Annotated in this window: 41 protein-coding genes, 4 other RNA genes and 1 pseudogene (1 of these 46 running past the window's edge); 41 read left to right on the forward strand and 5 right to left on the reverse strand. The window is 65.6% G+C overall.

Annotation, left to right across the window (positions count from 1 at the left end; all coding sequences use genetic code 11):
• Positions 1-200: 200 nt before the first annotated feature.
• Positions 201-859: pseudogene (gene tagK / locus ABQU90_RS17785) on the reverse strand (transcriptional regulator TagK).
• Positions 860-1,148: 289 nt separating this feature from the next.
• On the opposite strand from tagK, the gene tssB reads away from it, so the two are divergent.
• The 14 genes from tssB (at position 1,149) to ABQU90_RS17855 (ending at position 15,596) form a co-directional block, all read left to right on the forward strand.
• Entirely contained in the window at positions 1,149-1,658 is a 510-nt protein-coding gene (tssB, locus tag ABQU90_RS17790; RefSeq protein WP_323523110.1) for a type VI secretion system contractile sheath small subunit, read from the forward strand.
• Positions 1,659-1,662: 4 nt separating this feature from the next.
• On the forward strand, positions 1,663-3,156 hold the full coding sequence (gene tssC / locus ABQU90_RS17795) for a type VI secretion system contractile sheath large subunit (RefSeq protein ID WP_323523111.1): 1,494 nt from the start codon (positions 1,663-1,665) through the stop codon (positions 3,154-3,156).
• A gap of 83 nt (positions 3,157-3,239) precedes the next feature.
• On the forward strand, positions 3,240-3,743 hold the full coding sequence (locus ABQU90_RS17800; protein WP_055846859.1) for an Hcp family type VI secretion system effector: 504 nt from the start codon (positions 3,240-3,242) through the stop codon (positions 3,741-3,743).
• Positions 3,744-3,808: 65 nt separating this feature from the next.
• Positions 3,809-4,603, forward strand: coding sequence for a type VI secretion system accessory protein TagJ (locus ABQU90_RS17805; protein ID WP_055846862.1), 795 nt, complete (start codon positions 3,809-3,811; stop codon positions 4,601-4,603).
• A gap of 5 nt (positions 4,604-4,608) precedes the next feature.
• Positions 4,609-5,112 carry a type VI secretion system baseplate subunit TssE gene (gene tssE, locus ABQU90_RS17810; protein ID WP_115514269.1) on the forward strand — a complete coding sequence of 168 codons (504 nt, stop codon included), beginning with the start codon at positions 4,609-4,611 and terminating at the stop codon, positions 5,110-5,112.
• 4 nt (positions 5,113-5,116) lie between these two features.
• Positions 5,117-7,000: a type VI secretion system baseplate subunit TssF gene (gene tssF, locus ABQU90_RS17815; RefSeq protein ID WP_323523112.1), complete on the forward strand. Its 1,884-nt coding sequence runs from the start codon at positions 5,117-5,119 to the stop codon at positions 6,998-7,000.
• On the forward strand, positions 6,964-8,004 hold the full coding sequence (gene tssG / locus ABQU90_RS17820) for a type VI secretion system baseplate subunit TssG (protein ID WP_323523113.1): 1,041 nt from the start codon (positions 6,964-6,966) through the stop codon (positions 8,002-8,004). The genes tssF and tssG overlap by 37 nt, the downstream gene beginning before the upstream one ends.
• 67 nt (positions 8,005-8,071) lie before the next feature.
• Entirely contained in the window at positions 8,072-10,810 is a 2,739-nt protein-coding gene (tssH, locus tag ABQU90_RS17825) for a type VI secretion system ATPase TssH (protein WP_323523114.1), read from the forward strand.
• A 31-nt stretch (positions 10,811-10,841) separates the two neighbouring features.
• Positions 10,842-11,492 carry a hypothetical protein gene (locus ABQU90_RS17830; RefSeq protein ID WP_153066604.1) on the forward strand — a complete coding sequence of 217 codons (651 nt, stop codon included), beginning with the start codon at positions 10,842-10,844 and terminating at the stop codon, positions 11,490-11,492.
• Positions 11,493-11,687: 195 nt separating this feature from the next.
• Positions 11,688-12,044, forward strand: coding sequence for a hypothetical protein (locus ABQU90_RS17835; protein WP_153066603.1), 357 nt, complete (start codon positions 11,688-11,690; stop codon positions 12,042-12,044).
• Between the two features lie 313 nt (positions 12,045-12,357).
• Positions 12,358-13,251, forward strand: a complete 894-nt coding sequence (locus tag ABQU90_RS17840; RefSeq protein WP_323523115.1) for a hypothetical protein — start codon at positions 12,358-12,360, stop codon at positions 13,249-13,251.
• 455 nt (positions 13,252-13,706) lie between these two features.
• Positions 13,707-14,090 carry a DUF4124 domain-containing protein gene (locus tag ABQU90_RS17845; protein ID WP_323523116.1) on the forward strand — a complete coding sequence of 128 codons (384 nt, stop codon included), beginning with the start codon at positions 13,707-13,709 and terminating at the stop codon, positions 14,088-14,090.
• 51 nt (positions 14,091-14,141) lie between these two features.
• Positions 14,142-14,801 (forward strand): CPBP family intramembrane glutamic endopeptidase, encoded by a 660-nt coding sequence (locus tag ABQU90_RS17850; protein WP_323523117.1) that lies wholly within the window; start codon positions 14,142-14,144, stop codon positions 14,799-14,801.
• A 60-nt stretch (positions 14,802-14,861) separates the two neighbouring features.
• Positions 14,862-15,596 (forward strand): hypothetical protein, encoded by a 735-nt coding sequence (locus tag ABQU90_RS17855; protein WP_323523118.1) that lies wholly within the window; start codon positions 14,862-14,864, stop codon positions 15,594-15,596.
• A 73-nt stretch (positions 15,597-15,669) separates the two neighbouring features.
• Here ABQU90_RS17855 and ABQU90_RS17860 read toward each other — a convergent pair whose 3' ends face one another.
• On the reverse strand, positions 15,670-16,233 hold the full coding sequence (locus ABQU90_RS17860) for a TetR/AcrR family transcriptional regulator (protein WP_323523119.1): 564 nt from the start codon (positions 16,231-16,233) through the stop codon (positions 15,670-15,672).
• A 95-nt stretch (positions 16,234-16,328) separates the two neighbouring features.
• Between ABQU90_RS17860 and ABQU90_RS17865 the strand changes: the two genes are divergently transcribed.
• The 3 genes from ABQU90_RS17865 (at position 16,329) to ABQU90_RS17875 (ending at position 17,881) form a co-directional block, all read left to right on the forward strand.
• A complete protein-coding gene (locus ABQU90_RS17865) occupies positions 16,329-17,333 on the forward strand; it encodes an NADP-dependent oxidoreductase (RefSeq protein WP_349780888.1) in 1,005 nt (334 codons plus the stop codon).
• A complete protein-coding gene (locus ABQU90_RS17870; protein ID WP_323523121.1) occupies positions 17,333-17,716 on the forward strand; it encodes a nuclear transport factor 2 family protein in 384 nt (127 codons plus the stop codon). The genes ABQU90_RS17865 and ABQU90_RS17870 overlap by 1 nt, the downstream gene beginning before the upstream one ends.
• Positions 17,717-17,801: 85 nt before the next feature.
• Positions 17,802-17,881: non-coding RNA, sX9 sRNA (locus tag ABQU90_RS17875), on the forward strand.
• A 60-nt stretch (positions 17,882-17,941) separates the two neighbouring features.
• On the opposite strand, the gene ABQU90_RS17880 is transcribed toward ABQU90_RS17875, so the two are convergent.
• Entirely contained in the window at positions 17,942-19,348 is a 1,407-nt protein-coding gene (locus ABQU90_RS17880; RefSeq protein WP_323523122.1) for an amidase, read from the reverse strand.
• A 122-nt stretch (positions 19,349-19,470) separates the two neighbouring features.
• On the opposite strand from ABQU90_RS17880, the gene ABQU90_RS17885 reads away from it, so the two are divergent.
• From ABQU90_RS17885 to tagH, 11 genes are all read left to right on the forward strand, one after another.
• Entirely contained in the window at positions 19,471-20,046 is a 576-nt protein-coding gene (locus tag ABQU90_RS17885; RefSeq protein ID WP_115563346.1) for a TetR/AcrR family transcriptional regulator, read from the forward strand.
• Positions 20,047-20,879: 833 nt separating this feature from the next.
• Positions 20,880-21,407, forward strand: a complete 528-nt coding sequence (locus ABQU90_RS17890; RefSeq protein ID WP_055846903.1) for a hypothetical protein — start codon at positions 20,880-20,882, stop codon at positions 21,405-21,407.
• Positions 21,408-21,747: 340 nt separating this feature from the next.
• A complete protein-coding gene (locus ABQU90_RS17895; RefSeq protein ID WP_323523124.1) occupies positions 21,748-22,122 on the forward strand; it encodes a DUF2147 domain-containing protein in 375 nt (124 codons plus the stop codon).
• Between the two features lie 139 nt (positions 22,123-22,261).
• A non-coding RNA gene (locus ABQU90_RS17900) (sX9 sRNA) lies at positions 22,262-22,337 on the forward strand.
• 81 nt (positions 22,338-22,418) lie between these two features.
• Positions 22,419-22,958 carry an ECF-type sigma factor EcfK gene (ecfK, locus tag ABQU90_RS17905; protein WP_311239915.1) on the forward strand — a complete coding sequence of 180 codons (540 nt, stop codon included), beginning with the start codon at positions 22,419-22,421 and terminating at the stop codon, positions 22,956-22,958.
• Positions 22,937-25,450 (forward strand): serine/threonine-protein kinase, encoded by a 2,514-nt coding sequence (locus tag ABQU90_RS17910; RefSeq protein ID WP_323523125.1) that lies wholly within the window; start codon positions 22,937-22,939, stop codon positions 25,448-25,450. The genes ecfK and ABQU90_RS17910 overlap by 22 nt, the downstream gene beginning before the upstream one ends.
• Before the next feature lie 111 nt (positions 25,451-25,561).
• Positions 25,562-25,807 carry a PAAR domain-containing protein gene (locus ABQU90_RS17915; protein WP_236699248.1) on the forward strand — a complete coding sequence of 82 codons (246 nt, stop codon included), beginning with the start codon at positions 25,562-25,564 and terminating at the stop codon, positions 25,805-25,807.
• Positions 25,808-26,124: 317 nt separating this feature from the next.
• Positions 26,125-27,477: a tetratricopeptide repeat protein gene (locus tag ABQU90_RS17920; protein WP_323523126.1), complete on the forward strand. Its 1,353-nt coding sequence runs from the start codon at positions 26,125-26,127 to the stop codon at positions 27,475-27,477.
• 150 nt (positions 27,478-27,627) lie between these two features.
• Complete coding sequence (locus ABQU90_RS17925; protein WP_323523127.1) at positions 27,628-29,592, forward strand: type VI secretion system Vgr family protein; 1,965 nt, start codon at positions 27,628-27,630, stop codon at positions 29,590-29,592.
• On the forward strand, positions 29,589-30,137 hold the full coding sequence (locus tag ABQU90_RS17930; RefSeq protein ID WP_115563340.1) for a DUF6931 family protein: 549 nt from the start codon (positions 29,589-29,591) through the stop codon (positions 30,135-30,137). Before ABQU90_RS17925 ends, ABQU90_RS17930 begins: the two co-directional genes overlap by 4 nt.
• A gap of 588 nt (positions 30,138-30,725) precedes the next feature.
• Positions 30,726-32,051, forward strand: coding sequence for a type VI secretion system-associated FHA domain protein TagH (gene tagH / locus ABQU90_RS17935; RefSeq protein WP_323523128.1), 1,326 nt, complete (start codon positions 30,726-30,728; stop codon positions 32,049-32,051).
• Positions 32,052-32,181: 130 nt separating this feature from the next.
• On the opposite strand, the gene ABQU90_RS17940 is transcribed toward tagH, so the two are convergent.
• Entirely contained in the window at positions 32,182-33,063 is an 882-nt protein-coding gene (locus ABQU90_RS17940; protein WP_323523169.1) for a LysR family transcriptional regulator, read from the reverse strand.
• Between the two features lie 226 nt (positions 33,064-33,289).
• Between ABQU90_RS17940 and ABQU90_RS17945 the strand changes: the two genes are divergently transcribed.
• A complete protein-coding gene (locus ABQU90_RS17945; protein WP_323523129.1) occupies positions 33,290-34,186 on the forward strand; it encodes an aldo/keto reductase family oxidoreductase in 897 nt (298 codons plus the stop codon).
• Between the two features lie 210 nt (positions 34,187-34,396).
• Positions 34,397-34,472, forward strand: a non-coding RNA gene (locus tag ABQU90_RS17950) — sX9 sRNA.
• 121 nt (positions 34,473-34,593) lie between these two features.
• Here ABQU90_RS17950 and ABQU90_RS17955 read toward each other — a convergent pair.
• Positions 34,594-35,691: a hypothetical protein gene (locus ABQU90_RS17955; RefSeq protein ID WP_323523130.1), complete on the reverse strand. Its 1,098-nt coding sequence runs from the start codon at positions 35,689-35,691 to the stop codon at positions 34,594-34,596.
• Between the two features lie 45 nt (positions 35,692-35,736).
• Here ABQU90_RS17955 and tssK point away from each other — a divergent pair, with 45 nt between their 5' ends.
• From tssK to tssA, 11 genes are all read left to right on the forward strand, one after another.
• A complete protein-coding gene (tssK, locus tag ABQU90_RS17960; protein WP_055850177.1) occupies positions 35,737-37,071 on the forward strand; it encodes a type VI secretion system baseplate subunit TssK in 1,335 nt (444 codons plus the stop codon).
• A 4-nt stretch (positions 37,072-37,075) separates the two neighbouring features.
• Positions 37,076-38,326, forward strand: a complete 1,251-nt coding sequence (gene icmH / locus ABQU90_RS17965) for a type IVB secretion system protein IcmH/DotU (RefSeq protein WP_323523131.1) — start codon at positions 37,076-37,078, stop codon at positions 38,324-38,326.
• Positions 38,323-41,853, forward strand: a complete 3,531-nt coding sequence (gene tssM, locus ABQU90_RS17970) for a type VI secretion system membrane subunit TssM (RefSeq protein ID WP_323523132.1) — start codon at positions 38,323-38,325, stop codon at positions 41,851-41,853. Before icmH ends, tssM begins: the two co-directional genes overlap by 4 nt.
• The gene (tagF, locus tag ABQU90_RS17975) at positions 41,850-42,425 is read left to right on the forward strand and encodes a type VI secretion system-associated protein TagF (RefSeq protein WP_323523133.1); all 576 of its coding nucleotides are present in this window, start codon (positions 41,850-41,852) and stop codon (positions 42,423-42,425) included. The genes tssM and tagF overlap by 4 nt, the downstream gene beginning before the upstream one ends.
• Entirely contained in the window at positions 42,422-43,138 is a 717-nt protein-coding gene (locus ABQU90_RS17980; RefSeq protein WP_055846949.1) for a PP2C family protein-serine/threonine phosphatase, read from the forward strand. Before tagF ends, ABQU90_RS17980 begins: the two co-directional genes overlap by 4 nt.
• 4 nt (positions 43,139-43,142) lie before the next feature.
• Positions 43,143-46,829, forward strand: a complete 3,687-nt coding sequence (locus ABQU90_RS17985; protein WP_323523134.1) for a protein kinase domain-containing protein — start codon at positions 43,143-43,145, stop codon at positions 46,827-46,829.
• Positions 46,826-47,263 (forward strand): hypothetical protein, encoded by a 438-nt coding sequence (locus ABQU90_RS17990; protein WP_323519888.1) that lies wholly within the window; start codon positions 46,826-46,828, stop codon positions 47,261-47,263. The genes ABQU90_RS17985 and ABQU90_RS17990 overlap by 4 nt, the downstream gene beginning before the upstream one ends.
• Complete coding sequence (locus ABQU90_RS17995; protein ID WP_323519886.1) at positions 47,260-48,939, forward strand: ShlB/FhaC/HecB family hemolysin secretion/activation protein; 1,680 nt, start codon at positions 47,260-47,262, stop codon at positions 48,937-48,939. The genes ABQU90_RS17990 and ABQU90_RS17995 overlap by 4 nt, the downstream gene beginning before the upstream one ends.
• Positions 48,940-48,950: 11 nt before the next feature.
• A complete protein-coding gene (locus ABQU90_RS18000; protein WP_323523135.1) occupies positions 48,951-56,540 on the forward strand; it encodes a two-partner secretion domain-containing protein in 7,590 nt (2,529 codons plus the stop codon).
• Positions 56,541-56,602: 62 nt separating this feature from the next.
• Positions 56,603-56,679, forward strand: a non-coding RNA gene (locus ABQU90_RS18005) — sX9 sRNA.
• 52 nt (positions 56,680-56,731) lie between these two features.
• Positions 56,732-57,671, forward strand: the 5' portion of a protein-coding gene (gene tssA / locus ABQU90_RS18010) for a type VI secretion system protein TssA (RefSeq protein WP_323523136.1). 104 nt of this gene lie beyond the right edge of the window; only the first 940 of its 1,044 coding nucleotides appear in the window; it begins with the start codon at positions 56,732-56,734; its stop codon lies off the right edge, out of view.

Below are 57,671 nucleotides of genomic sequence, written 5' to 3' on the forward strand. Positions count from 1 at the left end.
GCGCGACTGGCATTCCCGGTGAAGCCAGTCGCGCCCAGGTGCGCTCCTACGCAGTGTTTATAGTTTGCGGTGTGTACGAGGCAGACAAGAACACGATGAATGGACGTGCAGTCTGATGCATGCACGCTCTTGCAGGAGCGCCCCCGGGCGCGATGGGGCGTCCAGGTGAAGCCCGTCGCGCCCAGGTGCGCTCCTACGTATTAGCCTTTCATCGGCTCCAGCTGCGCCACAAAGCGTGGCGACGGTCGGGCGAGCCGGCGCAGTGCTTCGGCGTGCATCAGCGGTGCGTTATGGGTGAGCGGCGCAGCACTGCGTGGCGCAGCGTGCGTGTGCTGCTGGGCGTCCTGGCCTAGCTCGCGCATGAAGCGCCACATCGGCATGTAGTGACCACGGCGCGGTGCCGGTGCGTGTGGCGTGGCGCGGCATTGGCGGCGCCACTGCATCGGTGGCATGCCGAAGCGCTGCTGGAAGGCGCGCTGGAACTGCCGCTCCGAGGCAAACCCCATTTCGTAGAGCAACCAGGTGAGGCTGCACTCCGGATACGCCTGCAGATAGCGGTGCGCGGTGCATAGACGCTGCTCGCGGATATAACTGGCGACGCCGCCACGCGACTGGAACAGCCGATACAACGACGCCCGCGACAGCGCGAACGCCTGTTGCAACGACTCGGTGCCGAGCTCGGCCTCACTGATGTGCTGCTCGATATAGGCCAGCAGATCGATCATCAGCGGCGCATGCGCCTCGATGGTCGAGGACGCTTGCGGCGCGATGGCGCTGTAGTAGCTGATGCTCATGCGGTACTGCCTGCGGCCCACTCCCCGGGGCCTGTCCTTTGATCAACCGAAAAAAGCATCGCCAACCCATCACGCCTCTTTCACGAAGTCGGCCGCGCATCACGCATCGGCACGATTGAGACGATTTGTCGGGTGAGCGCGCAGGGCCATTCCTAGACTCGCCGCAACGCTGAAGAGCGTCATCGCACGGCCTGTCGCTTTGGTCCGCGTGGTGCGGCAGTTGCGGGGAAGCTCGCAGCACCGGCGTCGCACGCAGGCTCCAGGCGATCGGCCGGGCCGGCGATATCCAGGCCACAAGGCAGCGCACGTGCCCCGCACGTTGGCGCAACGGGCAAGCTCAATCGGAGATCAGGCATGGCCAGCAGTCAGAAGTTCATCGCCCGCAATCGGGCGCCACGCGTGCAGATCGAATACGACGTAGAGGTCTACGGCGCGCAGAAGAAAGTGCAGATTCCGTTCGTGATGGGGGTGATGTCGGACCTGTCCGGTGCCAACGCCGGCGAACTGCCTTCGCTGGACGAGCGCAAGGCATTGGAGATCGACGTCGACAACTTCGACAGCCGCCTGCAGTCGATGCGCCCGCGTGCGCAGTTCAAGGTACCCAACACGCTCACCGGCGAAGGCGAACTGTCGGTGGATATCACCTTCGAAAGCATGGACGACTTTTCCCCGGCCGCCATCGCGCGCAAGGTCGCGCCGCTGGCCAAGTTGCTCGAAGCACGCACGCAGTTGGCCAACCTGGACACCTATATGGATGGCAAGGCCGGCGCCGAGCAGCTGATTGCAAATGCCATCCGCGACCCGGCGTTGCTGCAGTCGCTGGTGTCGGCGGCCAAGCCTGCCTCCGAGCCGGAAGGAGCCTGACGCCATGTCCGCCACCGAAGCCGCACTGGCCAGCAGCAGTACCGAAACCAGTGAGCAGGGCGATTTTGCCGCGCTGCTCAATCGCGAGTTCCGCCCCAAGAGCGAACGCGCCAAGGAAGAAGTGGAAGCGGCGGTACGCACGCTCGCCGAGCAGGTGCTCAACCGCAGCGATGTGGTCAGTGAAGACGTCTCGCAAACCATCAAGGCCTATATCGCCGAGATCGACCGCACGCTCACCGAACAGCTCAACCAGATCTTGCATCACGCCGATCTGCAGCAGCTCGAAGGTGCCTGGCGCGGCCTGCATTACCTGGTCAACAACACCGAGACCGATCAGCAGCTCAAGATCCGCGTGCTGAACATCAGCAAGAAAGAACTGGGCAAGGTGCTCAAGCGCTACAAGGGCACCGCATGGGATCAGAGCCCCATTTTCAAGAAGGTCTACGAGCAGGAATACGGCCAGCTCGGCGGCGAGCCGTATGGCTGCCTGGTCGGCGATTACTACTTCGACCAGAGTCCGCCGGATGTGGAACTGCTCAACGGTATTGCACAGGTTGCTGCGGCTGCGCACGCGCCATTCATTGCCGCGGCCGCGCCCAAGTTGATGGGCATGGACAACTGGAACGAGCTGTCCAATCCGCGCGATCTGGCCAAGATCTTTTCCACGCCCGATTACGCCGCATGGCGCTCGCTGCGCGAGTCGGAAGATTCCAAGTACATCGGTCTGGCGATGCCGCGCACGCTGTCGCGTCTACCGTATGGCGCGGCCACCAGCCCGGTGGACGAATTCGATTTCGAAGAAGAGACTGCCGGCGCCGATTCCAATAAATACACCTGGCAAAACGCGGCGTATGCGATGGCGGTCAACATCAACCGCTCGTTCAAACAGTACGGCTGGTGCTCGCGGATTCGTGGCATCGAATCCGGCGGCGCGGTGGAAGGGCTGCCGACGCACACCTTCCCCACCGACGACGGCGGCGTGGACATGAAGTGCCCCACCGAAGTGGCGATCACCGACCGCCGTTCGGCCGAGCTGGACAAGATGGGCCTGATGCCGCTGGTGCATCGCAAGAACTCGGATATGGCCGCCTTCATCAGCGCGCAGTCCTTGAACAAGCCCGACGAATACGACGACCCGGATGCCACCGCCAACGCCGCATTGGGCGCGCGCCTGCCGTACATGTTTGCCTGCTGCCGCTTTGCGCATTACCTCAAGTGCATCGTGCGCGACAAGATCGGGTCGTTCTCCGATCGCGAGCAGATGCAGAGCTGGCTGACGCGCTGGGTGACCCAGTACATCGATGGCGACCCGTCCAATTCCAGCGAAGAAACCAAGGCGCGCAAGCCCTTGGCCGCCGCCGAAGTGGTGGTGGAAGAAGTGGAGGGCGCACCGGGCTATTACAGCTCCAAGTTCTTCCTCAAGCCGCATTACCAGCTGGAAGGCCTGACCGTCTCGTTGCGTCTGGTCTCGCGCTTGCCCTCGGCCGCCAAGGCCTGATCCAGCGTCTTTGCGTCACGGCGACGACGTGCGCTCTGCACGTCGCGCCACCTGTGTTTCCCACTTAGCGAAGGAGCAGTTCCATGGCGTTCGACATGCATATCAAGTTCGGCAGCGGCAAGGTCAAGATCGAAGGCGCGTCCAATCACAAGAAGCACAAGGGCGAGATTCCGATCCTGGCGTGGTCGTGGGGCGCGAGCAATTCCGGCGACCTGCATACCGGTGGCGGTTCGGCCAGCGGCGGCAAGGCGCATATCCAGGACATTTCCATCACCAAGTACGTCGACGGTTGTTCCAACGCATTGCTCGATGCGGTGTGCACCGGCGCCCGCGTGGAAAACGCCTGGTTGTACGTCACCAACGCCACCGGCGAGCAGAGCGACTTTCTCACGATCGAGTTGAGCGAAGGCGTGCTGATCACCTCGCTGTCCACCGGCGGTTCCGGCGGCGAAGACCGTCTGACTGAAAACGTGACGCTGCACTTCGGCAAGTTCAAGTACGGCTTCCAGCCGCAGGACGACAAGGGCACGGCGCAGGGCGGCGCGAAGGAATTCACCTACGACATCCAGGCTGTCGCCAAGGCGTAATGCCGGCAACACCAACGGCGGTGCCATAACCGGCACCGCCACCTTCTTCGATAAGGACACGCGCGATGGATGCCACCGCACAGACCCTGCTCGCCCGTGGCGAGCCGGCGCAGGCGTTGCAGCAATTGGTGCAGCAGGTGCGTCGGCAACCGGCCGATGCCGCGCAGCGCGTGTTTTTGTTTCAGCTGCTGGCCGTCCTGGGCCAGTGGTCGCGCGCGGCCGACCAGCTGCGCGCCTGCCTGGAGCTGGATGGCGGCAGTGCGCCGATGGTGCACACCTACCAGCGCGTGTTGCAGGCAGAACAGACGCGCGCTGCGGTATTTGCCGGCGACTGCCTGCCTACCGTGATCGGCGCACCCGATGCATGGATGGCGCTGCACCTGCAGGCCTTGCAGTTATCGCTACGCGGCAATGCAGCGCAGGCGGCCGCATTGCGCGAGCAGGCGTTTGCGCAGGCACCGGCCATCGGCGGCACGCTGGATGGCGTGCGGTTCGAGTGGCTGGCCGATGCGGATGCACGCTTCGGCCCATGCATCGAACTGATCCTGGACACCGGCTATGCGTGGGCACCGCTGCATCAAGTGCAGCAGCTACGCTTCGAAGCGCCCAGCGATTTACGCGACACCGTATGGGCGCCGGTGAGCGTGCTGTGGCGCAATGGTGGACAGGCGTTTGCATACATGCCGGTGCGCTATCCCGGCAGCGAACACCTGGATGCGGGCGAGCTGCAACTGGCGCGTCGCACCGAATGGACCGAAGGTGCGCAGGGCGAAATCGGCCTGGGCCAACGCATGCTCAGCACCGAGTCGCGCGAGGTTGCGCTGCTCGAGGTGCGCGAGCTGCAGTTCGACGCGTCCTGATCGTCATGGCCGAGCTCACCACCACCGAACGCTTGCAGCCCTCGCTGCTGGACCGGCTCACCGATGCCGCCCCCAGCCAACGCGAAGAGAGCCGCGACCAACGCGTGATTTCGGCAACGCGCCTGCGCGAATGCGTGATCCGCGATCTGTCGTGGCTGTTGAATGCAGTGAATCTGGAAACCAGCCGGCCGCTGGACGCGCATCCGCAGATCCGTCGCTCGGTGCTCAACTTCGGCATCCCCGATCTGGCCGGCGCAGCCGTGGCCGGCATCGATGCGGCTGCGCTGCAGCAGCGCATTCGCGACGCCATCCTGGCCTTCGAACCACGCCTGATCGCCGATACCTTGCGCGTGAGTGTGCACGCCGACGCTGCACGCATGGACAAGCGCTCGCTGCTGTTCACCATCCAATCGGAAATGTGGGCCCAGCCGCTGCCGTTGAACCTGTATCTGAAGACCGCGCTGGATCTGGAAACCGGCCGGCTCGAAGTGATGGAGGGCCACGGCTAATCCCATGGATCCGCGCCTGCTCCCGTACTACACCCGCGAATTGCAGCACGTGCGCGACATGGGCGCCGAGTTTGCGCGCGAGTACCCCAAGATCGCCGGGCGGCTGGGGCTGGATGCGTTCGAATGTGCTGACCCGTATGTGGAGCGCCTGCTCGAAGGGTTCGCGTTTCTGGCCGCGCGTGTGCAGCTCAAGCTGGATGCGCAGTACCCGGTCTTTACCCAGCACTTGCTGGAAATGGTCTACCCGCATTATCTGGCGCCACTGCCCTCGATGGCGGTGGTGCAGTTGCAGCCGGATCTGAAAGACAGCGGCTTGAGCGCCGGTGTCGACGTGCCGCGGCATAGCGCGCTGCGCAGCCTGATCGGTGCCGGTGAGCGCACCGCCTGCGAATTTCGCACCGCGCATGCGGTGACGCTGTGGCCGCTGCAGTTGGCCGAGGCCAAGTATCTGGAATCGCCGGCTGCGCTGGCGGCGGCCGGGATCGCATTGCCCGCCGGGCGCAGCGTGCGCGCCGGCATCCGCGTGCGCTTCGAGCTGGTGGGCGGTGCGCAGACCCAAGGCCTGGCATTGGATCGGTTGCCGCTGTTCCTGGCCGGCGCCGATGGCCTGCCCAAGCGGCTGTACGAACAACTGCATGCCGACACCAGCGCCGTTCTGGTACGTGGCAGCGATGCGCAGGGCGCCACCGTGCAGACGCTGCAAGGCGCCGATGCGTTGCAGATGCGCGGGTACGCCGACGAAGACAGCTTGATCCCGTATGACGGTCGCTCGTTCAGTGGCTACCGGTTGCTGCAGGAATACTTCGCCTGCCCGGAGCGCTTCCTGTTCGCAGAACTCACCGGTTTGCGCACTGCATTGCGTCGCCTGCACGGCACCAGTTTCGAGGTGGTGATCTTGCTGGAACGCAGCGTGCCCAGCCTGGCGGCCGCAGTGAGTGCCGAACACTTCAAGCTGTTCTGTACGCCGGCGATCAATCTGTTCGAACGCCGCGCCGACCGCATCCATCTGCAGCCCGGCCAGCACGAATATCACGTGCTGGCCGATCGCACCCGGCCGATGGATTTCGAGATCCATCATCTGGGCGAGGTGGAAGGCTTCGGCGACCGCCAGGAACCGGAACAACGCTTCACCGCGTTCTATGGTGGCGACGCACACACCTGGCATGCGCGGCATGGCGCGTTCTACACCATGCGCCGCGAGCCACGCCTGCTGTCGGCGCGGCAACGCCGCGATGGCGCGCGCTCCAGTTATGTGGGTAGCGAGGTGTTCGTCAGCCTGGTCGACGCCAACGATCAGGCGCACGCCAGCAACTTGCGTCAGCTCGGGCTGCAGCTATGGTGCAGCAACCGCGACCTGCCGTTGCACATGCCGGTGGGCAAGGGCACCACCGACTTCAGTATGGACAGTGGTGTGCCGGTACAGAGCGTGCGCTGCGTGGCCGGGCCGACCAAGCCGCGCCCGGCGGTGTCCGACGGGCAAACCGCGTGGCGACTGCTCAGTCAATTGCAGCTCAATTATCTGTCGCTGTTCGAAGATGGCCCTAACGGTGCGGCGGCGCTGCGCGAGATCCTCACCCTGTATTGCGACCCGTTCGATGCCTCGGCACAGCGGCAGATCGAAGGGGTCAAGCAGGTCACCGGCACGCCGATCGTGCGACGCATTCCGGTGCCGGGCCCGATCACGTTCGGCCGTGGTTTGGAGATCACGCTCACTTGCGAAGACGCCGCCTTCGAAGGCACCGGCGCGTTTCTGCTGACCTCGGTGCTGCGGCACTTCTTTGCGCGCTATGTCTCGGTGAATTCCTTTACCGAAACCGTACTGCGCACCACCGAACGCAACGAGGTGGCCCGATGGCCCGCCCAGCCCGGCTCCCGACCGCGCCTGTAAGCGCCGGTGCTGCCGCGCTGGAACAGGCGCTGCAGACCCGGCCCCAGGACTTCACCCCGTTTGCGGCGCTGCGCGCGATCGAGCGCTGCCATCCGCTGCAGCCGCGCCTGGGCGAATCCGCCCGTGCGGTGGACGACGTGGTGCGCCTGCGGCACACACCATCGCTGGCATTCGCGCCGCACGCCCTGGACCGCTACACACCGGCGCACGACGCGCAACCCGCGGCGCTGTACGGGCTGTTTCTCGGCCTGTTCGGCCCTAACGCACCGCTGCCGCTCCACCTGACCGAATACGCCATCGAGCGTGCGCTGCAAGCCAAGGATGGCACCTTCGCCGCGTTTGCCGATGTGTTCCATCACCGCATGCTCAGCCTGTTCTATCGCGCCTGGGCGCAGGCGCAGCCCACCGTGCAGGCCGAGCGGCCGGCCAGCGATCAGTTCCGTGCGTGGCTGGATGCGCTGGTCGGTATCGCCAGCCCGCACCTGCGCGAGCGCGATGCATTGCCCGACGATGCACGCCGCTATCACGCCGGCCGGTTTGGTGCGGCCACGCGCACACCAGAAGGATTGCGCGCCGTGCTGCAGCAGCTGTTCGACTGGCCGGTGCAGGTGCAGGAATTCATTGCCGAATGGATGCGGCTCCCCGCCGATGCGCAGTTGCAACTGGGCCTTGGCCCACGCAATGCGCGGCTCGGTGTGGACAGCGTGGTCGGTGCGCAGGTGCGTGGTGCGCAACAGCGTGTGCGAATTCGGCTGGGGCCGCTGCCGCGCATCGCGTTTCAACGCTTCCTGCCCGGTGGCCACGCGCTACGCCAGCTCACCGCGGCGGTACGCAGCTATCTGGGCGACGAATTCGGCTGGGAGCTGCAGTTGCTGCTCAAGGCCGACGACGTCCCCACCCCGCACCTGGCACGCAATAGCCGCTTGGGCCTGGACACCTGGCTCGGCCGGCGCGCCTGGAGTGTTGCCGACGCCGACGAGGTGCTGCTGCGCCCCTCCGGCTGACCGCACCGCTACCACTGCCGCTCACACACACGCTCACACGCAACGTACCGACTTCGAAGGACGCATCATGGCCGAGATCTCCCGCAGTGCCCTGTTCGGCAAGCTCAATCCACTCGCCTATCGCGGCATCGAAAGTGCCACCGTTTTTTGCAAGCTGCGCGGTAACCCGTATGTGGAACTGGTGCACTGGCTGCATCAGCTGCTGCAGCTGCAGGACTCGGACCTGCACCGCATCATCAAGCACTTTCAACTCAATCCTTCCACGCTGGCGCGCGATGTCACCGCCGCGCTGGACGGCCTTCCGCGCGGCTCCACCGCCGTCACCGATCTATCGGCCAATGTCGAAGAAGCGGTGGAGCGCGGTTGGGTGTATGCCTCGCTCAGCTTCGGCGAGGCGCAGGTGCGCACCGGTTACCTGGTCGTCGGCATCTTGAGCGTGCGCGGTCTACGCAACGCGCTGCTGGCGATCTCCAAGGAATTCGACAAGCTCAAGCCCGCTGTGCTCAACGAGCACTTTGCACAAATCGTGGCCGGCTCGCCGGAAGAGGGCTTGCTGCCCAGCGATGGCTTTTCGCTCGGCCAGACTGCCGCACCGGGCGAAGCCAGTGGCGCCATCGCGCCTGCCGCACTCGGCAAGCAGGAAGCGCTGAAGAAATTCACCACCGATCTCACCGCGCAAGCACGCGAGGGCAAGCTCGACCCGATCATCGGCCGCGACGACGAGATTCGCCAGGTGGTGGACATCCTGATGCGTCGTCGCCAGAACAACCCGATCCTGGTCGGCGAGGCTGGCGTGGGCAAGACCGCTGTGGTGGAAGGCTTCGCGCAGCGCATCGCACGCGGCGACGTGCCGCCCGCATTGAAAGATGTGCAGCTCCGCACGCTGGACGTGGGCCTGCTGCAGGCCGGCGCCAGCATGAAGGGCGAGTTCGAGCAGCGCCTGCGCGCCGTCATCGACGAAGTGCAGGCCAGCCCCAAGCCGATCATCCTGTTCGTGGATGAAACCCACACCCTGGTCGGCGCCGGTGGCGCGGCTGGCACCGGCGATGCCGCCAACCTGCTCAAGCCGGCACTGGCGCGCGGCACGTTGCGCACTGTGGGCGCAACCACATTCGCCGAGTACAAGAAGTACATCGAAAAAGACCCCGCGCTGAGCCGCCGTTTCCAGGCCGTGCAGGTGGACGAGCCGGACGAAGCCAAGGCGGTGCGCATGATGCGCGGCGTCGCCTCGATGATGGAGCAGCACCACATCGTGCAGATCCTCGACGAAGCGCTGGAAGCCGCCGTCAAACTCAGCCACCGCTACATCCCCGCGCGCCAGTTGCCGGATAAATCGGTGAGCCTGCTCGATACCGCGTGCGCGCGCGTTGCAGTGAGCCTGCATGCCACCCCGGCGGAAGTGGACGACAGCCGCCGCCGCATCGAATCGCTGGATACCGAACACGCCATCATCGAACGCGAGCGTGCGATTGGCATCGTGGTCGACGAGCGCGCGGCCGCTTGTGCGGGTTTGCTCGATGGCGAGCGTAGCCGTTTGCATGACCTGGAACAGCGCTGGGTGTCCGAGAAAACATTGGTCGATGAACTGTTGTCGCTACGCGCACAACTACGCAGCGGCAACGCCCCGGTCGAAGGCACCGGCAGTGCGTTGGAAGCCGAGGCAGAACAGGACGCCTCCGGCGATACCGCCGTGCTCGACGCACCGGTGCAAGTGGATCGCGACACGCTGCTAGCACGCCTGCAACTGGTGCAGGCCGAACTGGCCGCACTGCAAGGCGAATCGCCACTGATCCTGCCCACCGTCGATTATCAAGCCGTCGCTGCCGTCGTCGCCGACTGGACCGGCATCCCGGTCGGGCGCATGGCGCGCAACGAGATCGACACCGTACTGCGCTTGCCCGAACTGCTGGCCAAGCGCGTGATCGGCCAGGACCACGCCATGGAGATGATCGCCAAGCGCATCCAGACCAGCCGCGCCGGCCTGGACAACCCGGACAAACCGATCGGCGTGTTCCTGCTCGCCGGCACCTCCGGCGTCGGCAAGACCGAAACCGCACTCGCCCTTGCCGAAACCTTGTACGGCGGCGAACAAAATCTGATCACCATCAATATGAGCGAATACCAGGAGGCGCACACCGTCTCCTCGCTCAAGGGCGCACCGCCCGGCTACGTCGGTTATGGCGAAGGCGGCGTGCTCACCGAAGCGGTGCGCCGCAAACCGTATTCGGTGGTGCTACTCGACGAAGTGGAGAAGGCCCACCCCGACGTGCACGAACTGTTCTTCCAGGTCTTCGACAAAGGCTGGATGGAAGACGGCGAAGGCCGCCGCATCGACTTCCGCAACACCTTGATCATCCTCACCAGCAACGCCGGCACCGACCTCATCGCCAGCCTGTGCAAAGACCCGGAGTTGATGCCGGATCCGGAGGGCATGGCCAAGGCCATCCGCGAGCCATTATTGAAAGTGTTTCCGCCGGCATTGCTCGGGCGGCTGGTGGCAATTCCATACTACCCGCTGAGCAACGACATGCTCGGGCAGATCGTGCGGCTGCAGTTGAATCGCATCAAGAGGCGCATTGAAGAGCGCTACAAGATTCCGTTTGAGTACGACGACTCGGTGGTGGAGCTGGTGGTGAGTCGGTGCACCGAGAGTGAGTCGGGTGGGCGGATGATCGATGCAATTTTGACTAATTCTATGTTGCCCGAGATTAGCCGAGAATTTTTGAATCGGATGATTTCTGGATCATTCGTTCAGCTTATCGATTTGCATTCTAGCAGTGACGGATTCAAATATAAATTTGAATAAAAGAAGTTTGGAAAGCGACAAGGAGAACCACATGGCGTTTGTCTCTGTCTGGCTCGGCACAGGCCACCTCGACCTTATGACGGCTTACCTTACTAGTCCATGGTCTTTAGCTTGCCGCGCATTGCGAGGCAATAACGCAGACTTCAGTGGCGTGAACTATGCGACTTTCTGGTGGCAGGTTGCGCATGGACCTATCATGGCTACAACCGCGCCGAGTAATCAGTATCATTCCGAGAAAGAGGTCTGGATGATGCTCAATGGACAGCCGGGTCTGCGCTCCATCGCTTTGCCAAACTGGGCTATCGGTCAGGGAACTCAAATTCCTAGACAAACGGCGAATGCAGTAATGGGAGCCGGAACACGGATCATTTGCGTGTATACAGAGCGTCAGCCGTGTGGCTCATGTTCACCATTTCTGAATGATGCTTTGCCAGATGGGACACAGGTGGGTTGGCACTTTCCTTGGCCGAGTTCGGAAACCAAGAAGCATAAGCACGATGATGATTCGATTATCTTGAATTCCTTGATGGCCATGAGTCGAAGTACTACATATGAAAGCAACGCGAAAGAATATCAGCGAACTGATCGAGTCGAAGGCAATAGGGGTCTGGGAGCTGCAGTAAAAGGGATCAAAACCGTATTGGGCGTGCAGCACAAATTGCCATGGCTTGTTAAAAAATGACGAGCTGTTGAATAAAAAGCAGCTGTTGTGCGCAAGAACGGAGTCTACAAGAAATGGTTAAGTTCAATTTAGAATTCAAAGTGAACCATTTCTTGCCCTCAAAAGATATTGGTTCGCTCCAGAAGATGAAATGGCGTTGTTATTTATTTTGATAAATATAAAGTAAATTTGTTGCATAGAAAATTGGAGTGAGTCATGTCAATGAGTAATGAAGAGTTTGAAGCAAATAAGAAGGTTCAAAGTCTAAAGTGCGATGTAGATGAAGCGGATAATTTAATAAGCCAAGGTAGTCTTTCTATTGTTAATTCTTTACGCCTCCAGCAATTAATTGCTTCTGTCAATAGTTCCGTTAAATCTCGCGGGTTTCTGAAAAGCATGGGGGCGGACCAAGGGCACGTAATTAGAGTATCTTATGAGTCTGGAATATTACGTGATCTCCGAGACGAGCTGGCAAAGCGAGAAGCAGCTGAAGCATCACAAAAATCTCTGCAGCAAGCCGCGAGGCTGAAGGATATCAAACTGCCTGCAAATGCGACGTGGGCAAAAAAGTAGTTTCCGGATGATTTACCAACATCACTTGAACGAAGCGCTCGGCCGTCCTCGCGGCCGAGTCGTTACGCAGTGGACCAGCATCGTTTCGATCTGTATCTGGAAGCGCGGTATGCCAAGCGCACGTTGTTGATCGAGGTAGCTGCGAATTTCTGCAAGGCACTATTGGTCGAGGCTACATCGAGCCTCCTCTGGGCACCTTCGTTGTCGCCGATAAGTACCACAGTCGAGGGCTGTGAGCTCGTGGCCACACCTGCAGGCCACGCTACATCCAAGGCTGCATAGGCGGTCAGGGACCACGTTAAGGAGAATGGTGATGGGAAGAGTGCTGCGCAACAAAGCAAAGGTGGACTATGCGGCCGTGACCGGCAGGTACGACCGGTATTCGTTTATCTCGCCCAAGAAGCCCAAGCGACCGAAGGTCATCCGCATCAACGCGGCTAACGGGCGGGCCAATGCGGCGCCCCCGCTAACGTCTTGGCCGCCGCGCGGCATGCATCGCGACGTCGTCTACCAAGACGATCTGAACAACACCATCGGTTGGGGCGTCAGGGCCAACAACGAGATTTTCCTGCCGTTCGCTTGGCTGGACATCCAGTCCGGTGCGATCTGGCAAGGTCTGGAGCAGGAGGTCGCGGGCCTGGGAGCCGACGCGCAGGCTTGCCAGCACTTCGATGCGATCGCGCAGGACATGCGCGCACTGCTGGCCAACACGCGCATCACCGAATGCGTCGGCGAGGCCGCCGCAGCGATCTGTGTTCTGGAGCGCCATCCTGCCGGCAACATGCTCTGGGGCTACCACCTGCACTCGGGCACGGGTATCGATCAGATCTGGGAGTACCCTCAGGGCGGTGGCGTGTCGAATTTCCTAATAGTGGAGGCGAAGGGTCCAGGAGCGGGGTTGAACTTTTCACTCTTCGTGCCGCCAGGCTACAGCCAGATGGAGGAAGGCTGGATCGCCAACCATCTCTACAGCATGAACCGAAACGGGCACGCAGCGGGACAGAGGATCGTGGCAGCGATGGGAATGCAATTCGTCAATGCCCATCCGAACTACATGGGCGCGAGCAAGAGCTACTACGGGCTGTCCCCGGCCAGCACGCACAAACAGTCGGTATCGCGCGTCTACGGAATGGTGGTGACCGCGCAGTGGCGCGCCGATGGCCGGCTCGGCTACCGTGCGTCGACACTCACGCGGTATTTCACGTAATGCCCGCCCCGACGGTTGGAACAGGGGGGTCACACTCTGACTCCATTGAAAAGCCCCGCTAGAAGGCTCCGACGGGTAACCAGACAGGGCCACTTACCAGTCGACAACGGTGATGTGCGGGGACGATGAGCGGGTCCAACGCCTTCAAAGAGCTGGCCGACAGCCGCTCCGCCTGCGCGGCCGCCATAAATCCAGGCTGTGTGCGCTTTTATCGCCTGGTGAAGCTGTTTGCGGCGAAAAATGGAGGGTGCATGCGACATTGGTCGGCAAGCACTCTGCTTCCGCTTCGCGCTGCCATTGGTAACGCACAAGTGTTGCGACGATCCAGGCCGGTCGGTAAAGCTGCCAGGCACGCCTTACCCATCCTGGCGATCGAAGAGCCAACATGTACGGCTCCGAGGAATGAAGCCTCATTCCCTGCTATCGGTAAGCTATGCCGTTCCGGGGAGGGGCAAATGAAAAGCAGTCTTGTGGTGATGATCTATCTGCTGGCGTTGCCGGCGGCGGCGCAGTCTGCCTACAAGTGCAGCGATACAAAGCTGGGGACCGTGTACCAGTCCACGCCGTGCGCCAACGGCGCCGAGCAGAAGCGTTGGACCAAGCAAGCCGCGCCCGCCCCGATGGCCGCGGCCGCGCAGGCTGGCCCGCAAATGGCGTCTGGCTATGGCCAGGAGCCGAACTTGGGTTTACGCCTGATCAGTTACGAGCGCCAGCCCAGCCCGGAGGCGTGTACGCGCGCCACCCATGTGCGCGATAGCGCACGCGTCGATGCCACGATGCGTCGCGATTCCGATTTCATGCAGGCCGTCGAGCGGGCGGTCGTACAGGCCTGTCGTTAAACGGTCTCTCTAACTCGGGCGTGGGCAATTAAGGCAATCCAGGGAGGATCGATGCAAGGACGTGAGGGGGCCTCCTCCAGATGGGGCGAGTTGTTGCTCGTGGTGACGATCGCGTTCGGGCTGTCGATCTGGTCCAGTGTTTCGGCAGTAGCGCGCGACGCCATCGAGCCGGTCTTTTCCGACGCGAGCCTGTGGGGCATGGTGTTCTACGAACTGCTCATTCTGATGATCTTGCTGCCAATGCTGTGGTTCCGCGGATGGAGGTCGCAGTCACTGGGGCTGCAGTGGCAGCTGCGCGACTTGGCGGCGGGGCTCGGCTTACTGGCGGTGTGCCTGTTGGTCACCTATCCGCTGACGCTGTTGAACTGGAGCTTGGGGAGCAACACGAATCCATTCGACGCGATGGCCGCCGGACAGCTGTCGATCACGGCTGTGCTGGCGATCTCGCTGATCAATCCGATCTTCGAGGAAGTGTTCGTATGCGCTTACGTCATCCGCGCCCTGGAGTCGCGCCATGGCCGTGCGTTCGCGGTGAATGTGAGCGTGGCGATCCGCACGTCGTATCACCTCTACCAGGGCCCGATCGGCGCCATCAGCATTTTGGTAATCGGGTTGATCCTGGGTTGGTGGGTGGCCCGACGCGGGCGGCTGTGGCCAGCGATCCTGGCGCATGGCGCACTGGATCTGCTGGGGTTGATGATCTACACCTGAGTAGCCTGGCGTCGCCGCGATGTCGCACACTTGCGCTCTGGTCGAACACAGGACGCGGCGATGGCAGGGCGATATGGATGGAGCGGGATACTGGCGTGGCTGATGACTTTCGGTGCGGTGGCGGCCGGTCCGACGCCGGGCGAATACAGCACCAAGCAAGGCTGGGGCAGCCTAGAGGTCAGCGACAAGGGTGGGGCGCGCCAGTTCGAAATTCTCACCATGGGCGCCAACGGCCACAGCTGCACGCTATCGGGCACGCTGCACGGTGACAAGGCGGAAGTGAGCGATGTTGTCGATGCGCCCTGCAAGCTATCGTTCGAACCTGTGGCGGGCGGCTTCACCATCGCCGCACTGACCCAGGACAGCTGCCGCGACTACTGCGGCATGCGTGCCCATTTTGAAGGCGACTATCTGCAGTTGCCGGCCGGTTGCACGTCCGCTGCCAGCAGTCGACGACGTGAGGCGTACCTGCGGGACTATCGCGGCAAGCGCTATGCCGAAGCGCTCGCCGGCATGCAGGCATTCGCAGGCGAGTGCGGCGAGTTTCTCACCTGGCTCGATCGCGACCGTTTCGCCAACGACCGCGCACTCACCCTGCTGCGCCTGAATCGTCCGAAGGAGTGCCTGGCGGCACTGGACGGCACCATGGCTGGCCGCAGCCACGACGAGGATTCGTTCCAAGCGGAGCTGGATCAGAACAGCACGATGTTGCCGCCCAGCGATTGGGACGCCTACCTGCCGATCGCCAAGTCCACCTGGTTCAATCGCAAGCTATGCGAGGCGGCCAAGCGCTGAGCGTGAGATGGGCTGTGTTGCTGCGCGCAGGTCAGCGCCGGCAGATTCCGTCCCGCCGTTGTGCCCAGCTTACCTACTGCATTGCTGCAGGGGCACCAATGAGAATCGCCCCGGCGACGATCTCGAACAGGCGGCTGGACCGATCGGTATGCGAGGGTTGTTCGCGAAGCCAGGCCAACGCGGCGATGAGGTCGAACAGTTCGTCTCCGTCGATGTCGGCACGCGCTTTGCCATCTGCCTGGGCGCGCGCCAGCAGTGCCGCGCCGGCGGAGCGGAGCCTGACGCAGGAGCTGTGCAGTGCCGACGATTCGTCTTCGATGGCCGACATCATCGGCGCAAGGACGCCGCGCTGGCGGTGCGTGAAGTCGATGACGTCCTGCAGCCACAGCACCAATGCCCGGTCCGATGCGTCTGCGTGCTGCAAGCCATCGGCCTTGGTTGCCAGGTCTTCGAAGCTGCTGCGCAATAGCGCCTCCAGCAACGCCTCGCGCGTGGGGAAGTGCCGGTACAAGGTGCCCAGCCCGACCCCGGCACGGCGGGCGATGTCCCGCAGCGATGCCTCCGCGCCCGCTTCTGCGAGGGCTTCCCGTGCCACGTCCAACAAGCGCGCGTAGTTCTTCTGTGCGTCGGCTCTCATGCTCATCCTTTACATACGGAGCAGTGCTCCGTATATTCGGATCACTGTTCCGCTCAGGATATCGCATGCAATCCGCTGCAGAAACGATGAAGACGATGAAGGCAGTCCGTCAAACCGCATTCGGCGGGCCCGACGTGCTCCGCTACGAAGACGCGCCGATGCCTGCGCTACAACCGGGGGAAGTGCTGATCCGGGTACGCGCCGTCGGCTTGAATCCACCGGACTGGTACCTGCGTGAGGGCTACAAGGCGCTGCCAGCGCAGTGGCGCCCGGCGGTGGATTTTCCGTTGATACTGGGCACGGACGTGTCAGGCGTGATCGAAGCGGTTGCCGACGACGTCGACGCGCTATCGGTGGGCGAGGAGGTCTATGCGATGGTGCGCTTTCCGAGCGGATTGGCCGGAGGCAGCCGGGCGTATGCGCAGTATGTGACCGCGCCGGCAGACGAGGTCGCCGTCAAACCCACCGGGATCGATCATGCCCACGCTGCGGGTGCACCCATGTCGCTGTTGACGGCCTGGCAGTTCATGGTCGAACAAGGGCACAACGCAGCCAATCCGCTGCAACCGATGCCGCATCTGCCGGTGGAGCTGCATGGCAGGACCGTGGTGGTCAACGGTGCCGCCGGCGGCGTCGGTCACTTTGCAGTGCAGTTGGCGAAATGGAAGGGTGCACACGTGGTTGCGATCGCCTCCGGCAGACACGAAGCATTCGTGCGTGAGTTGGGCGCGGATGTGTTCATCGACTACACCCGGGTAACGCCAGAAGATGCCATCAGCGACGCAGATCTGGTCGTGGATGCCGTGGGCGGCCCTGCGACGGCGCGATTCCTCCGCACGCTCAAACGTGGTGGAGCGCTGTTTCCGATCTTTCCGCTCGGATTCGACGGCGGGCAAGCCGCCGACGCCTTGGGTGTGAGCGTCTCCACCACCCAGGTCAGATCCAGCGGCGCACAACTCGCTGCATTGGCGCCGCTTCTGCAAGACGGCATCGTGCGCGTGGCCATCGACAGCAGCTTCGATCTGTCGCAGGCGCAGCAGGCACACGAACGCGCAGCGCAAGGCCACATCCAGGGCAAGATCGTGATGACCGTCGAGTGATGGACGATCGCCAGACCATCGTGCGTGCGAATGTTCTCAAGGCCGCGGTGGAGGACTTGCTCAACAATCGCCAGCTGAGCGTGGAAGAGGCCATGGACCGGCACTTCAGCCCCGACTTTCGGCAATGCACTAACGGTCTCCGGGAAGACCGCACTGCCGTAAGCGAACGCATCGTGCAGCTGCGCGAGGATTTGCAGCACGCCACGTTCGTTGTGCGCGACGAGTTTTGCTGCGGCAATCGCTATGCGCAGCGGCACACGATTGCCCTCGCGATGCGCAATGGCCCAGCGCTCGCGCTGGATGTCTACGTGTTCGCCGAACGCGATGCCGATGGACGGTTTCTATGGATCGATGAGGCGGTTTATCCGGTCGCAGTGGCATAAGCCAATCTTTCATGACCCCCCGACGAGCCACCAACAAAACTGCCGCGCTCACCGCCATGCATGTGTAGCCGGTGCGCAGTGCGGCATGTACCACGCGTACACTCCGGTTCCTCCGCGCCGTCCACACCTCCCGGCCGGATAGCTGCCCGTTGCGTGTTGTAAGCCGCTCGCCTAGATCGAAGTGAAAGCGCTCGGGATTCGCAAGCCCTGCGAGCGCTGTCGTTGTCACAGCGCCGGATGCAGGTTGCGCACGGCGCTGACGCTTTCCAGTAGCGCCGCGACGTGCAGGATGGTGGATTCTGCTTGCCACTTGCCGACGATCTGCACGTTGATCGGTAAGCCTTCCTTGCTTGTGCCGAACCGCATCGCAACACCAGGCAGGCCGGCGACATTGAGCGGCACTGTTGCGCCTTGAAGGTAGGTGGCGTCCACGGTCTGACCGTCGATAGTGAATTGCTCGACGCCGTGCTTATGCGCGGGAATCGGCAACACGTGGGTGATCAGTGCATCGTAGCGGCTGAAGTAGTCGGCATAGCCATCACGGATGCGCTCGGCGGCCTGCTCTGCCTCGATGTAATCCTGCAGCGAGGTGTCGGCGAGCGACAGCATGGTCTTGGACATCTTGAACATCAGGTCTTCATGGCCAGCCGTTGCGTGCGCGAACGCAGGCTTCATTTCCATGACATGCAGCTTGTTGAATACATCGAGTGCGAAATCGCGCTCCAGCGCCGGGATTCGGACTTCTTCGACAAAGATGCCGATGTCCTTCAATGCCGTGGCCGCCGCGCGCACCGTCGCTTGCACTTCCGGGTCGACCGGGCCGTAGCCGGGGCCAACCATCCAGCCAACCCGCAACGGGCGGTAGGGCTGGCGGCCGATGCCGGCGTCGAACGCCACGGTGCTGCTCGACAAGGCGTCCTGGCCATCGGGGCCGGCCAGCTGTGCGAAGGCGAGCGCGATGTCGCGGACCGAGCGGGCCATCGGCCCGACATGCCAGAAACGGCGCGGCGCGCGCGGCCAGATCCCGGTCATTGGGATGCGGCCGTGGGTGGCCTTGATCGAGGTGATGCCGGTCTGCGCCGCCGGGCCACGGACCGAGATCGCCAGATCGGTGCCGAGGCCGATCGGAGACATGCCGGCTGCGATGGCGGCCGACTCACCGCCGCTCGACCCGCCCGAGGTGCGGGTGATATCCCACGGATTGCTAGTGCGGCCGGTGAGCAGATTGTCGCTTTCAATCCAATAGGAGAATTCCGGCAGGTTGGTCTTCGCAAGCAGGATGCCGCCCGCCCTCTTCATGCGTGCCACGCTGGTTGCATCGGCATCGGGCACGCGTCCCTTGAAGATCGGCGAGCCGCGCTGGGTGAGTACACCGGCGGTGTCGATCGAGTCCTTCACCGTGAACGGCACGCCGTGCAGCGGGCCGAGTTCTTCGCCTGCCAGGACTGCAGCTTCAGCTGCCTTGGCCGCGCTGAGCGCACCCTCGGCCACGCTGACGATCGCATTGATCCGCGGGTTGACCGCTTCAATGCGGTCGAGATGCGCCTGCATGACCTCGACCGGGGAGACGGCCTTGGTGCGGATGAGTTCTGCCAGGGTGGTGGCGTCTTGATAGAAAAGTTCACTGCGCATGGGGTGCCTCGCAAGGGGAAAGTTAGCTGGCGGACAAACGCCGGAAAATACCTACCTAACGTTTGTTAGGTAAACGATGCGCGTTATACTGGGTGCTGTCAACACCTGTCGAAGGCGGATGTGTGAAGAACCAGGCCAGTACGAATTCCAGCGACAGGATCCTGCTCGCAGCGACCAGGATTGCGCAGGCGCATGGCTACGGTGGTTTGAACGTACGCGCCGTTGCCGAAGAGGTGGGCATCAAGGCCGCCAGCCTCTATCACCACTTCCCGAGCAAGGCAGATCTTGCGGCAGCCGTCGCCAAGCGCTATTGGGAGGATTCGGCCGCCACGCTGGACGCTTTGTCAGCGGAAACCAAAGACCCGCTGAAGGCGTTGCGCCGCTATCCGGAAACGTTTCGTCGCTCGCTCGAAAACGGAAACCGCATCTGCCTGTGCAGCTTCATGTCTGCGGAGTACGACGACCTGCCGGACGTGGTGAAGAGCGAGGTTCAGGGCTTCACCGATGTGAACATTGCCTGGCTTTCCAAGATGCTGGTGGCGGCCGACGCGGCCAACGCCAAGGACTCCAAGAAGCGTGCTCGCGCCATCTTTGCCGCAATCGGCGGTGCGCAGTTGATGGCACGTGGTCGAGCGGACATCAAGCTCTTCGATGCGTTGATCGACAGTTACCAGGCAAGCGGGTTGTTGCCGAAGTGATGACGCAGACATCGCCACGCGGCAGATGGCGTTGCTTCGACTTGAAGACACTTGCGAAGTGGTGAAGAGTTGGAGCGGTTGCCTACGTGCGACACCGCACCTTGGCTGCGGATTTTCACTAGCGTGTGCATGTAACTGCTGTGAACGGATAAGTCTGGAGTCAGCGGCCTTGGCGACGCGCAGCGTCATAGGTCACCACACAGCGGTACGCATCGCAGGCTTCACAGAAGCGGGGCATGGAGCAGTCGTTACTTAGCGCGATACGCGTGCGATGCCAGGAACGTCAAAGCCCGTGCTGTCGCCGTCGCTAGAAACAAGTCAGATGAAGCGGACCCTATTGGAAGGGCGGTCCATTCTCACCGTTAGCCAGCGCGCCTAGTCGAATTTTCATCCAACAAGGCGTCGCATGTCACACGTCTGCATCCCGGCAGATGATTGAGACGTTGTGTCGGGTGTGTGTTCTACCGCTCGCTAAGATTGGCTTGAGCCCTACCGGTGCTTGAGGACAGCATGAGCCCTGTTGCTGCATCAAGTTCCTGTCGATGCTCTCCGGTCACGTTTTATCGTGACTCTGGAAGCATCAATGAATGTCCCTGACGCTGTAGGCATGGATAAGACGGTGGCGTTGAGTTTCCGGCATCAGAGCTTCGGCATGGCGCTGGCCAACTGCTTCGGAAGGATATTGGAAATCACAGACATCAGGAAATGTTGCGCTGAATAACCAAGTATCACGCACGCTGCGTCCAACGTTGTGCCAGGGTGCCGGTTGATCGGTCATCCATGGCGAGAGGCGACTCGGGGCGGCCTTCCCAGCCCCCAAGAGGGTAATTATCATGGCTATCACGATCCTTTCCGCTGTGTACGGCACCAGCAAGGCAGGAGTCGATGTCACCCAGGTGTGCCAGAACATCGTCGACACAGGCAACGACGATATCACCGCAAGCAATGCCTTCTTCGGAACGGACCCCGACCCGGGTACGGTCAAGAGCTTTGCGCTTCTGTATAAGAATCCCGCGTTGAACAACGGCAATCCCATCGCGCTCGGTTGCGCGGAAAATGGACAGATCGATCTGGTTCCCAATCCGCCTACCGCCACGACGCCGGTTCCAGTGCCGGGTAAACCCAGCTTTACAGTCGTGCGTGCACTGTACGGCACCGGTAACAACGGGTACGACGTCACTGCCACATGCCAATGGCTGATCAACAACGGTGGTACAGCGATCACGGTGAGCAACGCAACGTTCGGCGGGGATCCCGATCCCAATGTCAAAAAGAACTTTGCCATCGTTTACACGGCTGTCAGTGGCGGCGCGCAGCAGTTTCGTGCCTGTGCAGAAGGCTCGACATTGAACTTGAGTTAGTCGGTTGCTGAGCAGAGTGCGTTGCGCTGATGTGGCCCAAGATTGGCCATGATCAGTAGCTCTCCAGTCCTTTTCCCGTCAGTGGGGAGGGACTGGAGAATATGCAGTGCAGAAGACGCTGAAGATGAAAATGCTGCCTTGTCGACCAAGTCGTGGCTAACCATGTCCCAAGATTGCGCCAATAAGATCGGATTAGCCGGCTCTGATTCTTTCATGAATCAATCGCCGGTCATCGGCCACTGCGGCAAGCCGCTTTGGTTTTCCCGTCTTGTTGAAGGTTGAACGAATCATGCACCCGCCGATCTCTGACGCACGCTGTCTAGTCCTCGCATTGGTTGCATTGAGCGCAACCGCATTCGCCGCCGAACCAATCACCGGGAAGTGGTTCACCGATAACCAACAGGCACTGGTGGACATCCAGCCCTGCGGTGCAGCGCTGTGCGGCACCATCGTCAAGGTGCTGCGTGTCAAGCCGGGTAGCGCAAAGACCGATGTGTTCAATCCGGATCCGTCCAAGCGCCACAACCCGATGGAGGGAACAGTGATTCTGAGCGAGCTGGTGGATGCGGGGGATCTGTGGAAAGGCAAGATCTACAACCCCGAGTCCGGCAAGCGCTATAACGCCAAGGTCAAACGCGATGCCGATGGCTCGTTGAAGGTGGAGGGATGTGTGGCCTTCATCTGCCAGGGCCCAACCTGGCAGCCTGCCAACTGATCGCCGCGCAGACGCACGGTCGGGGAAGCTAGCCAGCCCGATACATCCAGCCCGTTGCAACCTGGGCCGGGCATCCAAGCGCGGCTAACGAAACGACTGGGGAGCCGCCCGGCAGGCGCAGCCGATGTTCGACATCGGCCGGCCCAACTCGGACACTACGGTTCCTGCGCGCCGTCCACGCTCACCTGATGCCTGTCCGGACGGCGTTGTGAGCCGTCTAAATCGTTACGTATTCAGCCGCCCACCCAGCCGCCAATGCGGGATACTGCACTCCCACGCAGGCGAGATGGGCCCCGATGTCCGAGCTGCCGATCACCGAGTTGTTGCAGGCCTGGCAGCACGACGCGCCCGGGGCGGGCGACGCCTTGGCGCGGCAGGTCTACGAGGTGTTGCGCAGCACCGCACTGCGCGAGTTGCGCCGCGATGCACGCGGCGGGCTGCAGGCAACCGAGCTGGTGCACGAAGCGTGGATGCGGTTGGAGCAGGGCCAGCAAGGGTTTCGTTCGCGCGCGCATTTCTATGCGGTGGCGGCGCTGCAGATGCGCCATCTGTTGGTGGATCTGGCGCGGCAGCAGGCCAGCGCCAAACGGCTTGGGCAGGCGGTGACGCTGACGATCAGCTTGTCCGACGGCGCAGCGCGGCCGGAGGCGTTGATGGTGGTCGCCGATGCCTTCGACAAGCTGGCGCGGGTGGATGAGCGCAAGGCCAAGGCGTTTGCGTTGACCGAGCTGGTGGGCTTGAGTGTGGCCGAAGCGGCCGAGCAGCTGGAGGTGTCGGTGCCCACGCTGGAGCGCGATCTGCGTTTTGCGCGGGTGTGGTTGGCGGCGCAGCTGTGAGCGTGGCGGCCACTGCCTGGCAGCGGCTGGAGGCGCTGTTCCATCAGGCTTGTCAGTTGCCGGTGCGCGAGCGCGAGGCCTTTGCGCATGCCCAGGCAAGCGACGATGCGGTGTTGCGCGATGAATTGCTGGCGATGCTGGCAGTGGAATCGCAGGCCACGATGCGCGTGCGTGGGCCACTGAAACAGGCCGCCGCCGCATTGCGCGCGCCGTTGCCGGAGCTGCCGGCCGGCACGCGCTTTGGTGCGTGGGCGATCGACCGCCTGATCGGTGCCGGCGGCATGGGCCAGGTGTATCTGGGCCATCGCGCCGACGGTGCCTACGAGCGCGAGGTGGCGATCAAGCTGGTGGCCGCCGACGCGCTGGATGTGCAGGGCCGTGCATTGTTCGAGTTCGAATGCCGGCTGCTCGCGCAGATGGTGCACCCGGCGATCGCGCAGATTCACGATGTGGGCACCGATGCGCACGACCGTCCCTACCTGGTGATGGAATACCTGCGCGGCGAGCCGATCACCTGGTGGTGCGATGCGCATCGGCTGTCGTTGCATGCGCGCGTGTTGCTGATGTTGCGGGTGAGCGAGGCGGTGCAGCACGCGCATCAGAAAGGCGTGATCCATCGCGACCTCAAGCCCAGCAACGTGCTGGTCAGCGAGATCGATGGGCGGCCGATGCCGGGAGTGATCGACTTCGGCATCGCCATCGATGCCGCCAACCCGGGCGTGACCTCGGCGCATGGGCGCGGCACACCCGGTTACATGAGCCCGGAGCAGGCGCGCGGCGCGCAGGAGGTGGACGCGCGCAGCGACATCTACGCATTGGGGGCGATGTTCTACGAACTCAGCTGCGGGCTGGTGCCAGTGGCCGGGCGCGACGGGTTGCCGCAGCCGCCATCGCAGCGCGTGGCAGCGGTACCGCCCGATGCGCGTGCGCGCATCTGTGCGGCGCGTGCGACCACCCATACGCGTCTGCAGCAGCAACTGCGCGATGGGCTGGATGCGATCGTGCTGCGCGCGTTGTCGCCGGAGCCGGTGGAGCGCTACGCCTCGGTGTCGGCGCTGCTGGACGATCTGCATCGCTGGCTCGATGGCTACCCGCCGCGCGCGCTACGCGCTGGCCGGTTATTGCGGTTGCGCAAGTTCACCCAGCGCCATCGCAGTGGCGTGCTGGCCGGTGGCTTGGTGGCAATGGCGGTGGTGACCGGCTTGGGCGCCACGCTGTGGTCGCTGCAGCAGGCCGCGCGCGACGCGCAACGGGCGCGCGTCACCGGCGATTTCATGGCCTCGGTGCTGTCCAGCGTGGACCCGGCGATCGCCAAGGATCTGGACAAGACGCTGATGCTGCGTGTGCTGGAGCAAGCCTCGCAGCGCGCCGCGCGCGAACTGGCCAGTCAGCCCGATGCGCGCACCGATGTGGAAAAGACGCTGGGCGGCACCTTGATCGCGCTGGCCGATTTTCCGCAGGCGGTACTGCATCTGCGCACCGCCCACGCACTGGCGCAACAGAGCATGGGCGCGGGCAGCAGGCCGGCGTTGAAGACGGCTTCCATGCTGGGCCAGGCGCTGCGCGGTGCAGGCAGGCGCGACGAAGCGGTGCAGGTGCTGCGTCAGGGCATTGCGCAGGCCGAGCGTGGCGATTTGCAACAGCAAGCCATTGGCAATGAAATGCGCGCCTGGCTGGGCTGGACGCTGCGCGATCAGGGCCGCATGGCCGAGGCCATGACCGAGAGCCGGCGCGCTTACGTGGCGGCGCTGGCCAATCCTGCGAGTAGCGCAGATCAACGCATCGATGCCGGCAATGTCTATGCCGCGCTGCTGGCCGATAGCGGGCAACTGCTCCCGGCGATCGCCTTGCAGCGCAGCCTGCTGCGCGAGCGCAGCGCCCTTCACGGTCCCGAGCATCCGTTGGTGCTGGCGATGCGCAACAGCCTGTCGGTCTATCTGTTGATGCAACGCGATTTTGCCAGCGCCGAGGCCGAACTTGCGCCGCTGCTGCAGATCAATCGCAGGCTCTACGGGAATAACGCCATGGATACCTTGATGGTGGAAGGCAATCTGGCCGGCGCGCTGCGCCAGCAGGGCAAGGTGGCCGAAGCCGGCCCGCATTATCGGGGGGCGCTGGAGCGCACGCGCGCCGTGTTTGGAGACGATGCGCCCGCCACCATCAGCATGCGCAGCAATCACGCGTTCTGGCTGCTGGACGCCGGGCAGGCGGCGGCCTCGCTGGCCGAGCAGCGGGCCGCGTTCGCTACCAGCCTGCGGGTGCTGGGCCGCGCGCATCCGCAGACGGCCGAGATCCTGCGCGGTATGTCCGAAGCCGAGCGCGTGCTCGGCCAGGCCGCCGCCGCGCGCGCGCATGCCCAGCAGGCGGTGCAGGTGCTTACCGGCATCTTTGGCGATGCCGAAGAGCCGCTACGTGCGGCGCGGCAGACCCTGGCGTTGGCGGAGCCGGCCGCCTCCAGCGTGGAGACGACAACGTCGGTGGCGCGGCGCTGAGACGAATCGTCGGGTAAGCCGCGCCACGCGGCGCGATAGTGCCCGCACTGCCAGCGCCGGAGCGCACCCGTGCAACCTGCCGCACGCCTGACCGATCTGCATGTCTGCCCGATGGTGACCGGTGTGGTGCCGCATGTGGGTGGGCCAATCATCGGGCCCGGCGCACCGACGGTGTTGATCGGCGGCCTGCCGGCCGCGCGCATCGGCGATTCGGCGGTGTGCGTCGGCCCGCCGGACAGCATCGTGATGGGCGCGCCCACCGTGATCATCAGCGGCCAACCAGCCGCCCGCCTGGGCGACAGCACTGCGCATGGCGGGGTGATCGCCTTGGGCTGCTTTACGGTGTTGATCGGCTGATGACGTGGCTGGGGGATGCGCGCGGCGATGGGCTTGCATGGGTGTCATGCGACGTCATTGCATGCGACGCCTCAGCGATCATCGATGCGCACTCAGCACTGTCATTGCAATGACCTTTGCGTACGCATGCAGCTGAGTGGCTGCAATGCAGCGGCCAATGCACAGCGTGAGCGTGGTTCAAAACGCCGCTAGAAGCAGCCAAGCGCAGCGATTGCAGATACCCATGCGCAGATGCATCGCCAGAGATTGCGCGCCACCGTTCCGTTCCGCCGTCATTCGACGCAGCCCCTGCGTCCAATCCTCCTAGGAGATGTCACATGCAGCCTGCCCGTCACGCGACCGCCGAGATGCGCGCCGATCTGGATACCGTGCTGCAGACCGCGATGCAGGCGCATCGCATCGGCAAGCTCGACCAAGCCGCGCTTGCGTATGCCCAGCTGCTGGAGGTGCAGCCCGGCCATGCGCAGGCACTGCATTACCAGGGCGTACTGCTGCATCAGCAAGGCAATAGCGCAGCGGCGGTGAAGGCCATCAGCCAGGCACTGCAGCTGGCGCCTGCGCAACCGGATGCCTGCAACAACCTGGGCAATGTGCATCGCGAATGCGGCCGGCTGAGCGAGGCCGAGCAGTGCTATCGACGTGCGCTTGCACTGGAACCTGCGCATGCCGATGCGCTGGCCAATCTGGCCGCCGTGCTTGAAGCGCAGCGCCGCCTCGAGGAAGCCTTTCTGACCTACGCCGCGTTGCTGCACATCTATCCCGAATCGGCGCATGCGCACTACCTGCTCGGCTTGTTTCTACGCAACAACGCGCAAGCCGCCGAGCACCTGCAGCAATCGGTGGAGTGCCTGCAACAGGCTTGCAGCCTGGCACCGGAGCATTTGCACGCACGCGAAGCGCTGGGCACCGGGCTGTACCTGCTCGGCGAACATACCCAGGCGCAGGCGGTCTACCGTGCATGGCTGGCGCGCGATCCGGGCAATGCCGTGGCCGCGCACATGCTGGCGGCCTGCGGTGGCGCCGCGCCGCCGCCACGTGCGGGCGACACCTATGTGCGCGAGTTGTTCGACGGCTTTGCCGATAGCTTCGACGAGCAACTGCTGCATAACCTGGAGTACCGCGCGCCGCAGCGGCTGACCGAGGCGCTGGCCGCCTGTCTGCCTGCGCCGCAGGCTGCGCTCACCATGTTGGATGCCGGCTGCGGCACCGGGCTGTGCGCACCGCTGCTAAGTCCCTATGCGCAGCAACTGGTCGGGGTGGATCTGTCGCCGGGCATGGTCGCCAAGGCGCGGCAGCGCGGCGGTTACGACGTACTGGAGGTTGCCGAACTCACCGCCTACCTGCAGAGCCAGCATGCGCATTGGGATGTCATCGCATCGGCAGACACGCTGGTGTATTTCGGTGCGCTGCAACCGGTGCTCGGCGCTGCAGCCGCTGCGCTGCGGCCGGGCGGCGTGCTGGGCTTTACCGTCGAGGCGTTGGAGAGCGACGCCGATGCGGTGGAACTCGATGCCAGCGGCCGCTATCGGCATAGCCATGCGCATGTGCTGGCTGCGCTGCATAGCGCAGGTCTGCAGCCGATTGCCATCGCGTTGGATGTGCTACGCAGCGAGCGTGGCCAGCCGGTGCATGGCTGGGTCGTGACCGCACGCACAGCTGCAAAGACCTGAGACGAAATGTCGGCTTTGCCGGCTGCACGCGTGTGAGCATGACCGTGGCAGCAGTGGTCCGCTGCCGGCCCGCGGTGGTCTTTGCAGGCCGGTACTGCGGGGCTGCCGGTCAGCGCGTTGTGCGTTGCTTACTCACCTGTGGATGCTTCGATGCCGCGCACCATCACGCTGCACTCCGATCTTGGCGAGCGCCTGCTGCTGCACCGCATGCAGGCCAGCGAAGCGTTGGGGCAGCTGTTCGAGTTCCGCATCGAAGCCTTGTGCACGGATGCAAACCCTAACCTGCGCGCGCTGCTGGCCACACCGGTCGCCGTCCAGCTGGCCGATGACAACGGCGAGCAACGCTGGTACCACGGCATGGTGGCCACGTGCACGCAGGCCGGCTCCACCGTGATCGATGCGCTCCCTTACACCGTGCTCGAGCTGCACGTGGTTCCGCGGCCGTGGTTGCTCACCCAACGCCGCGATTGCCGCATCTATCAGGACATGAGCGTGCCGGAGATCGTCACCAGCGTGCTGGGCGAGAGCGGCTACAGCGACATCCAGCAGCGGCTCAGCGCGCAATACCCCAAGCGGGTGTATTGCGTGCAATACCGTGAAGACGACTTCAGCTTTATCAGCCGGCTGCTGGAGCAGGAAGGCATCTATTACTACTTCACGCATGCGCGTAACGCGCACACGCTGGTGCTGTGCGATGCGCTTGGCGCGCATGCGGTGCGCAACGGGGTGGACACCTTGCCGTACGTACCACCGGACATGCAGCACCGGCGCATCCTGCGCTCGGTGGTGAGCCAGTGGCGCAGCGCCCGTGCGCTGCATTCCACACGTCACGCACTCGCCGACTACGACCCGCAGCAACCACGCGCCTCCCTGGTGGCAGAGGTCGCCGCCAGTGGCGACGATTTGCACGGGGCCGACGGGTTGGACGTCTTCGATTATCCAGGCCCGCATGCGTTGCAAGCTGATGCCAGCCGCTACGCGCAAGTGCGTAACGAGGCGGTCAACGTGCAACGCGCCAGCCACCACGCCACCACCAATGCCTGCGGGCTGATGGTCGGTGCGCTGTTCACCTTGCGCGAGCATCCGTGCGCTCCGCTCAACCAGGAATATCTGGTGCTGTCGGCACACACCACGCTGGCCGCAACGGAGCATGGCGATGAGGCGCCGTTTTCCAGCACCGTGCAGGTGATGGAAAGCCGGCTGCCCTTCCGTAGCCTGCGGCGCACGCCCACGCCCAGCATCGCCGGTCTGCAGACGGCCGTGGTGACCGGCGAGACCGACGAAGACATCGTGGTGGATGCACATGGCCGTGTGCAGGTGACCTTCCACTGGGCCAACGCTGCACGCCCGCACGCGGCGCCATCCTGCTGGGTGCGCGTGGCCTCGATGTGGGCGGGCAAGGGCTGGGGCGCGATGAGCCTGCCGCGGGTCGGGCAGGAAGTGGTGGTGAGCTTTCTGGAAGGCGACCCGGACCGCCCGCTGATCGTGGGCAGCGTCTACAACGCCGATCATGCCGTGCCGTTCGCCTTGCCGGAAAACAAGACCCAAAGCGGCATGCGTAGCCGCAGCCTGCTTGGCGGCAGCGCCGATTTCAACGAGCTGCGTTTCGACGACAAGGCTGGCAAAGAAGAAGTCTATCTGCGCGCGCAACGCGATCTGCGCGAAGAAGTGCAGAACGACCACACCGCCACGGTGACCAACGACCAGGTGCTCACGGTCAACCACGATCGCAGCGCACGTATCGACAACAACGACAGCCTGGACGTAGGCAAGAAACTGTTGCTCAAGGCCGGCGAAGAGATCGAGCTGGTCACCGGCAGTTCGCGCCTGGTGATGAAGCGCAACGGTGACATCGTGCTCAGCGGCATCAAGATCCTGATCGATGCGACGACCGAAGCCAAGACCACCTCAATGGCAATCAAGTTGATTGCCGATGCGCAGCTGCAGGCCACCTCGCCGGCCACCGAGGTGGTGGGCGATGGCACGCTCAAACTGTCGTCCGGCGGCATGCTCAACGCCGAAGCCGGCGCGTCGGCCACCGTCAAAGGCCCGCTGGTCAACATCAAGGCCGACGCGCTGGTGCAGGTTGCCGGCGGCCTGATCATGATCGGATGAGCGCGCCCGATCTCTCGCTGGCGCAGGCGTGTGCGGACATGCAGCTGTCCGCACCTGCACGTGCGCAGCTGGGTGCACCGATGGCGCCGCAGGCCGCGGTGCGTGCGTTGCTGGCGCAGGGGTATGGCGAGGATGCGATCAAGCTGCTCGCGCGTCTGTTGCCCAAGCGCTACGCGGTGGCCTGGCTGTGCCAATGCGCGCGCGGCGAAACGCTGGACGAGGAAGACCGTGTCGGCGCCGCGCTGGCCGAGAAATGGGTACGCGACCCCAGCGAAGCGCATCGCCGCGCCGCGCAGGCGTTTGCGCATGCAGGCGGTTACGTCTCGTTGGGTGCCTGGCTTGCGGCGGCCGTGGCCTGGTCCGGCGGCAGCCTGGCACCACCGCAGCAGGCCACGCCGGTGCCACCGCCCGAGCACCTGACCGCGCGCGCGGTGGCCGCCGCAATCACCTTGCTTGCGGCACGTGAGCCGGCGCAGCTACAGGCGCGCCGCAACGGGTATGCCGCACATGCGCTGGAGTTGCTGACCAGTGCGCGCGCGCCATGACATCGCCGGTTGGTCATTGCGGCGTGTGCCAGGCAGACATGCCGTCCTTGAATACGCCGGCCACCTCTATCTATCCATTGTTCGCAACGTTTTCCAGCCACTTGAACATCTTGAGATGTCGATTGTGTGTAGGGCGATGACTGCGCCGGTGGCAGAGCGGATGATCTGCGCCGCCGCTGCAGAGCCCTTGCCCGCCCACCATCGCAGGACATGCCGCACGGATGTCCTCGCAGGCTCTTACGCGGTATCCGTGTCGCGTAAGGTCGCGCGACGGGGGGCGGGCAATGACCAGTCGAGACGGTCGGTGTGCGTAGATCTTCTTAACGCGGCCAACTTACTCCCTGGCGCGGTGTCCTCACCGCTTGCGGGAGCGTGTGGCGGCATGCATGCCGACACCGAGCCTGCATGGATGGATCCAGAGCGTGTCCGGCGAGCGGTGAGGGCACCGCGCCCTCGACCAACCCCGCTCAGGACCAGCTGGATGACGTTGAGGATGGCTAAACAATCACTGCGTGGCCGCTCGCGACGTTCCATCAACCGCATCACGTTTTTCCCTGATATCGATCATCATTTGCAGGAGCCTGTGTCGTGTCCAGTTCGCAGTTGATCCTCACCGTGAGCGGCGCGCATGCCGCGCAATTCGGGGCCAGCGCGCAGAAGCGTTTTGCCGGCAGCGGCGGCAGCATTGGCCGCTCCGATGAAAGCGATTGGGTGCTGGCGGCGCCGGGCATCTCGCGCACGCATGCGGTGGTGCGTTTTCTCAATGGCATGTATTTCATCGAAGACCGCAGCACCAATGGCATGTCGCTCAATGGCGTGGGGTTGACGCGTGCCGACCCGTGCGCGTTGAGCGATGGCGACCGCTTGCAACTGGACAGCTTCGAGATCCAGGTGCAGGTGCACTCACAGACCGCCGCGCCCGATCTGGCACCTGCGTTCGATCCGTTGCTCGACGCCATGGACGACCGTACCCAGGTCGCGCCGCCGCCATCGCCGATGCGCACCGCCGCGCCTGCCAACGCGCACGCGTTCGACCTTCTGGACTTCGGTGCCCCGCTTGCGGCGCATCCTGTCACCGACGACCCGTTGGACGGCCTGCTGCTCGGCAGCACGCCACGCGAGCTCGATCCATTGCGGCTGCTCGACCCATTGCCGGCCCCACCACCGAGCGTGATGCCCAGCGCATGGAATCACAGCAACGCCAGCCACGATCACTTCCGCCCGCCGAGCAATGGCGACACGCGCGCCACGCTGCCGGAAAACTGGGACATGACGATGGGCGACTTTGCACCGCCATCGTCGTCGGTGTCCGCGCCCACGCCTGCGTCATCCGTTGCAGCGCCCGCGCCGCAGGCATCATCCAGTGCGCCCGTCTCCACGCTGGCAGTGCCAGCGGAGCTGGACCGCATCTTCACCATCGTCGTCGATGGCGTCATGGATGTGCTGCGCGCACGCGCCGAGATCAAGAACACCTTCCGCTTGCCGGTGACGGTGATTCAGCGCTCGGAGAACAACCCGCTCAAGTTCGCCGCCACCGCCGAAGACGCGCTGCAGAAATTGCTGGCTCCGCCAAGCGCTTCGTTCTTGTCCGGTGTGCCTGCATTCGAGGATGCTTTCGACGACATCCGCTGTCACCAGATGGCGATGCTGGCCGGCATGCGCGCTGCCTTCGACGCGATGCTGTTCCACTTCAGCCCCGACCGACTGGAACAGGAAGTCGACGCCGGCGGCAAGCGCCTGAGCTTCGGCGGCAAGGGCCGCTATTGGGAGCGCTATCGCGACAATTTCGAGCAACTGCGCGGCGACCCGGACGACTGCTTCCGCCGTCTGTTCGGCGACGAATTCGCACGTGCGTACGAAGCGCAGTTGGCGCGGTTGAAATCGGCGCGGCGGCAGCCGGCGCGCGAGCGGTAACCCGATCCAGCAGCGGTAGGAGCGTGCCTGAGCGCGACCGAGCCATCCCGGTAACGCCCCGTTGCGCTCAGGCACGCTCCTACGAAACGCCGCCTGTTCGGCGACTAGTTCGCCCGCGCCTCGCGCACGCTCAGTCCGGCAGCTGCTTGACGAACTCGATGAACGCCCTGAGCGGCGGCGGGGTGAGAGTGCGATTGGGGTAATACAGGTACGGCCCCGGAAACGGCTGCCACCACGGGCGGAGTACCGGTTCGAGCGCGCCGGAATCCAGATGCGGCTGTAGCCATTGCTCGAACAGATAGATGATCCCGCTGCCTGCGATCGCCGATTGAATGGCAAGCTCGATCCCTCCGCCGATTTCCACCAGCAATTGCCCACGCGGAACAATGGTGATCACTTCACCGTTGCGCTCGAACTCCCAATCGGCGATCGCACCGCTTGGGAAGCGGGCACGGATGCAGTCGTGGTCGACCAGCGCGCGGGGATGCGTCGGCCGGCCGCGTCGCGTCAGATAGCCCGGCGCTGCGGCGGTGGCGCTGCGCTGCACACGTGGGCCGATCGGGATGGCAACCATGTCCTGCTGCAGCCGCTCGCCGTAGCGAATGCCCGCATCGCATCCGGCAGCAACGACGTCGACAAAACTTTCTTCGGTCAGGATCTCCACGCTGATATCCGGATGCGCCGCCATGAACGGTGGAATGATCCGCGGCATCACCAGGTTGGCGGCACTGATCGGCACGTTGAGCCGAAGCGTGCCCGTTGGTGTGTTGCGGAACGCGCTCATCACGTCCTTGGCGCCATCCAGTTCGATCAAGGCAGGCTCGACGCGTGCCAGCAATGCCTTGCCCGCGTCGGTCAGCACCACGCTGCGCGTGGTGCGGTTGAACAGCCGCACGCCGAGCCAGGATTCTAGGCGCTTGATCGCATCGCTGAGGTTGGAGGCGCTGCCGCCCGCGCTCTTGGCGGCCTGGCGAAAACCGCCTGCCCGCGCAACGCGCACAAAGGCCTCCATCTCTGCCAGGCGGCTACTCATTGTTCGAATTTCCGTACAGGCTGTCCAGTTTGTACCCGATTGTCGCACAGGCGCGGCGCCCGTAGATTGGCCATGCGCCTCGCAGCCGAGGTCTTTCATCGCCGCAGTCAGCGCGCCGCAGTGGCGCGGTTTCGCAGCGCGTTGTAGCCCCGCTCCCGGGGAGATCCGGCACAGCCATTCCGCTCACGCAATCCAAGGACATCCCATGCACAGCACAACGCGTCTTGGTGGCAGCTTCACCCTGCCCGGCACACCCCTCAGCCTGAAGCGGGTGGGGTACGGAACCATGCAGTTGCCTGGCCCGCACGTCTGGGGACCGCCGCGCGACAAGGCTGCGGCGCTGTCGGTTTTACGCCAGGCCGTTGCGTCAGGTGCCAATCACATCGATACGGCCGAGTTCTACGGGCCGCATATCGCCAACGCACTGATCCGCGAGGCGCTGCATCCTTACAGCGACGAATTGGTGATCGTCACCAAGATCGGCATCAGCCGGGGAAGCGATGCCTCCTGGAACATCGATCTCTCGCCCGAAAGCCTGAAGCGGCAGGTGCACGACAACCTCGCCAGTCTCGGCCTGGAGGCACTGGATGTGGTCAATTTGCGGCTGGGCGCACCGATGCAGACCGACGAGGGCTCCATCGCCGAGCCGGTTGCGTGCCTGGCCGAGCTTCAGCGCGAGGGCCTGGTTCGGCATATCGGTCTGAGCAACGTCACTGCAGGGCAAATCGCACAGGCGCAGTCGCTGGCCAAGATCGTGTGTGTGCAGAACCACTACAACCTGGTCAAGCGTGACGATGACGCCTTGATCGATTCGCTTGCACAACAAGGCATTGCCTACGTTCCATTTTTTCCGCTGGGCGGTTTTTCACCGCTGCAGTCCGACCGACTGTCGGCCGTCGCCAAGCAGGTCGGCGCAAGCCCGAAGCAGGTGGCGCTTGCCTGGCTGCTGCAACGCTCGCCGAACATCCTGGTGATCGCCGGCACCTCCTCCGTGCCTCATCTGTGGGAGAACTTCGCCGCTTCCGAGCTGAGCCTGTCCGCAGAGCAGGTGGCAATGCTCGACGGTATTGCGAACGAGGCCGAGGCCAGCGGCTCCCCTTGAGAAAAACCGGATGCGCCGCCTCAAGTAACGGTTTCAGAGACTGCAAGATGAGGCGCCAGGCGCGTCCTGGTGGCGTGCGTGGCAAACGCCTGCAGCGCTGACGATCATGACGGTGTCAGTGCGTTGCAGGCCAACGGTGGTCTTGCCAAGAGCGGCTAGCAAAACGACTGTGCTCACCGCCAGGCGGGCGCGGGTGGTGCTCGGTGCGGCATGGTCCACGCGTCCACTCGGCTTCGTCCGCACCGTCCACACCCACCTGCTGACTGCTCGCGACGTAGTGTTTGCCGCTCTCAGTCGCAGCGCCATTCAAACGCAGGGGGCAAGCTCACCGCGGCACGCATCGAATCGCCAGCCGCGCCGCTGCTCCACCCGCGGCTGTCGCAATCAGGTCGGGCAACAGCGCGCCATCACGCCGGCCGCCGCCAGCGCGCATCCGCGTCGGCCGACGACGCCTGAAGTTGCGCAGGCCACCTGGCGGGTGCAGGCAGCCGGGCAATCGTATCCAGCCAGGCAGGCGTGAGGCGGCGCCAATGACGCAGCGGGCCGCTGCGATGGTGTACCAGCGCCAGCGTCAGTTCTTCGCGGCTTGGGGAAAGCCCGGCAACGGCAAGTGCGAACGCTGAAAGAATCTCGCGCTCAAAAAACTGTTTGCGTGCCCGTCGAAATACCCACAGCACCAGCCCCACATAGGCAGTGAACGCGGCAAACGCGATCCACGGGCCAGTCTGTGCAATGGGGACGCCGACGCGTTCGAGCAGGAACTCGATGGGCAGCAGGAGCAGGATCGCGCACGGCAGGCCAAACACCAGTGCCGCCAGTTGCCGCCAATCGAGTTGGGTGGTCGCAAAGCGCTGATCAAGCTGCGGGGACAGCAGTACAAAAGGGGCGTGCAACAGGTCGGCGCGTATCGCCGGATCCAGCGATGCGGCCGAGTCGCGCATCCGCTCTTCGATCTTCAACCGGCGCGCATGGCGTACGGCGAGCGCCGGCTGCGTGATGTGGATCAATCTGTCGACGGTCTCTGGCGTTGACGCGCGTTGCGTGAACCACGCTGGATCGTGCGGGAGTGCTTGCCGGCAGTGTTGGCACACCTGATGTTTATGCGTGTAGGTCGCCGCGCCAAGACGCAGGCCAAACATCGACCATGCCAGGCCGACGCGCTGGACCTCGAATACCCGGGCGTTGCGGCAGATCAAGCAAAAGTCCGCAATGAAGCCGCAGCCTTGCGTGACGGGACGCTTTTCGACAACAAACACCACGATCAAGGCGCTCTCCCCAGCGACGAATCCGCAGCGCATGGCACCTTTGGTGGTGTCTGCCGTGCGGGTGCGCCAGAGCGTACCGATGTCTTGGATGGCAGTCGATTGCCTGAGACATTTTGACGGGTGCGCCTGGCAGGTGCGCCGCAGAATCGCTCCATCGACGCGATCCATCGGGGCCTGGCGACTGCAGCCATCGCGATCGCCAGCGGCATGCAACCGACCAACAACATGACGATCGCGCATGGCACGCCGTGCGGTGGCGCGCGGCGTTTCCCTAGCGAGTGGATCATGCAGAACAACAAGGTCGTGTGGAGCGAGGGGCTGTTTCTGCGCCCTCAGCATCTGCAGCAGCAGGAGCGGTACCTGGAGCGCTACGTCGATCTGCGTGCGGCACGGTTGCGGCCGTATGCCTGGGGATTGAGCGAGCTGGAATGGGAAACCGATCTATTGGCGGTGGGCAAGCTGGGCTTGCGGCGTGCGCGCGGCGTGTTTGCCGACGGCACGCCGTTTGCGATGCCCGGCGACGACCCGCTGCCGATGGCGCTGGAGGTAGACCCCAACTGCCGCGATCAGATCGTGTATCTCACGTTGCCGTTGCGGGTGCCTGCGCAGCCGGAACTGGGGCGCCCGGAATCGCCGGCCGATCAGTTGTTCCGCTACCGCGTACGTGAAACCGAAAGCGGCGATGCGTCGGGCAGCACCAGCGAGGCGGTGCTGATGGAAGTCGGCGGGCTGAGTACGCGTCTGCTGCCGCAATCGCAGCCACTGGACGGGTTGGACCGCATTGCAGTGGCACGCATCATCGAATCGCGCTCGGACCGTCAGGTGATCCTCGACCCGCACTTCATTCCCAGCGCGATGGTGTGCCAGGCCGCCTCAAGGCTGACCACGTTTCTGACCGAACTGCTCGGCTTGTTGCATCAGCGCGGCGAGGCGTTGGCGGCGCGGGTCACGCTCACCGATCGCGGCGGCGCTGCCGACATCGCCGATTTCCTGCTACTGCAAGTGGTCAACCGCTGGCAGCCGCAGATTGCGCATTGGGCTGCTGCACCACTGGCGCACCCGGAAGAACTGTTCCGTGCGCTGGTGGCGCTGGCCGGCGAACTCAGCACATTTACCGCGCCGGGCAAGCGCCCGCCGGCATGGCCGGCCTACCGGCACGAGGCGCAGCAGGACAGCTTCGAGCCGGTGATCGGCGCACTGCGCTCCAGTCTGAGCGCGGTACTCGAACAGACCGCCACCCCGTTGCCGATGCAGGCACGCAAATTCGGGGTGTGGGTGGCGATGGTGCCCGACCCGACCTTGCTGGACAGCGCCGCGTTCGTGCTTGCCGCAAAAGCCGACATGCCCAGCGAAGAGTTGCGCCGGCAGCTGCCTGCGCACGCCAAGATCGGGCCGGTGGAGCAGATCCGCGATCTGGTCAATCTGCAGTTGCCCGGCATCGTCGCAACGCCGATGGCGGTGGCCCCGCGGCAGATTCCGTACCACGCCGGCTATCTGTATTTCGAGTTCGACAAGAGCGCCGCGTTGTGGCGAACGCTGAAGACCTCTGGCGGCATCGCATTCCACTTCGGCAGCGAATTTGCCGGGCTGGACCTGCAACTGTGGGCGATCCGGAGTTGAACGCATGAGCCGTCCCGTTACCGACTTCGATGCCGCGTTGGTCGCGCCGCCAATGGCCAACCCGGTCGCTGCCGAAGACGCCGACATCAGCGAGCTGCTGGGCCGCAGCGTCAACCCGTTGGTGCAGGCGGCCACGCCGCTGTTGCTGCTGGCGGTGCAATTGCGCCACAGCGCGCAACTGCCCGACGTGGCCCGTCTGCGCGAGCAGGTGATGGCGCAGATCCGCCGCTTCGAGCAACGTGCCCGCGATGGCGGCGCGCCGGTCGAAGCGGTCACCGCCGCGCGTTACGTGTTGTGCGCCTTGCTCGACGAGGCGGTGCTCAATGCACCGTGGGGCGAGCGCAGCGGCTGGTCGCAGAAGACCTTGCTGGTGGTCTTTCATAGCGAGTCGTACGGTGGCGCCAAGTTCTTCCAGATCCTGGAGCGGCTCTGCGCCGATGTGCCGCGGCATCTGGACCTGATCGAACTGATGTATCTGTGCCTGGCGCTGGGATTTGTTGGCCGCTATCAGATCGAAGCCGGCGGGCTGGCCAAGCTCGGCGAGATTCAGGACGACCTGTTCCGCCGTATCCGCGCCGCGCGCGGCGCCGCGCCGGACAGTCTGGCGCCGCATTGGCGCGGGGTGGAAGACCGTCGCCGGCTGGGTCGCTTCTTGCCGCTGTGGGCCGCTGCGCTGCTGGGGCTGAGCGTGCTGGTGGTGGCCTTTGTGTGGATGCAGACGCGCTTGAACGCCTTGTCGGCGCCGATCAGTGCGCAGGTCGCGCAATGGGGGCTGGCGCCGGCCACGCCACCGGATGCAACCCCGTTGCCGCCGCCGCAGGTGCGCCTCAAACAATTGCTGTCGACCCAGGAACGCGCCGGTCTGCTGAGCGTGGATGAGCAGGCCGATGCGCAGACGCGCGTGCGCTTGAGCAGCGCGGCGATGTTTGCCTCCGGCGGCGTCGAGGTGGAGCCGGACCAACGTGGCCTGATCGCACAGATCGCTGCGGCAATCGATCAATTGCCGGGCCGGGTGATCGTGGTCGGGCACACCGACGATGTGCCGGTGCGCTCGCTGCGCTTTGCCGACAACTACGCCTTGTCGGGCGCGCGTGCCGACGCGGTGGCGCAGCTGTTGCGCACGCATCTGCGCACGCCGGGGCGGGTGGAAGCGCTGGGCGCCGGCGACTCGCAACCGGTGGCGCAGCCACTGCAATTGCCGGCCAATCGCGCGCGCAATCGCCGCGTCGAGATTCTGTTTCAGCCTGGGGAATGACGATGAAAACGCTGTTGTCCAAGCTGAGTGCCACGTTGGTGGTGAGCGTATTGGCGCTGTGCCTGCTGTCGTTGCTGTTGTGGGTGGGCGGGCCGTATGTCGCCATCGATGGCTGGAGCCCGCTGACCGGTGTGGCGGCACGGCTGTTGGCAATCGTGACCTTGATCGGTGTGTGGCTGGGGGTGTTGGCATGGCGGCGTTGGCGCGCGCAGCGGCGCGCCGGCAGTTTGTCCAGCGCATTGGCCGCCCCGGGGCGCGATGACGACCGCGAACTGCGCAGCGGGCAGGAGCGTGCGCAGTTGCAGGCGCGCTTTCAGCAAGCCATTCAACTGTTGCGCAAGCGACGCGGCGGCAGCGATCTGTACACGCTGCCTTGGTATGCGCTGATCGGCCCGCCCGGCTCGGGCAAGAGCACCTTGCTGCAGCATTCCGGCCTGCAGTTTCCGCTGGCCGCGCGCATGGGCGATGCCGCGCTGCGCGGAGTGGGCGGCACCCGCGATTGCGAATGGTGGTTCACCGACGAAGCGGTGTTTCTGGACACCGCCGGGCGCTACACCACGCAGGATTCCGATCAAGCCGTCGATGCCGGCGCCTGGCGCGACTTTCTGCGGTTGCTGCGGCGCCATCGCCCACGCCGGCCGCTCAATGGCGTGCTGGTGACCATGAGCATGTCCGACCTGTTGCTGCTGGACGATGGCGAACGCGACACGCACATGCAGGCGATCCGTCGCCGCCTGGACGAGCTGGCCGAGCAGTTGCAGGCCAGCGTGCCGGTGTACCTGATCTTTACCAAGTGCGATCTGGTCGGTGGCTTCGGCGAGTTCTTCGACGATCTCACGCCTGCGCAGCGCAGCCAGGTCTGGGGCATGTCGTTTCCGCTGGCGCACACGCTCGATGGACGCGCCGCGCGTGGTTTTGCCGACGAATTCAACCTGCTGCAGCAGCAGTTGAGCGCACGCCTGTTCGAGCGTCTGAATCTGGAGCGCGACCGTTTGCGGCGTGCGGCGATCCTGTCGTTTCCGCAGCAGGTCGCCGCGCTTGGCGAGCGTGCACGGCAGTTTGTCGAAGGTACCTTCGCCGGCAACGCCTACGGGCCGGCACCACTGCTGCGCGGGGTGTACTTCACCTCCGGCACGCAGGAAGGCACGCCGATCGATCGCATGATGGGCGCGGTGGCACGCACCTTCGGTGTGGACGATGCGCGGGTGCATGCCCCGGGCGCGCAACGCCGCACGTTCTTTGTCGAGCGATTGCTGCGCGAGGTGGTGCTGCGCGAATCCGGGCTGGCCAATACCCCGCACACGCAGCAGCGCCGCATGGCGTGGTTGCAGGCGGCCGCCTATGTGGGCGTTGCGGTGTTGAGTGGTGCGCTGCTGGCCGGGTTGAGCGTCAGTTATCTGGGCAATCGCGCCTATCTCGAACAGGTACGTCAGGCGCTGGATGCACGCCCGGCAGTGCCAGATCCCAATGCCGCCACCGCCATGCCCGAGTACGTGACGCGCACGCTGCAGCAGGCCGCTGCCACGCAGGCGGTGGTGCGGGTGGCACGGCAGTACCACGCGCGCACGCCGTGGTCGCTGCGGATGGGATTGTTCCAGGGCGCCGCGCTTGGCGATGAAGTGCAGGCCGGCTATCTGCGCCAGCTCAATGCCACCTTGTTGCCGGCGCTGGCGGTGCGCTTTCGCAATGGTCTGGTCGACAACGCGCAGGCGCCGCAGGCGTTGTACTACACGCTCAAGGGCTACCTCATGCTCGGCCAGCCGCAGCATCTGGATGCGGCACAACTCAGCGCGCTGGCGGCCATCGAGGCCGGCAAACTGTTTCCGCGCGACGTAGCGCAGCAACAAGCGCTGAGCACGCAGTTGCAGGCCTTGCTCGATGCGCCCGAGCGCGTGCGCGCGCTGTCGCTGGACGGCGAGCGCATCGCACAGGCGCGCGCCAGCCTGCGTGCGGCCGATCTGTCTACGTTGATCTACGGCAACCTGCTGCTCACGCCGCCGGCCGGCACTCCGCTGCGGTTGGACAAGGCGTTGGGCTTGCTTGCCGATACCTTCGTGCGGCGCAGCGGCACCGCGCTGTCCACCGCGGTGCCGGCGCTGTACACCCAGCCGGTGTTTGCCGGTCTGCAGCGCGATGGCATCGGCCAGGCGGTGGAGCGCTTCGGGCACGACGATTGGGTGTTCGGCGGCGCGCCGCTGGATGCAGCCGCCAAGGCCGCGTTGGTGCGTGAGGTGGGCCAGCGCTACGCCGCCGACTACATCCGCTACTGGGATGCGCTGCTGGCCGATCTGCAATTGCGCCCGGCCGCCGATCTGGCCGCTGCCAGCGCAACTGCCGCCAAACTGGCCGGCCCCAGCTCGCCGCTGCGGCTGTTGCTCGGTGTGGTCGGCGAACACACCCAGGCGATGGACCGCGCACCGCCGGCAGACCCGGCGCAGCGCGCCATGGCTGCAGCGGCCGGCAAGGGGGCTGCCAAGGCCAACGCGGCAGCGGCAAAGCTGCCGGGCGGCGCGGCGATGAGCGCGGCGTTGGCCACCCCGGCCGACCCTGCCGCCGCCAACGCACCGGTGCCGGGCGCGGCGATCAGCGAGCACTTTCTGGCGCTCAACGCGCTGACTGCCGGCGCACCTGGTGCCACGCCGCTGGATCATCTGCTGAGCGTGCTCGATCAACTGGGCAAGCAGTTGCTGGTGGTGTCGCAAGGCGGCGGCGATGCGGCGGCTGCCAACGCGCAGCTGGCAGTGGCCCGGCAGGAAATGGCGCAGCTACCGCCGCCGGTGACCGACTGGCTGCAAACCCTGGCCGGCAGTAGCGCCACCTTGATGACGCAGGGCGCACGCGCCGCGCTGGATGCACAGGTGCGCCAATCGGTGGGCGAGGTGTGCAGCGATTTCGTGCGCGGCCGCTACCCCTTCGACCCAACGGCGCAGGTCGATATCCCGCTGCAGAATTTTGGCGAACTGTTCGGTACCGGTGGGCGCCTGGATGCGCTCTACACCGGCACCGTGCAACCGCTGCTGGACACACAGGCGCCGCAATGGCGCTGGAAACAAGGCCCGGATGCGGTGGTCGGCGCGCCCGGCCTGCCCGTACAGCTGCAACTGGCACAGCGCATCCGGCAGAAATATTTTCGCGGCGGGCCCACCCCGCAGATCGGCTTCACCGTGCTGGCGCCCACGCTGGGCGAGGGCGTCACCCGGCTGACGTTGGACATCGAAGGCCAGCGCTACGACTACCAACCCGGTGCGGCGCAGAGCATGCCGATGATCTGGCCCGGGCCGGTACCGGGGCATGTCTCGATTGCCGCCTTCGGCGCCGATGGCGTGGCGCTGGGCACGCTCGACTATCAAGGCGACTGGGCGCTGTTTCGCGCGCTGCAGGCCGGGCATCTGGAAAATCCGTCCGATCTGCGCTTCGTCGCCAGCTTCGCGCTCGGTGGCCACGACGTACAGGTGCCGCTGCGCGCAGGCAACTTGCGCCATCCGTTTCTGGACAGCGACGTCCAGCAGTTTGCGTGCGGCGGATGAACATGCCCGCGACCGATCAGATTGGCTTCCACGGCAAGTTGCCCGGCGTGGGCGACTTCGTGCAGCGGCGCTTGCCGGCCAGCTTTGTGCAGCCGTGGGACGCGCACTTTGCCAGCTGCCTGGACACGGTGCGCCAGCAGCTCGGCGAGCGTTGGCCCGGCGCCTATCGCAGCAGCGGCTTGCGCGCGTTCGCCCTGGGGCCGGGCGTGTGCGGCCCGCAGGCCTGGGCCGGCGTGCTTGGCCCGGGCGAAGACCGCGTGGGGCGTTGCTTCCCGCTGGTCGTGGCGATGCCGTTGCCGCATGCCTGCCTGCCCACACACGCCTGCTTTGGCGCATTGGCGGCGTGCCTGGGCCGTGCACTGCGCGCACGCGCCGATGCGGTGAGCTTCGACGCCGCCGTGCGCGCGCTCGCGGTGCCTGCCACGTCATCCACCACGCATGCACCGGCGCACGGCCAGTCGCTGTGGTGGCCACTGGGCGGCGCTGTGCAGGCGCTGGACGGCCTGCCCGCAGCCGAACGCTATCTCGACTGGCTGCTGGCCGATGTGGACATCACCGAGGTGACCCGATGAGCGCGTTCTATCAATCGGCCGGGCACACCGAAACCGGCAAGGTGCGCCGGCTCAACGAAGACGCGCTGCTGCTGCGCGACGACGCCGGGTTGTGGGTGGTGGCCGACGGCCTGGGCGGCCACAGCGCCGGCGATTACGCCAGCCAGTTGCTGGTGCAGCGGCTGGGCGCGTTGGTGCGCCCACCGGACCTGTGCGACTTTCTCGACGCCATCGACGACACCCTGGCGCAGATCAACGCCGAGCTGCTGCAGGTCGCGCGGCAACGCCGCGTGGACATGATCGCCACCACCGTGGTGGTGCTGGTGCACGACCCGGATTTCATGCTGTGCGGCTGGGTCGGCGACAGCCGCATCTATGCGCAACACGGCGGCCCGCTACGCCAGCTCACCCGCGATCACGTGCATGGCGTGCGCGAGGACGTCACCCAGTTCGGCAGTGCCCAGGCCGCCGCCGCAGCTGCCGGCGTGCTCACGCGTGCGGTCGGCGCGCAGGAGCCGTTGTTCGTCGATTGGGTGCTGCTGCCGAGTCTGCCGGGCACGCAATTTTTGCTGTGCAGCGACGGCATCAACAAGGAAATCCCCGACCCGGAGCTGGATGCCGAATGCCATCGCTTCGGCGATCCCCGCGCGTTGCTGGCGCGGTTGTTCGAACTGGCGATGGGCAGGGCGGCGCGCGACAACGTCACCGCCGTCGTCGTCCGCCTGCAGGAGTGAGCGCATGCACCAAGACACTGCCACCGTGACCGAACTGGTCACCGCCATGCGCACCGGCGCATTGAATCTGGAGGCCGTGCTGGCCGCGCTGGCCAAGCGCGCGGCCGTGCCGGATGCCGAATACCGCGACGGCGTGGAAACGCTGTCGCAACTGCAGCGCCAGCAACTGCTGGACGATGTCACCGTCACCACGTTGATGCATCGGTTGGATGCCTTGCACGCTGTCGCATCGCCAGCGCCGCCAGCAATTTCGCCAACCGCGGCAATCGCCGCGCCGCCAGCGGACGACGACGCCACCGTGGTGATGCCGCGCCGCACTGCGGCGCCGGTCGAAGACGACATCACCCGTGTGCAACCGGCGCAGCCGCTGCCCGGCGATGTGCCCAGCCTCACCAGCCTGGGCCTGGGCACCCAGATGGGCGTGGGCACGCAAACCGGCACCGGCACCGCAGGCACTGCCAGCCTGTCCAGTTGGCAACACCTGGCCGAGGCGGCCGGTGGCGACCACGCCAGCGTCGGCAGTTTGCTCAAGGGACGGTTCTTGCTGGAACGCGAACTCGGACGCGGCGGCATGGGCGTGGTGTATCTGGCACGCGACGAGCGCAAGGTGGAAGCGCGCGACCGCGACCCGTGGCTGGCCATCAAGGTGCTCAGCGACGAATTCCGCCGTCATCCCGATTCGCTGGTCGCGTTGCAACGCGAAGCGCGGCGCTCGCAGAAGCTCGCACACGACAACATCGTGCGGGTGTACGACTTCGACAAGGACCGCACCCTGGTCTTCATGACCATGGAGTACATCGACGGCAGCGACCTGAAAACATTGATCCGCGAGCAGGCCTACAACGGCATGCCGCTCAAGCAGGCGTGGCCGCTGATCGATGGCATGGGCCGCGCGCTGATCCGCGCGCATGCCGCCGGCGTGGTGCACTCGGACTTCAAACCCGGCAACGTCATGGTCACTCGCGAAGGCGTGGCCAAGGTGTTCGACTTCGGCATCGCACGCGCCGGCAAACACGCCGCCGATGTGTCCGGCGAACAGACCGTGTTCGATGCCGCCACGCTCGGTGCGTTGACGCCGGCCTATGCCAGCCTGGAAATGATTCGCGGGCAGGCGCCCACCGCGGCCGACGATCTGTACGCGCTGGGTTGCGTGTGTTTCGAACTGCTCACCGGCAAGCACCCGTTCGACAAACTCAGCGCCGAAGTGGCGCTGCGCGATGGCCGCCGCCCGCCACCGGTGCCTGGCCTGACCCGGCGCCAGTACGCCACGCTGTGCGCCGCCGTCGCGTTCCCCGCAAGCCAGCGTCTCAAGCGCGTGGATCAGTTGCTCGATGGCCTGCGCCAGGTGCCGCTGCGCGAACGCGCACTGCCCATGCTCGGTTACGGCGCCGCCGCGCTGGCGGTGCTGGGCACGGGCGGGTGGGGCGTGCAGCGCTACCTGCATCAGCAGCATCTGGCCGAGGTGGTCGCACGTTTCGGTGCGCAGGACCCGCAGCGCTATCGCGACGAAACCCAGGCCATGCAGGCGCTGTCCAGCCTGGAGCCGGACGACCGCCGCCGCCTGCTCACCGACCGCAGCGATCTGATCGAAGATTTCCTGCTGCGTCGTCTGGATGCAGTGTGGAATCCGTCCAACGGCCGCAACGATTATCACGGCGCGTTGCAGGTGTTTGCGCTGCGCGACCGGCTGCGGCTGTATTCGCCGTCGCTGGATGCGCGCCGGCAGACCATCGAGCGCGAAAAGAACGAGCGCCTCAACGCGCTCGACACCACGCTCAATCGCCAGCTCGACGCCGGTCTGCTGTTCCGCAACCAGGCCGACAACGCGCTGGCCACGCTCGACCAGGTGCGCCGCATCGACCCGGCCAGCAGTCTGTTGCATCACGCCGCGCTGGAAGTACGGCTGGATGCCGCCATTGCACAGGCGGTTGCGGCAGGCCAGCTCAGCACCGCGCGGACCGAGAGCGATCAGGCACGTGCGGCCTTCCCCGACTCGCTGCGTCTGCAGTTGCGCAGCGCCGAGGTTGCAGTGGCCGAACAGCAAGCCCGACGCACGCCGGTGGCTGCGGCGCCGCGCGATGCCGCTGGCGCACGTCAAACGCTGGCCGCCGCGCTGGCCCAGCCTGGCACCGATGCGGCGTGGCGCGACCGCGTGACTGCGGCATTGGCCGCCCTGCCGGCGGCCGAGCGCAGCACGCAACAGGGCGCAGTGGCCGAGGCCATCGCTGGCCTGGTCGCCGCCCAGTCCGACCCGGCGCAACTGGCGGGCGCGCAGGCACTGGTCAGCTTCGGTCTGCAGCTGGCACCGCAGTCCGGCGCGCTGCTGGCGCAACGCACGCGCCTGCACACCCTGGAGCAGCAGCTGCAGCAGGCGCTCGCCCGCGAAAGTGCCGAGGCCGAACTGGCCGGTCGGCTGGAGTCGCTGCGGCGTGCCGCCGCCGCCAACGATCTGGGCAAGACCGGCGATGCGTTGGCGCGTATTCGCGTGCTGCAGCCCAACCATCCGTTGCTGCGCAGCGAGGGCCCGCAACTGCTGTCGCAGGTGTATCGCAACAACGCCGGCGACGCCTTTGCGCAAGGGCGCTATGCGCAGGCCGCCGACCTGCTTGCCCAGGGGGTGCAGACGCTGGGTCAACGCGCCGAGCTACGCAGTGCGCAGGCGCGTTATGCCGTCGCCGCCGCGGTAATGGCTGCTGGCACCTTGCCGGCCGCCGAGCGCCAGCAACTGGGTCAGCGCCTGCAGGCGCTGTATCGCAGCGATGCCACCGCGATGGCGCAACTGGAAGCGCAGATGAAAGCCGCCGGGCAACTGCCCGAAGGCGCGTTGTCCGCGCGGCTGCAACGTGCGCCTGGCGTCGATGCGCCCGCATCCGACAGCGTGCCCGCCGGCAGCGCTACCGACGCACCGGCTGCCGCGTCGCCACCAAAATCGACGCGCGGCAGATCCACCGCCAAGCCCACCACGGCCACCACCGGTGCGGCCCGCAGCACCACGGCCGCTGCCGCACTGCCCACCAGCGTGGATGACGACGCCAGCCTGCCTCCGGTTCCGACCGGCCCGGACCCGTGCGGCGGTGCCGGCCTGCCCGGCCGTGGCGCCGCCTGTTTCGACACGCTGGGCGACACCCGCGGCCCGATGCTGGTGGTGGTGCCCGGCATCGACGGCGGCACGCCGTATGCGTTGTCGCGCGGCGAAGTGGCAGTGGCCGATTTCAACCTGTTCTGCCAGGCCACCGGCCGCTGCACCGCGCAGGCCGCCAGCACGCCCGAGCTGGCGCGCGCGCCGGTGCGCAACATCAGCCTGACCCAGGCCCGCGCCTATCTGCGCTGGCTGACCATCGGCAGCGGCGGTTGGCGCTACCGCCTGCCCAGCGATGCCGAATGGCTGCATGCCGCGCAGGCTGCCAGCAATTGGCGGCAAGCCGAAGACAGCAACTGCGTACCGCCCACCGCCAGCGCCACCGATGCGGTGCGCGCACCGGTGTCGGCGCGCGGCCGCGATGCCAACCCGTGGGGGCTGATCAACCTCACCGGCAATGTGTGGGAATGGGTCTCCAGCGGCGCCGGCGTACAAGCCCGCGGCGGCAGTTTTGCCAGTTACTGGTCCGATTGCACCGTGCAGGCCAGCCGCGCCGACAATGGCTCGGCGCAGCCGGACGTTGGCTTTCGCGTGCTGCGGGAGCTGCCATGAGCGGCAGCACGCAGCACCCGGCCAACGCCCAGCTGCATGCGCTGGCCCAGGCGCACCAGCTTGGCCAGATCGATCGCGCGCAGTACCGCGCCCGGCGGCGCAGCGTGCTGGACGCCGCCCGCCAGGCGCAGGGCGCGACCTTGCGCAACCCGCAGCCGCGGTCGCTCGACGACCGCTCCAGCCCGCCCTTTCAGCATGATCGCGCCAGCCGATTGCGCAGGCGTGCCACGGCAATTGTCGTAACAGTGACCGTCGTCGCATTAATGTTGCTAACATTCCATAAATGTACGTCCGGGTTCGACCGGCGTTCAGTCAGGGGCGAGCGCAACCATGCCGATCGCCATGCGGGCGTGCACACGTCCGCATGCGCAGCACAGCACGTCGGGCATGCGCAACAACGGATGTTTTCAGGGGTAAGTGACGTATGCGTATGACGTGTCTGGCCGCGGCGGTGTCTGCGTGCCTGTTGCTGGCCGCACCTGCGTGGGCGCAGGACCACAGCGCCTCCGATGGCGCGCCCGCAGGCGGCGCTGCGCTGCCGGCGATGAAGGACCGCGGCGATGCCGTTGTCACCTTGCCGGTACGCGGATTCCGCGTGCGCGATGTGGGCAACTATCCGGAGGCCGGTATCGACCCGGCGCGCGTGCAGGCGGTGGCTGATGCCGCGTTCGCCGCGTTGGCGCAAGGCCAGCCGGTGGTGGCGCTGCGCTTCGACCAGCTGCAGGCGGTGGCCGACACCGTCACCCGCGCCTATCGCGAAGCCGGCTTCATCGTCAGCACCGCCTACCTGCCGGCGCAGACGCCCGGCCCGGACCAACTGATCGAGATCCGCGTGCTCGAAGGCCGCATCGGCCAGGTCACCGTGCAAGGCGCCGCGCGCTATCGCGGCACCACCTTGTCGGCGCCGCTGCGCCAGTTGCAGGGCCGCCCGCTGCGCAAGCAGGACGTGGACACCGCGCTGCTGTACGCGCGTGATCTGCCGGGCGTGTCGCTGTCGTCGGTGCTGCAACCGGGCCAGAACGCCGGCGAAACCGATGTGGTACTGGTCGCCAGCGAAGCTGCGCGCCCGTATGTGATCAGCCTAGGCGGCAACAATTACGGCACCGAACTCACCGGCCGCTATCGCGCCCAGGCCGGCATCACCTGGAACAGCCCGTTGGGCTTGGGCGACGTGTTCGCCGCCAACTACGCTTATTCGTTGGCGCCGCGGCAGAGCCAGATCGGCGCGTTGTCGTATGCGTTGCCGGTGGGGCAGGTGTCCGGCCTGAGCGCGGTGGTCGGCGCCAGCCGCAGCGAGCTGGAGGTACGCAACGGCGTGTTCGCCCGGCTCGGCCTCAAGGGCCCCACCTCGGTGGTGTATGCCGGCGCCGACTGGAAATTCATCAATCACGATCTGCTGCAGCTGCAAGGCTCGGCGCGGTATCTGCGCGAAAAATCGCGGCTGGATGCCGCCGGCATCACGCTGTCGGACCAATCCTTCGACGTGGCCGAACTCGGCGTCTCGCTGCGCCGCACCGATCTGCGCTGGCGCGGGGTGGACCTGCTGCAGCTCAGCGTGCGCCAGGCCTTGCGCGATGGCTCGGCCGACCCGGATCTGGTCAGCCCCGACCGCGACAGCCACTTCACCCTGACGCGGCTGTCGTACACGCGCCTGCAATACCTCACCCGCACCCAACGCCTGTATTTCAAGTTCAGCGGCCAATACAGCAGCGACACGCTGGCGCCGCTGGAGCAATTTGCGGTGGGCGGGCCGGACAGCGTGCGCGCCTATCCGGTGTCCGATGCACTGGGCGATCTCGGCTATTACACCGCGCTGGAATATCACGTCGATGCGCCCGGTTTTGCCGATGCTGCCTCGCCGTTCAATGGCCGGCCGTGGCGCGAACTGCTGGAGCTGGACGTGTTCGCCGATCACGCCCGCGTGTTTGCGGCCAATGGCGTCGCTGCGCCAACCAGCTTCGACGCCGCCGGTGTCGGCTTCACCTTCCGCTTGCCGCAGTACGCCAATTTCGAATGGCGCCTCACGGCCGCCCTGCCGACCGGACGCCGCAATGCGTCCGATGGACGCGACGACGCCCGCATCTACACGCGTTTCGGCTTCACTTTCTGAGGGATCTGCGCATGCACGCCAACCACACCGCTTCCACCGTTGCAGCCCGCCCCTCCGAACGCCTGCTGCGTCGATCGCCGCTTGCGCTGGCGCTGGCCGCCGCACTCATGCTCAGCGCACCGGCGATGGCGCAGGTTGCCAGCACCCAGCTGCCCACCGGCGGCAGCATCGTGGGCGGCACCGGCACGATCAATGCGCCCAACGGCACAACGCAGGTGATCGACCAGACCGGCTCGCGCATGGCGTTGAACTGGACGAGCTTCGATATCGGTTCGGCCGCCACGGTGCGCTTCAACCAGCCCTCTGCGAGCTCGGTGATCCTCAATCGCGTCATCGGCGGCAATCCCACGCAGATCTTCGGCAACATCACCGCCAATGGTCAGGTGTTCCTGCTCAATTCCAACGGCATCCTCTTCGGCAATACCGCGCAGGTAAATGTCGGCGGCCTGGTCGCCACCACCCTGGGGGCCCAGGACATCAACTTCATCAACGGCAACGACGTCTTTGATGCAAACGGTGGGATCGCCCGGGTGTCCAATGCCGGCACCATTACCGCCGCCGCCGGCGCGGTCAATCTGATCGGCGCCGAAGTGCTCAACAGCGGCACCATCACCGCCAACGCCGGCAACATCACGCTGGCCGGCGCCGACAAGGTCACCCTTAGTTTCGAGAGCGGTGGGTTTGGCGTGGTCATCGACAAATCGCTGGAATTCGCGCAGGGCACGTTCGCGGTGAATAACTCCGGCAGCCTGATCGCACCCGGCGGCACCATCTCCCTGAGCGCACGCGCAGCACAGGGCGTGTTCGACGCGCTGGTCAACAACAGTGGCGTCGTCCGCGCTGCAGCACTTGCCGGCGGCAGCGACGGCAGCGTCTCGCTGGTGGCCAACGGCGCCGGCAGCAACGGCATCGTCGGCAATGGCAGTATCGATGTCGGCAGCGGTGCCATCAGCTATGTCTCTGACGTCGCCGTACAGCAGGGCGGCGTGCTCACCGCCGGCAACGTGTCCGGCAGCATCGGCGGCAATGCCAGCTTCAGCGGCGCCAACAAGATCGCCAACCTCGGCTTCCTGCAGGTGGCCGGCAACCTGGGCCTGACCAACACCATCGGCCTGGCGCAACAGGGCGCGCTGACGGTCGGCGGCACCAGCACCTTTTCGCTGGGCAACCAGGCGCTGACGCTGAGCGATGGCGGCAATCATTTTGGCGGCAGTGTCGGCCTCACCAGTGGCGCCACCCAGATCACCGACAGCGGTGCATTGACGCTGAGCACGTTGACCACCGGCAACCTCACCGCCACCAGCACCGGCACGCTGAATCTTGGCAGCGGCACGGTGACCGGCGCGCTCAGTGCCACCAGCAACAATGGCGCGATCCAGCAGGCTGGCAACGCCGGCCTCACCGTCACCGGCACCAGCGATCTGCAGGCCGGCACGGGAGCCATCTCGCTGACCACTGCAGGTAACGATTTCCAGCAGGCGGTCAGCCTGCGCGGGGGCACCACCCAGATCAGCGACAGCGGCGCACTGACCCTGGGCACGCTGGCCACCGGCAACCTCACCGCCACCAGCAGCGGTGCGTTGAATCTCGGCAATGGTGCGGTGACCGGGGCGCTCAGCGCCACCAGCAATGGTGGGCAGATCAGCCAGACAGGCGCGTTGACGGTGAACGGCACCAGCACGCTCGATTCCGGCAACGGGGGCACTGCGCTGAGCGATAGCGGCAACGACTTCGTTGGCGCGCTCACGCTGACCGGTAACGGTATCGCCGTACGCGATGCCAACGCTCTCACCATCGTCGGGCTCACCAACGGCAGCAACGGCGCCATTACGCTCACCGCAGGCGGCGCGCTCAACTTGCCCGCGCAGGCCATTGCCACCGGCACCGGCGCGCTGTCACTGAGCGCGCTCGGTGGCGGGCTCAGCACCGGGGGCGCACTGTCCGGCAACCAGGTGAGCCTGCGCGCGCGCGATGCACTGAACCTTGGCCACAGCGTCCAGGCCGGCGGCAACCTGCAGCTGACCAGCGACACCGGGGCCATCACCCAGACCGCCGGCCTGCTCGCTGTCACCGGCACCACCAACGCCACGGCGGCAGCGGGCACCGGCGCCATCAGCCTGGGCGGTGCCGGCAACGATTTCGGCGGCGCGGTCTCGCTCACCGGCAGCACGGCGGTGGTCAACGACAGCAACGCACTCACCCTGGGCGCCATTGCCACCAACACGCTCATCGCCACCAGCCACGGCAGCTTGAACCTGGGCCAGGGCAGCATCGGCGGCTTCGTCACTGCGACCAGCAACGGTGGCGCGATCACCCAGAACGGCGCACTGACCCTGACCGGCCCGGCAACGCTCAATGCAGGCAGCGGCGCGATTTCGCTGGGCAACGGCGGCAACGACTTTCAGGGCGCGCTGACCCTGGTCGGCACCGGCATCGCGGTCAGCGATCTCGACACGCTCAGCGTGACCTCGCTCACCGCCGGTAGCGGCGGGGATGTCACCCTCACCGCTGGCGCCGACCTGTTGCTGCCAGCGCAGGCCATCGACCTTGGCGCGGGCAATCTGCGGCTAAGCGCGCAGGGCAGCACGCTGGCGACCAAGGGCGCGCTCAGTGCCAATCAGATCAACCTGTCTGCTCGCGACGGGCTGACCCTGGACCACGACATCGATGCCACCAGCACGCTGGCGTTGACCACCACCAACGCCGCCATCACCCAGGGCGGTGGGGCGATCAGCGCTGGCGCACTAGGCACCGTCAACGCCGGAACCGGTGCGATCTCTTTGCTCGGTCCGGGCAACGATTTCACCGCCGGACTCGACGTGACCGGCGGCGCCATCGGCATCTACGATCGCAATGACCTGTCCATCGTCTCGCTGGTCAGCGCCGCCAACAGCGCGGTCACGCTCACCGCAGGCGGCATGCTGAGCCTGCCGGCGCAATCGATCGACACCGGCAGCGCCACGCTGCAACTGCGTTCGGACAACAGCAGCTTGGCCACCAATGGCGCATTGCGCGGCGGCAATGTCAGCCTCAACGCGCGCACGGGCATCACGCTGTCGCATGACATCACCAGCAGCGGCAACCTGCAGCTGCGCACCACCAACGCTGCGCTCACCCAGCTTGCCGGCAGGCTCGCCATCGATGGCACCACCACGGTCAATACCGGCAGCGGCGCTGTGGCGTTGAACGGCGCGTCCAACGCCTTCACCGGCGCGCTGTCGGTGACCGGTGGCGCGGTGCAGATCAACGCGCTCAGCGCGTTGACCCTGGGCAGCTTCACCGCCAACGCGCTCACGGTCAGCAGCGGTAGCGCATTGGATCTGGGGCAGGGCAGCGTGGCCACCTCGCTGACCGCCACCAGCGCCAGCGGCGGCATCACCCAGACCGGCGGGCTTGAGGTGGGTGGCGCGGCGCAATTCACGGCCGGCACCGACAACATCACCCTGACTACGAGCGACAACGACTTTCGCGGTGTCGTGGGCCTGAGCGGCAACGCCGTGCAGGTGGTCGATCGCGATCGGCTCACCCTGGGCAACAGCAGCGTCGGCAGCCTGCTGGTCGACAGCAGCAACACCGACATCGACCAGCAAGGCGCGCTGACCGTCAGCGGCAGCAGTCGCTTCGATGCCGGCAGTGGCAGCATCACGTTGACCGACAGCGCCAACAATTTCGCCGGCGCGGTGAATCTGGCCGGCGGCGCCGTGCAGGTGGTCGATGCCAACACGCTCACCCTGGGCACGCTCAACACCGGCGTACTCACCGTCAGCAGCACCGGTGCGTTGAATCTTGGCACCGGCAGCACCGGTGCCTTGACCGCCACCAGCAACAACGGCGCCATCACTCAGACCGGTGCGCTCAGCGTTAATGGGGTTGGCAGCATCAACGCCGGCAGCGGCACGATTGCACTGACCGACATCGGCAATGATTTCAGCAACACGGTGAATCTCACGGGCGGCGCGGCGCAGATCGTCGATGCCAACGCGCTCACCTTGGGCAGCCTCAATACCGGCGCGCTCACCGCCACCAGTAACGGTGCGTTGAATCTTGGTCAGGGCAGCGTCAATGGCGCGCTGACCGCCACCAGCAACAACGGCGCCATCACCCAGGCCGGTGCACTCACCGTCACCGGCGCAAGCACCATCAACGCCGGCAGCGGTGCGATCGCGCTGACCGATGCCAACAACGATTTCCAGGGTGCCGTCAGCCTGACCGGCAACGGCATCGCCGTGACCGATCGCAGCGTGCTGAACGTCTCCTCGATCAACGGCAATAGCAACGGCGACATCGCGCTCACTGCGCAAACGCTCAACCTGCCTGCATCGGCGATCTCCGCTGGCAGCGGTAACTTGACGCTCACTTCCACCGGCAGCGCGTTCAGCACCGGCGGCGCGCTGAGCGGCAGTAACGTCGTGCTCACTGCGCGCGATGGCCTGACCCTGGCGCACACCATCAGCGCCGGCAACGCGCTGACGCTGCGCACCACCAATGCCGCAATCAACCAGACCGGCGGCCAATTGCTGGTTGGCGGTATTACCACCGTCAACGCCGGCTCCGGCGCGATCGTACTGACCAATGCCAACGACTTCATTGGCGCGGTCGCCCTCGCCGGCGGCGCGGCGCAGATCGTCGATGCCAACGCGCTCAGCCTGGGCAGCCTCAATACCGGCGCGCTCACCGCCACCAGTAACGGTGCGTTGAATCTGGGTACCGGCACCACCGGCAGCTTGACCGCCACCAGCAACAACGGCGCCATCACCCAGGCCGGTGCGCTCACCGTCACCGGCGCAAGCACCATCAACGCCGGCAGCGGCGCGATTGTGCTGACCGATAGCAACAACGACTTCCAGGGCGCCGTCGGCTTGACCGGCAACGGCATCGCCGTGACCGATCGCAGCGTGCTGAACGTCTCCTCGATCAACGGCAATAGCAACGGCGACATCGCGTTGACTGCGCAAACGCTCAACCTGCCTGCATCGGCGATCTCCGCCGGTATCGGCAGCTTGACGCTCACCTCCACCGGCAGCGCGTTCGGCACCGGTGGCGCGCTGAGCGGCGGCAACGTCGTGCTCACTGCACGCGATGGCTTGACCCTGGCGCACACCATCAGCGCCGGCAACGCGCTGACGCTGCGCACCACCAATGCCGCAATCAACCAGAGCGGCGGCCAATTGCTGGTCGGCGGCCTCACCACCGTCAACGCCGGCACTGCCGCCATTACCTTGAACGGCGCCAATGATTTCCAAGGTGCAGTGAACCTCACTGGTGGCGTCGTACAGCTCAACGACAGCGACGCACTGACCCTGGGCACGCTCAACACCGGCGCGCTCACCGTCACCAGCAACGGCACGTTGAATCTCGGCCAGGGCAGCGTCAATGGCGCACTGACCGCCATCAGTAACGGCGGTGTCATTACGCAGACCAACGCGCTCAGCATCACCGGCGCCAGCACGCTCGATGCCGGCAACGGATCGATTGCGTTGACCAACGCCAACAACGATTTTGTCGGTGCAGTCGCCGCCACCGGCGACGGCATCGCCTTGGTCGACGGTAACGACCTGCAGCTCGCCAGCGTGCAAAGCACCGGCACTGGCGCGGTAACGCTGGATGCCGGCGGTGCACTGCTGCTGCCGGCTACCACGATCGACACCGGTACCCGTGCGCTCAGTTTGATCGCGCGCGGCGGTACCCTCACCACGGTCGGTGCGCTGCGTGGCGGCGATGTGCAGCTGACCGGCGCCGACGGCATCGTGCTTGGCAATACCATCGCTGCGTCGGGCGATCTGGCAGTGCGCAGCACCAACGCGGCGATCACCCAACGTGCGGGCACGCTGCAGGTGGCAGGCAATAGCGTGGTCGATGCCGGCAGCGGCGCAATCGTGCTGGATGCGGCCGGCAACGACTTCCAGGGCCTGCTCGCGCTCAGCGGCGGTGCCACGCGTGTGCGTGCTGCCACTGCGCTGACGCTGGGTGCGCTGAACACCGGCGCGCTCGATGTCGCCAGCACCGGCGCGCTCAACCTGGGCTTCGGCCTGGTCAATGGCGATCTGGACGCCGCCAGCAACGGCGGTGGGCTGTCGCAGACCGCTGCGCTGACCGTCACCGGCGTCACCCGCATCGACAGTGCCGGCGCTTCCATCGCGCTTGCCGATGCCGGCAACGATTTCCAGTCGGCAGTGAACCTCCGCGGTGGCGATACCCGCGTACGCGACCGCAATGCGCTGACGCTCGGCAACGTGGATGTCGCCGCGCTGGAGGCAAGCAGTGGCGAGGCATTGAATCTGGGTCAGGGCCGCATCGGCGGCACGCTGGTCGCGCGCAGCGGCGTTGCACCGGCTGCACGCATTCTCGCGCAGGCGCTGCCCACGCCGGCGGCCACCGATGCCGGCATCACCCAGCAAGGCGCGTTGATCGTCGTCGGCAACAGCGTGCTCGATGCGGGCAGCGGCGCCATCGTGCTCACCGATGCCGGCAACGATTTCCAGGGCAGCGTGCAGGCCACTGGCGGCAGCATCGCGCTGGTCGATCGCAACGACCTGGCCGTGGCGGTGCAGGCGAGCGGTGCGGTCGCGCTGCAGGCCGGCGGCCAGCTCTCTACCAGCGGTGCGATTGCCGGCAACGCGGTGGCGTTGAGCAGCGGTGGCGGCATGCAGCTGGGGCACGACATCAGCAGCGCCGGCAACCTCAGCGTGCGTAGCGGCGGTGCCATCACTCAAAGCGGCGGCAGCCTGCGCGCAGCGCAGCTCAGCGGCAGCGCCGCGGGCGAGGCCACGCTGACCAGCGCCGGCAATGCCATCGGCACGCTCGGCGACTTCCGTGCGCAAAGCCTGGACCTGTTCAGTGCCGGCGCATTGCAGGTGAGCGGGCGCGTGGATGGCGGCAACCTGTTGCGGCTGCGCAGTGGTGATGCGTTGCTGCTGGATGGTCAGCTCAGCGCTGCGACCACCTGGCTGCAGGCGGTTGCCGGCATTCGCCAGCGCGCCGGCAGCACCCTCAGCACCAACCTGCTCAGCGGCAGCGCCGGTGGCCCGGTGGTGCTGGGCGATGCCACCACCTTCATCGACAACCGCGTAGTGCGGCTGGGCGATTTCACCGCCAGCAATGGCTTCAGCCTCACCAATGCCGGCGACCTCACGCTGGTGCTGGCTAACGGCAGCAGCTACAGCGTGGATGCCGGCAACAGCGCGTTGTTGCTGTCGGTGCGCGGCGATCTGCTGCAGGAAGGCCGCGCCACGCTGCGCGATGGCACCGGCAATTTCTCCGCGACCGGCCGCATCGGCACCCAGCAGGACCCGATCTACCTGATCGGCACCGGCGCCCAGGTGATCGGCGCGGTGGGCGCGCCACCGGCGTACTTCAACGCGACCACCGCCGAGGGCGGGTTGCTCGAGTTGAGCGGCGGTTCCAGCTTCAACGTGCCGGCCTCGGCGTTTGCCGGCCGCGCGCAGAGCTCGGCCAGCCGCACCATCGCCTTCGTCGATCTGTCCGCCAGCGGGACGCCGTATCGCGCCTTCGGCCTGGTCCGTCCCGGCCTGCGTCTGCCCGACGACCAGCAACCGGCCTGCGACGCCGGCGACCCGGACGCGGTCTGCACTCCGCAATAAGAGCAGCTAACAAAACGACTGTGCTCACCGCCAGGCGGGCGCGGCCGGTGCTCGGAATCGGCATGTACCACTCGGACACTCCGGTTCTGAGCGCACCGTCCACACCCACCTGACGACTGCTCGCTACGTTTTGTCAGCCACTCTAAGCCCTGCCGCCGCCCACCGCGGCGGCTCTCCCGATGGAGCCTGCCATGCACGACGACACTTCCCTGCAGACCTTGCTGGCACCGATCAGCGACGACGCCCCGGCCGGCCCGGATCTGGAATACGACCCGGACTTCCTGCGCCTGGAGCGCGACTCGGCCGTCCGCGCCGAGCGCACCCTGGGCGAGAGCGTCATCGCCGCCGAAGAACCCGACTGGGACAAGGTGCAGGCGCTGGCGCTGGAACTCAGCCGCCGCAGCCGCGACCTGCGCATCGCCAGCAAGTTGGGCGCGGCCTGGTTACGCCTGCGCGGCCTGCCGGGCTGGGCCGACACCCTGGCGCTGATCCACGGCCTGCTGGACCAGCATTGGGACAGCGTGCACCCACAGCTGGATGCCGACGACGACAACGACCCGACCTCGCGCATCAACGCCCTTGTCGGCTTGAGCGACCCGATGGGCCTGCTTGGCGCGCTGCGCACCGCACCGTTCGTGCAATCGCCGCGGCTGGGCCGCTTCAGCCTGCGCGACCTGCGCGTGGCCAACGGCACCCTCAAACTGCCCGAGGGCCAGACCGGCCCCAGCCTGGCCGAGATCGAAGCCTGTTGCCAGGACTGCACGCCGGAAACGCTGGCCGCCTCCGCCCAGGCCATCAGCGCTGCGTCGGCGCATGCGCGCGCCATCGATGCCTTGCTCACCGAACATGTCGGCACCGCCGCGCCGGACCTGCGCCCGCTGCTGACCGACCTGCGCGAGCTGGAACGTTTCGTGCTGCCGCACTGGCAGGCGCGCGACAGCAGCGCCAACCCCGCCGCGCCGGACGCCGACGCGGCGCCGGCCGGCGAGGGCAACGACGGCGCGACCACCAGCGCCCGCCCGGCCGGCGCCATTGCCGGCCCGGACGATGTGCTGCGTCGCCTGGATGAAATCTGCGCCTATTACGCGCGCTGCGAACCTTCCAGCCCGGTGCCGATGCTGCTGCGGCGTG

The sequence above is a fragment of the Xanthomonas sp. WHRI 10207 genome, from assembly GCF_040202975.1.
In the GTDB taxonomy this organism is placed as follows: domain Bacteria; phylum Pseudomonadota; class Gammaproteobacteria; order Xanthomonadales; family Xanthomonadaceae; genus Xanthomonas.

Coding starts and splice junctions, on each gene's coding strand:
- tssB (WP_323523110.1), top strand. CDS start 1,149: ATGGCCAGCAGTCAGAAGTTCATCGCCCGCAATCGGGCGCCACGCGTG.
- tssC (WP_323523111.1), top strand. CDS start 1,663: ATGTCCGCCACCGAAGCCGCACTGGCCAGCAGCAGTACCGAAACCAGT.
- ABQU90_RS17800 (WP_055846859.1), top strand. CDS start 3,240: ATGGCGTTCGACATGCATATCAAGTTCGGCAGCGGCAAGGTCAAGATC.
- ABQU90_RS17805 (WP_055846862.1), top strand. CDS start 3,809: ATGGATGCCACCGCACAGACCCTGCTCGCCCGTGGCGAGCCGGCGCAG.
- tssE (WP_115514269.1), top strand. CDS start 4,609: ATGGCCGAGCTCACCACCACCGAACGCTTGCAGCCCTCGCTGCTGGAC.
- tssF (WP_323523112.1), top strand. CDS start 5,117: ATGGATCCGCGCCTGCTCCCGTACTACACCCGCGAATTGCAGCACGTG.
- tssG (WP_323523113.1), top strand. CDS start 6,964: ATGGCCCGCCCAGCCCGGCTCCCGACCGCGCCTGTAAGCGCCGGTGCT.
- tssH (WP_323523114.1), top strand. CDS start 8,072: ATGGCCGAGATCTCCCGCAGTGCCCTGTTCGGCAAGCTCAATCCACTC.
- ABQU90_RS17830 (WP_153066604.1), top strand. CDS start 10,842: ATGGCGTTTGTCTCTGTCTGGCTCGGCACAGGCCACCTCGACCTTATG.
- ABQU90_RS17835 (WP_153066603.1), top strand. CDS start 11,688: ATGTCAATGAGTAATGAAGAGTTTGAAGCAAATAAGAAGGTTCAAAGT.
- ABQU90_RS17840 (WP_323523115.1), top strand. CDS start 12,358: ATGGGAAGAGTGCTGCGCAACAAAGCAAAGGTGGACTATGCGGCCGTG.
- ABQU90_RS17845 (WP_323523116.1), top strand. CDS start 13,707: ATGAAAAGCAGTCTTGTGGTGATGATCTATCTGCTGGCGTTGCCGGCG.
- ABQU90_RS17850 (WP_323523117.1), top strand. CDS start 14,142: ATGCAAGGACGTGAGGGGGCCTCCTCCAGATGGGGCGAGTTGTTGCTC.
- ABQU90_RS17855 (WP_323523118.1), top strand. CDS start 14,862: ATGGCAGGGCGATATGGATGGAGCGGGATACTGGCGTGGCTGATGACT.
- ABQU90_RS17860 (WP_323523119.1), bottom strand. CDS start 16,233: ATGAGAGCCGACGCACAGAAGAACTACGCGCGCTTGTTGGACGTGGCA.
- ABQU90_RS17865 (WP_349780888.1), top strand. CDS start 16,329: ATGAAGGCAGTCCGTCAAACCGCATTCGGCGGGCCCGACGTGCTCCGC.
- ABQU90_RS17870 (WP_323523121.1), top strand. CDS start 17,333: ATGGACGATCGCCAGACCATCGTGCGTGCGAATGTTCTCAAGGCCGCG.
- ABQU90_RS17880 (WP_323523122.1), bottom strand. CDS start 19,348: ATGCGCAGTGAACTTTTCTATCAAGACGCCACCACCCTGGCAGAACTC.
- ABQU90_RS17890 (WP_055846903.1), top strand. CDS start 20,880: ATGGCTATCACGATCCTTTCCGCTGTGTACGGCACCAGCAAGGCAGGA.
- ecfK (WP_311239915.1), top strand. CDS start 22,419: ATGTCCGAGCTGCCGATCACCGAGTTGTTGCAGGCCTGGCAGCACGAC.
- ABQU90_RS17915 (WP_236699248.1), top strand. CDS start 25,562: ATGGTGACCGGTGTGGTGCCGCATGTGGGTGGGCCAATCATCGGGCCC.
- ABQU90_RS17920 (WP_323523126.1), top strand. CDS start 26,125: ATGCAGCCTGCCCGTCACGCGACCGCCGAGATGCGCGCCGATCTGGAT.
- ABQU90_RS17925 (WP_323523127.1), top strand. CDS start 27,628: ATGCCGCGCACCATCACGCTGCACTCCGATCTTGGCGAGCGCCTGCTG.
- ABQU90_RS17930 (WP_115563340.1), top strand. CDS start 29,589: ATGAGCGCGCCCGATCTCTCGCTGGCGCAGGCGTGTGCGGACATGCAG.
- ABQU90_RS17940 (WP_323523169.1), bottom strand. CDS start 33,063: ATGGAGGCCTTTGTGCGCGTTGCGCGGGCAGGCGGTTTTCGCCAGGCC.
- ABQU90_RS17945 (WP_323523129.1), top strand. CDS start 33,290: ATGCACAGCACAACGCGTCTTGGTGGCAGCTTCACCCTGCCCGGCACA.
- ABQU90_RS17955 (WP_323523130.1), bottom strand. CDS start 35,691: ATGCGCGATCGTCATGTTGTTGGTCGGTTGCATGCCGCTGGCGATCGC.
- tssK (WP_055850177.1), top strand. CDS start 35,737: ATGCAGAACAACAAGGTCGTGTGGAGCGAGGGGCTGTTTCTGCGCCCT.
- icmH (WP_323523131.1), top strand. CDS start 37,076: ATGAGCCGTCCCGTTACCGACTTCGATGCCGCGTTGGTCGCGCCGCCA.
- tssM (WP_323523132.1), top strand. CDS start 38,323: ATGACGATGAAAACGCTGTTGTCCAAGCTGAGTGCCACGTTGGTGGTG.
- tagF (WP_323523133.1), top strand. CDS start 41,850: ATGAACATGCCCGCGACCGATCAGATTGGCTTCCACGGCAAGTTGCCC.
- ABQU90_RS17980 (WP_055846949.1), top strand. CDS start 42,422: ATGAGCGCGTTCTATCAATCGGCCGGGCACACCGAAACCGGCAAGGTG.
- ABQU90_RS17985 (WP_323523134.1), top strand. CDS start 43,143: ATGCACCAAGACACTGCCACCGTGACCGAACTGGTCACCGCCATGCGC.
- ABQU90_RS17990 (WP_323519888.1), top strand. CDS start 46,826: ATGAGCGGCAGCACGCAGCACCCGGCCAACGCCCAGCTGCATGCGCTG.
- ABQU90_RS17995 (WP_323519886.1), top strand. CDS start 47,260: ATGACGTGTCTGGCCGCGGCGGTGTCTGCGTGCCTGTTGCTGGCCGCA.
- ABQU90_RS18000 (WP_323523135.1), top strand. CDS start 48,951: ATGCACGCCAACCACACCGCTTCCACCGTTGCAGCCCGCCCCTCCGAA.